Origin of the sequence: Sedimentitalea todarodis, from assembly GCF_032595355.1 — a bacterium.
Lineage (GTDB): Bacteria > Pseudomonadota > Alphaproteobacteria > Rhodobacterales > Rhodobacteraceae > Sedimentitalea > Sedimentitalea todarodis.
In genome coordinates, this window is record NZ_JASMWN010000024.1 from 1 (window position 1) to 55,503 (window position 55,503).

Annotated in this window: 62 protein-coding genes and 1 riboswitch (1 of these 63 only partly in view); of the genes, 29 read left to right on the forward strand and 33 right to left on the reverse strand. The window is 56.4% G+C overall.

Annotation, left to right across the window (positions count from 1 at the left end; all coding sequences use genetic code 11):
• Positions 1 to 317 (forward strand): heavy-metal-associated domain-containing protein (locus QO231_RS21605; RefSeq protein ID WP_316781527.1); only part of this gene is annotated, 317 nt, incomplete at its 5' end.
• An 8-nt stretch (positions 318 to 325) separates the two neighbouring features.
• Here the strand turns inward: QO231_RS21605 and QO231_RS21610 are convergent.
• The 9 genes from QO231_RS21610 to QO231_RS21650 all read right to left on the reverse strand — a co-directional run bounded on the left by QO231_RS21610 (position 326) and on the right by QO231_RS21650 (position 8,067).
• Positions 326 to 1,045 carry a DsbA family protein gene (locus tag QO231_RS21610; RefSeq protein WP_072629808.1) on the reverse strand — a complete coding sequence of 240 codons (720 nt, stop codon included), beginning with the start codon at positions 1,043 to 1,045 and terminating at the stop codon, positions 326 to 328.
• On the reverse strand, positions 1,045 to 1,536 hold the full coding sequence (locus QO231_RS21615; protein WP_425439448.1) for a c-type cytochrome: 492 nt from the start codon (positions 1,534 to 1,536) through the stop codon (positions 1,045 to 1,047). Before QO231_RS21615 ends, QO231_RS21610 begins: the two co-directional genes overlap by 1 nt.
• Entirely contained in the window at positions 1,536 to 2,924 is a 1,389-nt protein-coding gene (locus QO231_RS21620; protein ID WP_121027709.1) for a multicopper oxidase family protein, read from the reverse strand. Before QO231_RS21620 ends, QO231_RS21615 begins: the two co-directional genes overlap by 1 nt.
• A gap of 16 nt (positions 2,925 to 2,940) precedes the next feature.
• The gene (locus QO231_RS21625; RefSeq protein WP_121027712.1) at positions 2,941 to 3,831 is read right to left on the reverse strand and encodes a c-type cytochrome; all 891 of its coding nucleotides are present in this window, start codon (positions 3,829 to 3,831) and stop codon (positions 2,941 to 2,943) included.
• 4 nt (positions 3,832 to 3,835) lie between these two features.
• Positions 3,836 to 4,426: a c-type cytochrome gene (locus tag QO231_RS21630; RefSeq protein ID WP_316781531.1), complete on the reverse strand. Its 591-nt coding sequence runs from the start codon at positions 4,424 to 4,426 to the stop codon at positions 3,836 to 3,838.
• A gap of 170 nt (positions 4,427 to 4,596) precedes the next feature.
• Entirely contained in the window at positions 4,597 to 5,163 is a 567-nt protein-coding gene (locus tag QO231_RS21635; RefSeq protein WP_121027718.1) for a L,D-transpeptidase, read from the reverse strand.
• Between the two features lie 134 nt (positions 5,164 to 5,297).
• Entirely contained in the window at positions 5,298 to 5,891 is a 594-nt protein-coding gene (locus QO231_RS21640) for a L,D-transpeptidase (protein ID WP_072629813.1), read from the reverse strand.
• 17 nt (positions 5,892 to 5,908) lie between these two features.
• Positions 5,909 to 7,351, reverse strand: coding sequence for an ATP-binding protein (locus tag QO231_RS21645; protein WP_121027991.1), 1,443 nt, complete (start codon positions 7,349 to 7,351; stop codon positions 5,909 to 5,911).
• Positions 7,348 to 8,067 (reverse strand): response regulator, encoded by a 720-nt coding sequence (locus QO231_RS21650; protein ID WP_121027721.1) that lies wholly within the window; start codon positions 8,065 to 8,067, stop codon positions 7,348 to 7,350. The genes QO231_RS21645 and QO231_RS21650 overlap by 4 nt, the downstream gene beginning before the upstream one ends.
• Positions 8,068 to 8,193: 126 nt before the next feature.
• Between QO231_RS21650 and QO231_RS21655 the strand changes: the two genes are divergently transcribed.
• The 3 genes from QO231_RS21655 (at position 8,194) to QO231_RS21665 (ending at position 9,709) form a co-directional block, all read left to right on the forward strand.
• Positions 8,194 to 8,640, forward strand: coding sequence for a DUF411 domain-containing protein (locus tag QO231_RS21655; protein WP_058314103.1), 447 nt, complete (start codon positions 8,194 to 8,196; stop codon positions 8,638 to 8,640).
• A gap of 85 nt (positions 8,641 to 8,725) precedes the next feature.
• Entirely contained in the window at positions 8,726 to 9,280 is a 555-nt protein-coding gene (locus QO231_RS21660) for a hypothetical protein (protein WP_316781541.1), read from the forward strand.
• 117 nt (positions 9,281 to 9,397) lie between these two features.
• Complete coding sequence (locus QO231_RS21665; RefSeq protein WP_058314104.1) at positions 9,398 to 9,709, forward strand: DUF2933 domain-containing protein; 312 nt, start codon at positions 9,398 to 9,400, stop codon at positions 9,707 to 9,709.
• 276 nt (positions 9,710 to 9,985) lie between these two features.
• Here QO231_RS21665 and merA read toward each other — a convergent pair whose 3' ends face one another.
• The 5 genes from merA to QO231_RS21690 form a co-directional block, all read right to left on the reverse strand.
• Positions 9,986 to 11,416 carry a mercury(II) reductase gene (gene merA / locus QO231_RS21670; RefSeq protein WP_121027724.1) on the reverse strand — a complete coding sequence of 477 codons (1,431 nt, stop codon included), beginning with the start codon at positions 11,414 to 11,416 and terminating at the stop codon, positions 9,986 to 9,988.
• A 135-nt stretch (positions 11,417 to 11,551) separates the two neighbouring features.
• A complete protein-coding gene (merF, locus tag QO231_RS21675) occupies positions 11,552 to 11,938 on the reverse strand; it encodes a mercury resistance system transport protein MerF (RefSeq protein ID WP_121027727.1) in 387 nt (128 codons plus the stop codon).
• Positions 11,935 to 12,186, reverse strand: coding sequence for a hypothetical protein (locus QO231_RS21680; protein ID WP_316781546.1), 252 nt, complete (start codon positions 12,184 to 12,186; stop codon positions 11,935 to 11,937). Before QO231_RS21680 ends, merF begins: the two co-directional genes overlap by 4 nt.
• A gap of 10 nt (positions 12,187 to 12,196) precedes the next feature.
• Positions 12,197 to 12,499, reverse strand: a complete 303-nt coding sequence (locus QO231_RS21685; protein ID WP_121027733.1) for a heavy-metal-associated domain-containing protein — start codon at positions 12,497 to 12,499, stop codon at positions 12,197 to 12,199.
• 15 nt (positions 12,500 to 12,514) lie between these two features.
• On the reverse strand, positions 12,515 to 12,922 hold the full coding sequence (locus QO231_RS21690; RefSeq protein ID WP_235183693.1) for a mercuric transporter MerT family protein: 408 nt from the start codon (positions 12,920 to 12,922) through the stop codon (positions 12,515 to 12,517).
• 115 nt (positions 12,923 to 13,037) lie between these two features.
• Here QO231_RS21690 and QO231_RS21695 point away from each other — a divergent pair, with 115 nt between their 5' ends.
• Positions 13,038 to 13,412, forward strand: a complete 375-nt coding sequence (locus QO231_RS21695; RefSeq protein WP_449421123.1) for a MerR family transcriptional regulator — start codon at positions 13,038 to 13,040, stop codon at positions 13,410 to 13,412.
• 25 nt (positions 13,413 to 13,437) lie between these two features.
• On the opposite strand, the gene ccmI is transcribed toward QO231_RS21695, so the two are convergent.
• The 4 genes from ccmI to QO231_RS21715 are packed head-to-tail and all read right to left on the reverse strand — an operon-like array spanning position 13,438 to position 17,628.
• Positions 13,438 to 14,595 (reverse strand): c-type cytochrome biogenesis protein CcmI, encoded by a 1,158-nt coding sequence (ccmI, locus tag QO231_RS21700; RefSeq protein WP_121027735.1) that lies wholly within the window; start codon positions 14,593 to 14,595, stop codon positions 13,438 to 13,440.
• Entirely contained in the window at positions 14,595 to 15,062 is a 468-nt protein-coding gene (locus tag QO231_RS21705; RefSeq protein ID WP_121027738.1) for a cytochrome c-type biogenesis protein, read from the reverse strand. The genes ccmI and QO231_RS21705 overlap by 1 nt, the downstream gene beginning before the upstream one ends.
• Positions 15,059 to 15,625: a DsbE family thiol:disulfide interchange protein gene (locus tag QO231_RS21710; RefSeq protein ID WP_121027741.1), complete on the reverse strand. Its 567-nt coding sequence runs from the start codon at positions 15,623 to 15,625 to the stop codon at positions 15,059 to 15,061. Before QO231_RS21710 ends, QO231_RS21705 begins: the two co-directional genes overlap by 4 nt.
• A 2-nt stretch (positions 15,626 to 15,627) precedes the next feature.
• Positions 15,628 to 17,628 carry a heme lyase CcmF/NrfE family subunit gene (locus QO231_RS21715; protein WP_316781556.1) on the reverse strand — a complete coding sequence of 667 codons (2,001 nt, stop codon included), beginning with the start codon at positions 17,626 to 17,628 and terminating at the stop codon, positions 15,628 to 15,630.
• Between the two features lie 208 nt (positions 17,629 to 17,836).
• Between QO231_RS21715 and QO231_RS21720 the strand changes: the two genes are divergently transcribed.
• From QO231_RS21720 to QO231_RS21745, 6 genes are all read left to right on the forward strand, one after another.
• Complete coding sequence (locus QO231_RS21720; protein WP_121027744.1) at positions 17,837 to 18,388, forward strand: EF-hand domain-containing protein; 552 nt, start codon at positions 17,837 to 17,839, stop codon at positions 18,386 to 18,388.
• 39 nt (positions 18,389 to 18,427) lie between these two features.
• The gene (locus tag QO231_RS21725; RefSeq protein ID WP_121027747.1) at positions 18,428 to 18,895 is read left to right on the forward strand and encodes a rhodanese-like domain-containing protein; all 468 of its coding nucleotides are present in this window, start codon (positions 18,428 to 18,430) and stop codon (positions 18,893 to 18,895) included.
• Positions 18,896 to 18,956: 61 nt separating this feature from the next.
• The gene (locus QO231_RS21730; protein WP_316781619.1) at positions 18,957 to 20,345 is read left to right on the forward strand and encodes a multicopper oxidase domain-containing protein; all 1,389 of its coding nucleotides are present in this window, start codon (positions 18,957 to 18,959) and stop codon (positions 20,343 to 20,345) included.
• 168 nt (positions 20,346 to 20,513) lie between these two features.
• A complete protein-coding gene (locus QO231_RS21735) occupies positions 20,514 to 21,158 on the forward strand; it encodes a TVP38/TMEM64 family protein (protein ID WP_240310510.1) in 645 nt (214 codons plus the stop codon).
• An 84-nt stretch (positions 21,159 to 21,242) separates the two neighbouring features.
• Complete coding sequence (gene petA, locus QO231_RS21740) at positions 21,243 to 21,803, forward strand: ubiquinol-cytochrome c reductase iron-sulfur subunit (protein WP_316781563.1); 561 nt, start codon at positions 21,243 to 21,245, stop codon at positions 21,801 to 21,803.
• Positions 21,804 to 21,971: 168 nt separating this feature from the next.
• Positions 21,972 to 24,284: a heavy metal translocating P-type ATPase gene (locus tag QO231_RS21745; RefSeq protein WP_245990266.1), complete on the forward strand. Its 2,313-nt coding sequence runs from the start codon at positions 21,972 to 21,974 to the stop codon at positions 24,282 to 24,284.
• 160 nt (positions 24,285 to 24,444) lie between these two features.
• On the opposite strand, the gene QO231_RS21750 is transcribed toward QO231_RS21745, so the two are convergent.
• The 5 genes from QO231_RS21750 to QO231_RS21770 form a co-directional block, all read right to left on the reverse strand.
• A complete protein-coding gene (locus QO231_RS21750; protein ID WP_121027759.1) occupies positions 24,445 to 26,916 on the reverse strand; it encodes a penicillin acylase family protein in 2,472 nt (823 codons plus the stop codon).
• 441 nt (positions 26,917 to 27,357) lie between these two features.
• Positions 27,358 to 27,879 (reverse strand): L,D-transpeptidase, encoded by a 522-nt coding sequence (locus tag QO231_RS21755; RefSeq protein WP_370399028.1) that lies wholly within the window; start codon positions 27,877 to 27,879, stop codon positions 27,358 to 27,360.
• Positions 27,880 to 28,020: 141 nt separating this feature from the next.
• The gene (locus QO231_RS21760) at positions 28,021 to 28,572 is read right to left on the reverse strand and encodes a methyltransferase family protein (protein WP_072629826.1); all 552 of its coding nucleotides are present in this window, start codon (positions 28,570 to 28,572) and stop codon (positions 28,021 to 28,023) included.
• Entirely contained in the window at positions 28,569 to 29,489 is a 921-nt protein-coding gene (locus QO231_RS21765; RefSeq protein WP_121027762.1) for a cation diffusion facilitator family transporter, read from the reverse strand. Before QO231_RS21765 ends, QO231_RS21760 begins: the two co-directional genes overlap by 4 nt.
• Positions 29,479 to 30,249 carry a transglutaminase-like domain-containing protein gene (locus QO231_RS21770; RefSeq protein WP_316781569.1) on the reverse strand — a complete coding sequence of 257 codons (771 nt, stop codon included), beginning with the start codon at positions 30,247 to 30,249 and terminating at the stop codon, positions 29,479 to 29,481. Before QO231_RS21770 ends, QO231_RS21765 begins: the two co-directional genes overlap by 11 nt.
• A gap of 160 nt (positions 30,250 to 30,409) precedes the next feature.
• Between QO231_RS21770 and QO231_RS21775 the strand changes: the two genes are divergently transcribed.
• A complete protein-coding gene (locus tag QO231_RS21775) occupies positions 30,410 to 31,885 on the forward strand; it encodes an alkaline phosphatase (protein ID WP_316781570.1) in 1,476 nt (491 codons plus the stop codon).
• Between the two features lie 253 nt (positions 31,886 to 32,138).
• Positions 32,139 to 32,348, forward strand: a riboswitch (cobalamin riboswitch).
• A 44-nt stretch (positions 32,349 to 32,392) separates the two neighbouring features.
• A complete protein-coding gene (locus tag QO231_RS21780) occupies positions 32,393 to 33,073 on the forward strand; it encodes an energy-coupling factor ABC transporter permease (RefSeq protein ID WP_316781572.1) in 681 nt (226 codons plus the stop codon).
• A 73-nt stretch (positions 33,074 to 33,146) separates the two neighbouring features.
• Here QO231_RS21780 and QO231_RS21785 read toward each other — a convergent pair whose 3' ends face one another.
• The gene (locus tag QO231_RS21785) at positions 33,147 to 33,575 is read right to left on the reverse strand and encodes a MerR family transcriptional regulator (protein WP_316781574.1); all 429 of its coding nucleotides are present in this window, start codon (positions 33,573 to 33,575) and stop codon (positions 33,147 to 33,149) included.
• A gap of 172 nt (positions 33,576 to 33,747) precedes the next feature.
• On the opposite strand from QO231_RS21785, the gene QO231_RS21790 reads away from it, so the two are divergent.
• The 9 genes from QO231_RS21790 (at position 33,748) to lnt (ending at position 40,488) form a co-directional block, all read left to right on the forward strand.
• A complete protein-coding gene (locus QO231_RS21790) occupies positions 33,748 to 34,344 on the forward strand; it encodes an SCO family protein (protein ID WP_316781622.1) in 597 nt (198 codons plus the stop codon).
• Positions 34,341 to 34,766, forward strand: a complete 426-nt coding sequence (locus QO231_RS21795) for a disulfide bond formation protein B (protein ID WP_072629833.1) — start codon at positions 34,341 to 34,343, stop codon at positions 34,764 to 34,766. Before QO231_RS21790 ends, QO231_RS21795 begins: the two co-directional genes overlap by 4 nt.
• A complete protein-coding gene (locus tag QO231_RS21800) occupies positions 34,763 to 35,422 on the forward strand; it encodes a DsbA family protein (protein ID WP_316781577.1) in 660 nt (219 codons plus the stop codon). The genes QO231_RS21795 and QO231_RS21800 overlap by 4 nt, the downstream gene beginning before the upstream one ends.
• 49 nt (positions 35,423 to 35,471) lie before the next feature.
• Complete coding sequence (locus QO231_RS21805) at positions 35,472 to 35,915, forward strand: copper chaperone PCu(A)C (RefSeq protein ID WP_121028000.1); 444 nt, start codon at positions 35,472 to 35,474, stop codon at positions 35,913 to 35,915.
• Positions 35,915 to 36,541 carry an SCO family protein gene (locus tag QO231_RS21810; protein WP_316781579.1) on the forward strand — a complete coding sequence of 209 codons (627 nt, stop codon included), beginning with the start codon at positions 35,915 to 35,917 and terminating at the stop codon, positions 36,539 to 36,541. The genes QO231_RS21805 and QO231_RS21810 overlap by 1 nt, the downstream gene beginning before the upstream one ends.
• A complete protein-coding gene (locus QO231_RS21815; RefSeq protein ID WP_121027787.1) occupies positions 36,538 to 37,911 on the forward strand; it encodes a M23 family metallopeptidase in 1,374 nt (457 codons plus the stop codon). The genes QO231_RS21810 and QO231_RS21815 overlap by 4 nt, the downstream gene beginning before the upstream one ends.
• Before the next feature lie 3 nt (positions 37,912 to 37,914).
• Positions 37,915 to 38,364, forward strand: coding sequence for a DUF411 domain-containing protein (locus QO231_RS21820; RefSeq protein ID WP_121027790.1), 450 nt, complete (start codon positions 37,915 to 37,917; stop codon positions 38,362 to 38,364).
• Positions 38,365 to 38,443: 79 nt separating this feature from the next.
• Positions 38,444 to 38,914 (forward strand): signal peptidase II, encoded by a 471-nt coding sequence (lspA, locus tag QO231_RS21825; RefSeq protein ID WP_121027793.1) that lies wholly within the window; start codon positions 38,444 to 38,446, stop codon positions 38,912 to 38,914.
• Positions 38,911 to 40,488, forward strand: a complete 1,578-nt coding sequence (gene lnt, locus QO231_RS21830) for an apolipoprotein N-acyltransferase (protein ID WP_121027796.1) — start codon at positions 38,911 to 38,913, stop codon at positions 40,486 to 40,488. Before lspA (QO231_RS21825) ends, lnt begins: the two co-directional genes overlap by 4 nt.
• A 328-nt stretch (positions 40,489 to 40,816) precedes the next feature.
• Here the strand turns inward: lnt and mntR are convergent, their stop codons facing one another.
• On the reverse strand, positions 40,817 to 41,278 hold the full coding sequence (gene mntR / locus QO231_RS21835; protein ID WP_394356676.1) for a manganese-binding transcriptional regulator MntR: 462 nt from the start codon (positions 41,276 to 41,278) through the stop codon (positions 40,817 to 40,819).
• A gap of 92 nt (positions 41,279 to 41,370) precedes the next feature.
• Between mntR and QO231_RS21840 the strand changes: the two genes are divergently transcribed.
• The 4 genes from QO231_RS21840 to phnE are packed head-to-tail and all read left to right on the forward strand — an operon-like array spanning position 41,371 to position 45,663.
• Entirely contained in the window at positions 41,371 to 43,251 is a 1,881-nt protein-coding gene (locus QO231_RS21840; RefSeq protein WP_316781587.1) for a cytochrome c peroxidase, read from the forward strand.
• Positions 43,251 to 44,123, forward strand: coding sequence for a phosphate/phosphite/phosphonate ABC transporter substrate-binding protein (locus tag QO231_RS21845; RefSeq protein WP_121027805.1), 873 nt, complete (start codon positions 43,251 to 43,253; stop codon positions 44,121 to 44,123). Before QO231_RS21840 ends, QO231_RS21845 begins: the two co-directional genes overlap by 1 nt.
• Positions 44,123 to 44,905 carry a phosphonate ABC transporter ATP-binding protein gene (locus QO231_RS21850; protein ID WP_121028003.1) on the forward strand — a complete coding sequence of 261 codons (783 nt, stop codon included), beginning with the start codon at positions 44,123 to 44,125 and terminating at the stop codon, positions 44,903 to 44,905. The genes QO231_RS21845 and QO231_RS21850 overlap by 1 nt, the downstream gene beginning before the upstream one ends.
• Positions 44,905 to 45,663 carry a phosphonate ABC transporter, permease protein PhnE gene (phnE, locus tag QO231_RS21855; RefSeq protein ID WP_121027808.1) on the forward strand — a complete coding sequence of 253 codons (759 nt, stop codon included), beginning with the start codon at positions 44,905 to 44,907 and terminating at the stop codon, positions 45,661 to 45,663. Before QO231_RS21850 ends, phnE begins: the two co-directional genes overlap by 1 nt.
• Positions 45,664 to 45,695: 32 nt before the next feature.
• Here the strand turns inward: phnE and QO231_RS21860 are convergent, their stop codons facing one another.
• The 6 genes from QO231_RS21860 to QO231_RS21885 all read right to left on the reverse strand — a co-directional run bounded on the left by QO231_RS21860 (position 45,696) and on the right by QO231_RS21885 (position 50,812).
• Complete coding sequence (locus QO231_RS21860) at positions 45,696 to 46,205, reverse strand: L,D-transpeptidase family protein (RefSeq protein WP_121027811.1); 510 nt, start codon at positions 46,203 to 46,205, stop codon at positions 45,696 to 45,698.
• A 130-nt stretch (positions 46,206 to 46,335) separates the two neighbouring features.
• The gene (locus tag QO231_RS21865; protein WP_121027814.1) at positions 46,336 to 47,250 is read right to left on the reverse strand and encodes a cation diffusion facilitator family transporter; all 915 of its coding nucleotides are present in this window, start codon (positions 47,248 to 47,250) and stop codon (positions 46,336 to 46,338) included.
• 285 nt (positions 47,251 to 47,535) lie between these two features.
• Positions 47,536 to 48,909, reverse strand: a complete 1,374-nt coding sequence (locus QO231_RS21870; protein WP_245990251.1) for a TRAP transporter large permease — start codon at positions 48,907 to 48,909, stop codon at positions 47,536 to 47,538.
• Positions 48,899 to 49,420: a TRAP transporter small permease subunit gene (locus QO231_RS21875; RefSeq protein ID WP_232279250.1), complete on the reverse strand. Its 522-nt coding sequence runs from the start codon at positions 49,418 to 49,420 to the stop codon at positions 48,899 to 48,901. Before QO231_RS21875 ends, QO231_RS21870 begins: the two co-directional genes overlap by 11 nt.
• A 37-nt stretch (positions 49,421 to 49,457) precedes the next feature.
• Positions 49,458 to 49,967 (reverse strand): signal peptidase II, encoded by a 510-nt coding sequence (gene lspA / locus QO231_RS21880; RefSeq protein WP_121027817.1) that lies wholly within the window; start codon positions 49,965 to 49,967, stop codon positions 49,458 to 49,460.
• Positions 49,964 to 50,812, reverse strand: coding sequence for a cation transporter (locus tag QO231_RS21885; RefSeq protein WP_121027820.1), 849 nt, complete (start codon positions 50,810 to 50,812; stop codon positions 49,964 to 49,966). The genes lspA (QO231_RS21880) and QO231_RS21885 overlap by 4 nt, the downstream gene beginning before the upstream one ends.
• 56 nt (positions 50,813 to 50,868) lie before the next feature.
• On the opposite strand from QO231_RS21885, the gene QO231_RS21890 reads away from it, so the two are divergent.
• Complete coding sequence (locus QO231_RS21890) at positions 50,869 to 51,219, forward strand: ArsR/SmtB family transcription factor (RefSeq protein WP_121027823.1); 351 nt, start codon at positions 50,869 to 50,871, stop codon at positions 51,217 to 51,219.
• A gap of 285 nt (positions 51,220 to 51,504) precedes the next feature.
• Here the strand turns inward: QO231_RS21890 and QO231_RS21895 are convergent, their stop codons facing one another.
• A complete protein-coding gene (locus QO231_RS21895) occupies positions 51,505 to 53,847 on the reverse strand; it encodes a heavy metal translocating P-type ATPase (protein WP_121027826.1) in 2,343 nt (780 codons plus the stop codon).
• A gap of 252 nt (positions 53,848 to 54,099) precedes the next feature.
• On the opposite strand from QO231_RS21895, the gene QO231_RS21900 reads away from it, so the two are divergent.
• Positions 54,100 to 54,369 carry a hypothetical protein gene (locus QO231_RS21900; protein WP_121027829.1) on the forward strand — a complete coding sequence of 90 codons (270 nt, stop codon included), beginning with the start codon at positions 54,100 to 54,102 and terminating at the stop codon, positions 54,367 to 54,369.
• 38 nt (positions 54,370 to 54,407) lie between these two features.
• On the opposite strand, the gene QO231_RS21905 is transcribed toward QO231_RS21900, so the two are convergent.
• Positions 54,408 to 55,070, reverse strand: coding sequence for a L,D-transpeptidase (locus QO231_RS21905; protein ID WP_316781603.1), 663 nt, complete (start codon positions 55,068 to 55,070; stop codon positions 54,408 to 54,410).
• 286 nt (positions 55,071 to 55,356) lie between these two features.
• On the opposite strand from QO231_RS21905, the gene QO231_RS21910 reads away from it, so the two are divergent.
• A protein-coding gene (locus tag QO231_RS21910) for a hypothetical protein (protein WP_394356675.1) crosses the window boundary here: on the forward strand, positions 55,357 to 55,503 show its 5' end (the start). The gene runs 681 nt beyond the window's last position; the window shows 147 of its 828 coding nt (coding positions 1-147); its start codon is at positions 55,357 to 55,359; the stop codon falls past the right edge of the window.

The following is a 55,503-nucleotide window of genomic DNA, read 5'->3' on the forward strand; positions in this document are numbered from 1 at the left end:
CTAAAGCTTCCAGTTGCGGGAAGCTCAAGAGGGAAACTGAATTTTTTTGCGGTCAAAAGTGTCTTGACCTTCCCGCCAGTGGAATCAGCAACAGTCAGGTCGCGTTGCAAATGGAGACCCTCATGATTTTTTCCGTCCCGAAAATGACCTGTGAACACTGCACATCCGCCATCGAAAGCGGTATCAAGGCGAAAGACCCATCGGGCGTCATTGCGACCGATCTGGACCATTGCCTCGTCACTGTCCAAAGCACATTGGAACAAGCCGCCGTGCGGCAAGCCATCGTTGACGCAGGCTACGACGCTTCAGCCGCGTAGGCTTGTCCTTATTCGGCGGCCCGGGCCTGATCGACAAGTTCAATCATCTGGTCCGCCTGAATCAGACCCGGCGCAAGACTGTCGCCGATCACGAATGAAGGTGTGCCACTGAACCCCAGCGACTGCGCAAGCCGCATGGAAGTTTGAATGTGCTCTTCAATTTCCGGTGCGGTCATGTCGCGACGCAGCTGTGCAACATCGAGGCCGATGTCTTCCGCAACGCGAATAATCGTGGCTTCCTCAGCGCGTTGCTTTAACTGCATCATCGCCCAGTGGAATTCTTCATACTTGCCCTGATTGCGCGAAGCCAATGCCGCGCGGGCGGCAAACACCGAACCCTCCCCCAAAATCGGCCACTCTCGATACACGACCCTGACGTTGGGATCGGCGGCAAGCAGTGCCTCCATTTCAGGTTTGACCCTACGGCAATATGGGCAGTTGTAATCGAAGAATTCCACAACCGTGACATCGCCCTCCGGATTGCCCAGAACAGGTGCGTTTGGATCATTTTCAAGCGTGGCTTTTTCAGTATCGAGAACCTCCGCTGCGGCTTGCGCCTGCAAAGCTTGTTGCTGCTCTTCGAACAATTGGGCGGCCTCGAATACAATGCCCGGATTTTCGCGGATGGCTTCCAGCACAAGTTCCTTGATCCGGTTTTCGTCAAGGCCGTCTGCCATCGCAGCTATGGGAAGCATCACAAGTGCAGCGGTGGCTAAAAATCTCTTCATTACCCGTCTCCTTTTGACGCTATGTCCTGTGCCGTTCGATCGGCCTGCGCGGCGCGTTCACGCTCCGGCCAGATTGATTTGATGTATGCGAGGATGTTCCAGATGTCCTCGTCGCTCAGTTGTTCGCCGAAACCCGGCATGCCGCTGTTGAATTCAATGCCTTGCGCGGCGAGCGTCGCCTGGCCCCCTTGCTTGGTGTAGGTAAAAAGCATGCTGTCAGGATGATGCCATGTATGTCCGGTCGCGTCGTGCGGAGGAGCTGGCAGGCTTCCATCTTCGCGCGGCGTGCGCCAGTCTTCCTCGCCCTCTAGGTTTGCACCATGGCACGCGGCGCAGTTTTCCGCGTAAAGGATCTCACCTGCGGCTATGTCGACCGGGCCGGCGCTCGCGGAGTTTGACGAAAGGGGCGCGTCGCCGATTTCAGTCCAAAGGAAGGCCGCAACCGCCGCGACACCCGCAAGTCCAAGCCCGAGATATGCAGATCGGGTCATCATCCAACAACGATCTTGGTCATCATGCCCGAGGCCGCATGTGACAACATATGGCAATGCAGCAGCCACTGGCCAGGATTGTCCGCCACGAACGCGACTTCACGCGTCTCTCCGCGTTCAAGGAGCGTGGTATCACGTAGTGGTCCGAGCGTGCCATCCTCTGCCACTTCATGAAAGTGCATACCATGCAGGTGCATGGCATGTGGGAAAACCGTATCGTTCACCATCTTCAAACGCACATTCTGCCCTCGGTCCAATCGCGCGAAAGGTTCGCCGTCGATACCGTCAACCTTCCCGTTGAACGACCAGAAATACCCGGCTTGAACAAGCTCGCCCATCGGCTTGATTTCCCCACCAAGAGACGCGGAACTCAAACGGCCCATCGCGCCCCCTTCCATACTCAGACTGAGCGTTGTGGCGTCCTGCAGATCAACCATTGCGTGGTCATTCGGAGGCAGGGCCGCGGGCGCATCCCTGCGGTTTACGGTGCCACCTTCCTCGACCTCGAAAGCGACCTGGCTAAAAGTCTCTTCGCGACCAACCTGAACGATATGGGCCGTTTCTCCGACGTTTGCCGCTACATCGACGATCAGGTCAATACGTTGGGCCGGTGCAAGGGTCATGGTGTCAGTTACCTTCAACGGTGCAGTCAACGGCATCCCATCAAGGGCGACCAACCACCCGTCGAGTCCATCCAAGCCCAACTGGAAATTGCGCGCGTTGGAGGCATTGACGAGCCGCAGACGCAGGCGTTCATTCCTGCGCGCAGACAAAGCGAGATTAAAAGTCCCGTTGGTCGTAATCAGGTTTCCGAGCCTTCCCGCGTGGCTGAGATCACGAGGCGCACCAAAGTCATTCTGGATCTGGGCGGTTTCGGGATTGATGCGCCAATCATCAAGTATCAAAACCTCCTCCCGATCAATATCGAGGGCCTCCGCTTCTTCAACGATCAGGGCGCCATAGAGTCCCCTGGCCACCTGTTCCAACGAACGGTTATGCGCGTGATACCAGTAGGTGCCAGCGTCCGGGACAAAAAAGTCATAGTCGAAGGCATCCCCTGGCTGGACGGCATCCTGCGTCAGGCCCGAAACGCCATCCATGGCGTTGTCGATCCGGATTCCGTGCCAGTGCGTTGAAGTTCCTTGGGAAAACCGATTGACCAATCTGCGCTGCACCCGACCACCTTGGGCGACACGGATTTCCGGGCCCGGTGAACTCCCGTCAAAGCACCAAAGCGAAGTTTTGCCATAGTCACCAGGCAGCAACTGCACGTCGCTCTCTTGTGCAATCAGGTTGGTTGGCGGTGAATTGGCGAAACCAGCAGAGGCTGACATCCCGGCAAATGCGCTGGATGTGGCGAGAAACTGGCGTCGATTGAGCGTGATCATCTGTTGATTTCCAGTGCTATATATCGTTGTCCATAAGGTAGGTGGCCATCGCGGTCAGGTCTGCATCGCTTAGGAAGCTCGTTCCATAGCGTACAACTTCGGCCATTGATCCTCCAAAGACATCACCCGAAGGCGTGATGCCAGATCGCAATGCATAAGCCAGATCGTCTACTGTCCAACCTTCTGACAAAAGATCGCCGGAACGGATCGATGGGGCCTTGCCGCCTCCAGGCAGGGCATCGTTGCCCGAAAACCGTTCAGCCACAATGCGTGCACCTACAACGTTCCGCGTCGTATGACAGGCAGAGCAATGTGCGGCACCGTTAACCAGCAGCTTGCCCCGGTTCCAGACGTCGCTTTTGTCGGCTTCGGGTGCCGTAAAGGGTTCCGTCAAAAACGCCGCTCTCCAAAGCTTCATCCCCCATCGTTGATCGAACGGAAAAGGGACGTCGTGGGCCGGCGCTGGCACGTTCACGGCTGGCACGGTCTGGAATGCGGCCCACAGGTCAGCAATGTCCTGATCCGTGAAATTTGCATAAAACGGATACGTGAAGGTCGGATAATAGGGATCGCCGTCAGGAGAGATACCCTGCCTCACTGCTTTTGCGAAGTCTGCCACGGTCCAGTTTCCCATTCCATGTTCCGCGTCGGTTGTAAGATTTGGCGGGTAAAAGGTGCCAAAGTCTGTCTTGAGAGGGGCACCCCCGGCCAGCGGGGCACCTCCGGATTCAAAGTGTGTGTGGCACGCGATACAACCGCTGGCCCGTGCCAAATACGATCCCCGTTCAACATCCCCGGCCAGACTTATCTCTGTCTCGGATGCTCCGATCGGCCAGGCTATCGTTGCCGCGACAACTCCGATCCCACCGACGCACCCCGCGCCAATAATCCAATGCCACCAGCGCATTTGCTTACTCGTCTTCTTTGCGGAATTTCTGATGACAGGCCGAACATGTCTGAGCAACCATTGTGAACGCCGCGTCTGCGGGCATGTTGGCAAACATCTCGCCCGTCATGACCTGGTTCGATCCCATCATACCTCCACCCATCATGGAGGCAGCGCCACCGCCCATCATCCCGCCGGTTGTGCCGCCCATCATTGATCCACTGTCGTTGCTTTGTGCTGTGGCCAGCCCATTACCTGCGCTTAACTTCAATCCTTCTGCGGCTGTTTTCAGGTCTTCCGCGAGGGCCGCGAACTGTTCGCTGTCTTCCCACACTGACGGCAACGCTTTGGACACGCCCCCACCCGACCCCTCGGGAAACAGCCGTGCCATCTGTTCACCCGAATGCCCGACCATTGCGTCTGCCTCACGACGTACCAGATCGGCATCGTATGGAACTTGACCCCGCATCATCGGGGTGAGTGTCTTGATGGATTCTCCCATCGCAGACATGCCTTGCATGCGCTCGAGGACAACACCCGTTGCCCCAGTATGCGCCCAAGCCGCGACGCCGATCGTCGCAATGACCGTGGATGTGATCCAAACCTTTATTCGCATTTCCAGCACTCCATTAGTTGATCCCGTTTGCACGCTGCAGTTCCCGCACATATTCAACAGCCATTTTCACGCCGCTGTTTATGAAGCTTTCGACCGGCTGCAACTGCTGCCAGATCACAGGCGCCCCCCGACAACCAGGACCGCCGCGATGAAAATGCCGGATCTCGCCATCAGATTAGCTTGACTTGAGTGCCAACTGGCGTCCGGTCATACACTTCGATGATTTGTTCGTTAAACAGACCAATGCAGCCGTTTGATGAGCGCCGCCCGATCTTGCGTGTATCGTTTGTCCCGTGGATTCTGTAATACTGCCATGTCAAATGCATGGCCCGGATGCCCAAAGGGTTTTCCGGTCCGGGGGGCACATAGGATGGCAGAGTGGGGTCTCTTTCAAGCATGGACGGTGTTGGCGCCCAGTCCGGCTCTGGATCCTTGAAGATGATTTCGGTGTATCCGCGCCGCGTTAGCTCGTCTGTCATCGGCACGGACGTTGGATAGATACGCATTTCGCCGTCTGCGGTCCAATGTTGCAGAACACGTGAAACCGTATCCGAAATAATGATGCCATTTCCGAGCCGATCAAAGTGATCCTGCCAAGCATGCGTTCGGAACGAAGACATGTTGCGCCGAACCGGAGCTTGTTCTTGCGCGCCTAGAATAGAAGGCGCTGCGAATGCTGCCGCCCCTACCCCGGTAGAGAATGCGCGACGTGTCAAAACTGTTTGTTTGCGGGTCATGGGACCAACCTCGATTAGGGTACCTGCTTCCTTGTTAGATTACCCAATCGCATGGTTTCCCTGAATAGCTGGGCGGTTGGTTTTTTGTAACTATATGTATCGCTATCAAGGCTCTGTGAGCGTTTTTGCTATTCTCACGTGGCGAAAGGTTTGAGCACAACACGCGTCTGGATCGGGACTTGCTCGTATAACTCGACAATTTGGTTGTTCGTAAGCCTCGCGCAACCGTTCGAGACGCGTCGACCGATCGTCTTCGGGTCCGTGGTTCCGTGAATCCTTAGGTATGTGTCTCCTCGACCCGGTTGAAAGAGGTACAACGCTCTTGCACCCAGTGGATTTTTTAGTCCCCCAGGAACACCGCCGGCAAAACGAAGATATCGGCCCGGCTCTCTGCTTATCATTGCAGGTGTCGGCGTCCAGCGCGGCCACTTTTGCTTGCGCGCGACATAGAACTCGCCGGATTCATAGAGGCCTTCCCTGCCAATTCCGACCGTGTACCTGACCGCCCGATGGTTCGGCAAAGTCCAAAACAACGCGAACTGGTTCGGATCGACATGTATTTCTCCCGGCTTCCCTGCCTCGGAATACTCAACTTCGCGCGGCAAATGCTCAGGAGGCACGACAGATGGTCCGATGCGGCGATCATGCTCTGCGTCACTATGAGCAAATGCTGTTTTTCCGCACACGGAAAGAGCAATAACAGACGTCAGAAAATGTCTTCGTTTCATATACGTACCTTGGGAAATTATTGTGTTTTGAGGTTAGTAATAGCATGCGCTATACGTGGCGAAAGAGACTCTTGTCGCGAGGTGCCGGCACCCGGCCTGATTGGCAGCGTGATTTCTGCGCGGAGCCCCGCATCAACGCGATTTTTCAACAAAATGGAACCGCCGTGCTCAAGGACGATACTTCGCGCAATTGACAGCCCCAAACCATGACCGCCCGTTTCTTGTGATCGCGACGTCTCAAGTCGGACATAAGGCCCGAAGACGGCCTCTAGTTGATTTTCGGGGATGCCGGGCCCATTGTCGTCAACGGCGATCACTACCTCATCGCCCGACCTTTCCCAAGATACTCTGGCCTCGTTCCCATAGCGGATCGCGTTCTCAATCAGGTTTCTCATGGCGCGCCGCATCGCACTTGGCTTCACAGATGCGATCAGGGGCCCTTCGCTGTTCATTTGAACCTTGTCCAACCCCATACCGGTAATCAGATCATGAAGATCAATGGATTGGACGTCTTCATGCTGGCCCACACCCTTCGCGAAATCCAGAGTTGCATCGACCATTTGTTGCATCTCTTCGCTCGATGTTACTAAGGATGCGCGTGTATCCTCATCATCTACCATCTCTGCCCGCACGCGAAGGGCGGTCAGAGGGGACCGGAGATCGTGCGCAAGCGCCGCAAGCATCTGGGTTCGGTCACTGACAAAACGCGTCAGGCGATCCTGCATAGTATTGAACGCATGGGTCAGGTCTTGCACTTCCTTCGGTCCCACAACCGGCAAGTCCCCCTCTCCGGCACCACGCCCCAAGCGTTCGGATGCGTTTGCCAGGTTGTTGAGTGGGCCGGTCAATCTGGAGAGAAGAAACCAGAAACTGGCAACCAAGAGAAGGCCCGCAGTCACAGCAAATGATATGTTGGAGGCGAGGGATGATTGCAGCGGCGGCCTTTCAAATCGCGTACCGACGTTGAGCCAACTTCCACCTGCCAATGCAATAGAAAGCTCCATTTCAATGGCAGCAAGCCTGCCTTGCATCATTTCAGCATGCATATCTGCCATTTCCGGTGACAGATTTGGAAGTGGCAGCAGGCCTCCTTCAATTTCATGAACCTCAACCCGAATATCACGGCTGTAACTCTCTCCCAGCAATGCCCGGATCCGTGCCTCAACCGCCCCGCCTTCATCATGATCTCCATGGGGGACCGTTGGAGCATTTGCCAGATCGAAACGCACAAGCGGTGAGGTCGCAGCGCGAATGATCTGCGCGTGCAGTTCCGGGGGAGCCCCTTCAATCAACTGAGCGACGTTTGCCGCGCGCGCCGCTGCTTCGGCGCCGATCGCAGCCTGTACGGCAAGCGATCTTTCATCAACAAAGAACCACAGGCTTAGGGCCTGTGCGAGGGACAGTACGCCGAGGACCAGAAGCGCAATCTGCGCGCGCAACGTCCGTGGTAACATCTTCATGCGCATATCTCGACATCGCAAGACAGGCTGTATCCACCATTACGCACAGTCGCGATGACCCTGGGCCGCAATACATCCTGCTCGATTTTCCTGCGCAATCGGCTCACCTGATTGTCTATTGTTCGATCCAGAGGCCCCGCTATGCGTCCTGTGCTGAGTTCAAGAAGGTGGTCTCTGTCGAGGACGGCCCTCGGCCTTTTGAGGAACAGCGTTAGCAATTTCAGTTCCCCGGACGTGAGTTGCGTGCGGGACCCAGTTTGGTCAATCAGAGTGCGACCGTCGACATCTAGCTCAAGATGTGCAAATTTGACTGTCTTCCCGGCAAAGTCGTCGATCTGCGGGATTTGCTGCGTTCGTCGCAGAATTGCATTAATCCGCGCCAACAGTTCTTTGGGGTTGAAGGGCTTCGCAAGGTAGTCGTCCGCCCCGCCGTCCAGGCCAGCTATGCGGTTGTCATCGTCTCCCAATGCGGTCAGCATCAGGATCGGTGTATGTCCTTCCCTGCGCAGCCGCCGACACGCGGACAACCCGTCTTCCCCCGGCATCATGACATCCAACACGATGAGATCGAAATTGGCTTCTGCGAGCTTACTGTCCATCTGTTCGGCATTCTCTGCCGCAGATGCACGTAGTCCGTTCCGTTCCAGATAACTTGTTACGGATTTTCTGATCTCTGAATGGTCGTCGACGACCAGTATACGTGGTTGCTCTTTCATATTGTCTTTATAGACATTCCGGCTCAGGAACGCCCATCCCGTGATTGTAGCCAAATGTAACAACGTCTACCGGTCGACTCCCGAACGCATGTCAAGTATCAGAACCAAGAGAAAAAGGAGTTCGAAATGGACAGACGCCAATTTGTCTTGACGGTCGCCAGTGCGATTGCAGCAGGTCCCGCATTGTCACAGACTGCTACCCCGATGTTGCAGGTAACCAAAACACCGACCTGCGGCTGCTGCGGTGCGTGGGTTGATGAGATGATCTCTGCCGGGTTCAAAGCATCAGTTGAAGACGTCGACTATGACACCCTTCAAGTGTTGAAGCAGAAATACGGCATCGCGCCAGAGCTCGCCGGATGTCACACGACTTCTGTGAGTGGCTACTTCGTTGAGGGCCACGTGCCTGCCTCCGACATCGCGCGGTTGCTGCAGGAAAAGCCTGCGGCGCGCGGCGTGACAGCGCCGGGCATGCCTATGGGGTCGCCCGGTATGGGCACCAGGGGCGATCCGTATGATGTGATGCTTGTGCTTATGGACGGATCGACCCGGGTTTTCGCGACACACGGCTGACGTGCTTTCTCCCGATACGTTCCGACAAAGCTATTCTCCCGCGCTGCCATTTGGTAGGTTTTGTTGGAACGTATCCCTTCTGAGCATGGCAAGCATCCTGCCGTTTCTGTTTGTCTACGTCGTCAGCACGCCCAATTTTGCGGCGATGCTCGTGACGAATTCCACAGCGCTCGGGCGGTTTCTGCGTCAGGTGATGACAAACGGGCTGCCGGTTGTATTTATTGTCAACTATATCGGGTTTGTCTTCGCACATAACACGTTGAATAATCCCGACCGCTCGGAGATCGGGTATATTGTTCTGGATGGCCTCCTTCGAAGCGCCACTTTCATCGCGATTCACATTCTCGTTTATGTACTGTCGGCTGACTTGTTTGGCCCCTTCAGCGGCAATCGCGCAACCGCAGTAAGCGTGGTTGGACCAACGCTTGAGCGGTCGTTCATTTTTCACAACATCTCTGGCGTGTATCTCTACGCCGTTGTGCCCGGCGCATTCATCGCGCTTCTGGCCGTTCTGACAAAACGTTCAGGCGAGACGTCTGATACAAGCAAATCCAAAACGAGGAATATAGCTCTGCTCTTCAGCCTGGTCTCGATCCCCGGTGTGACAGTCTTGTCTTACGCGCTGAATTCGGCAACCTGACTGATTTACCCGGACAACTATTCGTAGACCGTCATCTGATCAAGTGTATCGAAATGTACCCTTGACCTTACCTCACTGGAATGTCGCACAGACGTCCGAGAATGTCTGGAGAGCTACATGTCTGACACTCAAAGCCAAAAACCCACCTGGTCATCGAAACTGATGCACTATGGCATGGTGGTCTGTTGTGCCGTCATGCTGTTGCCGATCGCGGCCTTCTTTGTCGCTGGGGGTACAATTGCCGGTCTGTGGACCAACGTCGGGCTTTTTGCGCCGATCGCACTCTGCCTCGGGGCACACGTTGTGATGCACAAATTGATTGGAAAGTCGTGCCACGGGTCAAAAGATGAGCAGGCGCAAGAGGATACATTGGATGCAGAATTCCGCGATGGACAGGTTCCTGCTCGGGACATTGCACGCTCGCGCTAAGCGTCGTCTGGCCCTCAGTTCCACCATCGTCGGTCTGCTTGTCCTGGGCGGATGCTCGACGTCAGGCGGGATTTGTCCGTTAGAGCCTCCGTCGGTTACACGGGCCGCTGCCGACAATGTGCGTCTACCCGATGGTTGCCGACTGGTGGGCCTGTCTGGAAAGGGCGTTCAAAAAGTATCCTGCGACGATGGAAGGAGCGGGTTTGCTTTCAATTAAGGCATCTTGCAACACGCTGTAGTGGTTGCCAGAGCCTCCAGTATTTTTTTGCCGATCTGTCATCCCGCGCAGCAGCTCAGCTTCGCCACGTCCATATCAAAGGTTTGAGCCGCCAGCTTCAGCCCTTCCACGGTCGTCAGATACGGGAAGATCGTCTCGCCGAGCGCCTTTGTTGTCATGCCGAACTTCAGCGCCATGACGAGGGTCTGGATCGTATCGGACCCCCCGGGCGCGATGATCTGGCCACCAAGCAGCCGGTCGGTCTTTCTGTCCGCCACCAGCTTGATCAATCCGCGCGTGTCGCGTGCGGCCAGCGCGCGCGGCACCTGATCGAGCGGCACAATGGATGTCTTGACGTCGAAGCCCGCGTCCCGAGCCTGGGTTTCACTGGGACCGACGCCCGCGACCTGCGGGTCGGAAAACACGACCCAGGGCATCGCGGCGTTGTCGTAACGATGGTCCTCACCAAGCACTGCGTTTTTGGCTGCGAGCTTTGCACCATAGGCCGCCATATAGACGAACTGGTCACGGTTGGTCACATCGCCCGCAGCATAGATGCCGTGCACCGATGTCTGCATGTCCTCGCCGACGACGATGGACCCACGCGCGTCGGTTTCCACGCCGATTGCGTCCAGGCCCATATCTTCGGTATTGGCCCGCCTGCCAGCGGTCGAAACGAGGTGATCCGCCGTCACTTCGACAGGCTTACCGTTCTGGATCACGCGCAGTGTCACGCCCGCGTCGTCGCGGCGCACAGTGTCGTAGCTTAACCCGGTCAGAAGGGTGATGCCTTCGGCCTCGAACGCCGCCGCCAATGCCTCCGAGACCTCTGGTTCCGCGCCGGGCAGCAGGTGCGACCGGGCGACAAGCGTGACCTTCACGCCCATCCGGCTCATCATCTGGGCCAGTTCCGTGCCAATGTAGCCCGCGCCGATGAAGATCAGGCTTTTCGGCAGCACCTCGAGTTCCAGAAGGCTGGTGCTGTCGAGCGTGCCGATTTTCTCGATCCCGTCGATGGTCGGCAGGACGGGACGCCCGCCCGTGGCGATGATGGTCCTCGGTGCTTTCAGGGTTCGCTCACCGACTGTCACGCCACCTTCGATCAGCCGCGCGGGACCGGCGTCGATGTAATCAACACCCTCATATTCCGGCAGAAGGTCCGCGTATTTCTTCTGGCGCAGGGTCGCGACCAGATCGTCTTTGGACTGAACGAGCGTCTGCCAATCATCCACTTGTGCCCGTCCCGACAGGCCGGGGAACCGCTTGGCAGCCCCCGCACCGTGCACGGCCTCTGCCGCACGGATCATCGCCTTGGAGGGCACGCATCCCACGTTGACGCAAGTTCCGCCGATGGTGCCATATCCCACGAGGGCGACACGCTTCCCGGCATCCGCGCCTGTAATTGCGGCGGAGAACCCCGCCGACCCCGCCCCGAGGACGATCAGGTCATAGCCGCCTTGGCCGTCGCCGACTTTGATTAAGTCTTTCATCTCAGCGTACCTCACCTAGTTCGTGATTTCTCGATTTAGCCGCGAGAAGATAGATGACCGCACCGAGGGCGATCAGCGGTGTCAGCATGCCAAGAAGGCCGAAGAACATACCAGTGGCGGTGCAACATCCCATCATCATGAGGGTGATCCTTTCCTTTGCGCGCGGTTCAGGAGAACCGCGTAGAGTGCTGTGGCGGCGAAAACGACGATTGTGATCCGTATCGCGAACCTGAACTCAAAGAGAATGATCAGGATCGACAGGGCTGCCGCGAGGCCGGTGGCCCAAAGTTTCGGGGCAGGACCCGGTTTGCCAGCGCGAAGCCAAAGGGCCTGTGCCACCACTGCGAGGCTTAAAAAAAGCAGCGGGAACAGCGCGTAATCGAGCCAACCCGTGAGGGCCGACAATCCGACGCCAGCGACGATGACGACCAAAAGCGGCGTAAAGCAGCAGAGCGCGGCGAAGAGCGCACCGCCAAGCCCCCATTTCAGCAGACGGTCGGAATTTTCAGGTGTGCCAGTCAAGGAGCCGTCTTTCTCTGTGATGGGTCGGGGCCGGAGGCGCGTTTCATTTGCAAATGACGCAGTGCGCGTACGATCAGGTAAGTCAGACCCGCTAAAACCAGCACGGCAATCCCGCTCATTCCTGAAAGCCAGGCACCAATCCCGCCGAACAACGCCGCAAACACGGCAGTCCCGCCGCCGCAGCAGACGACCACGACCGGAGCCGCTACCGCGAAGGCCAGTAGACCACCCATAAAATTGTCACGCATTGCAGACGGCTTAGGAGGCTGTGTCGGGCAGCACCTGCGCCGGATAGCCATTGGCTGTCACCGCGCCGACGATGCTTTCGATGGAAGTCTCGGCGTCATCGTAGGTCACGCTGTAAACACCCTGCCCGTATTCGGGGCCGTCCTCGAATGCGGCGATCTCGACCGACGGAACACCACGCATCGAGCTGGCGACGATGAATGAACAGGACGGGCATGTCAGTTCGCTGACGGCGATCTCGACCTGGCGCTCTTCAGCGAGGGCCGGAGTCGAGAGGGCGGCGATGGTCAGGGCGGATAGTAGAAGATGCTTCATGGTCTTGGTCCTCGTTCAGAATTTCAGGATGAAGGGGGTGATGTAGGGAAAGATCATGGCAACAGCGACAATCGCGGAAGCGGCCCAGAGGGTTGCGCGCATGATGCGGCGGTCGATGGGGCGGGCGCAGGTGCCATCGGCACAGGCCTCGGCATCTACAGGCTTGTAAGCCTTGTAGAAGCCGTATCCCAAAAACGCGGCGCTCAGCGCGAAGGTGTACCATTTGTAGGCATAGAGCGCTCCGAGCTGCGCGATGAACACGCCTGTCACGCCAAAGCTGACCAGCACCAATGGAAGGATGCAGCAAGAAGTCATCGCCAGCGCACCGAGGACGCCGAGGCCGGTCACGCCCCATCCCTTGGTGGTTTCGTCGCCAATTTTCTGCGACCGAGATTGCGGAAGTTCCGCCAAATTTTGTTCCATCGAATCTTCCTTGAACAGATGTTTCCACCGTTCTAAGGTCTGTAGTTGATACAGGCTCAAGGGGGTTTTTTTTGAAATGAGTAACACAAGCGTGAGATCAATTCGGCGGGGTGATTTGGCACGAGCGACGGGCTGCAACCTGGAAACCATTCGCTATTATGAGAAAATCGGCATCATGCCGGACCCGCCGCGCAGTACGAAGGGCTATCGAAGCTACGATGATACCCATGTCCGACGATTGAAGTTCGTCATGCGGTCCCGAGATCTCGGTTTCTCGCTAGAAGAGGTTCGCGGGTTGCTGGGCTTGGTTGATAATCGGATCCAGACCTGCGCCGAAGTCCAAGCCATGGCCGAAGTACATCTCGGAGAAGTGCGCGCAAAAATAGCCGATCTGACACGGATAGAACGCGTCCTATCGGAAACCGTCGCGCGCTGCACGGGCGATGCGGCACCCGACTGTGCCATCATTGATGCGCTTTTCGATGCATGAGCACGAAAACAGGTCTGGAAAGATGCTATTGGCGCATCCTGGCCAGTGCCTCTTTTAGAGTTTGCCGCCGCGGATCGTTTTGCGGAGCTTCTGATAACAGTATTTCAGCACGTTCAAGTGCGACGATTGCCTGTTCTCTATCGCCCAAGACGGAGTAAGCGTTGCCAAGCCGCATCCACCCGTCAAGGTCGTCCGGCTCGTCTTGGAGACGCGCAGCCAGCCGTTCAACCATCGACATGATGAACGCCTGCCTCTCTTCCACTGTCAGATCTTGCGCGTTTTCAATATCTTCTTGAGTAGGCCCAGGCGCATTGACCATCGGGGCAAAATTAGCCAGCGAGATCGGGGCTCTGCCGATCTCGGTGCCAATTCGGTTTGCTTCAGCAACAAAGCTTTCCATCCAGGGATAGAAACTGTCCGCGTTGTTCAGTCGTCTTACCAGCAAGTCATGTGCCTGCGCGATGTCGCCCTTCTGTCTCAATGCGACTGCCTTGTAGAAGACCGCCGCGGGATTGGACGGGTCCAGTTCCATCGCATGCTCGATTGCGGTCACCGCAGCCGGTGTCACAACACCTTGCTCTGCCGAGATAAGGGCCTCTGCAAGCATGGAGAAAACGGCCGAAGTGGCTTCTGGTCGTTTGGCGACAATCCCGAAGGCCTCGGCAGCATCTGCGAACCGACCCATTCTGGAATAGGTTTGTCCCAGAAGCATCCAGCCTTCTGACGGTCCTCCGGAGGGATCAGTCGTGAGCCGATCATAAAGCTGATTTGTCAAATCTGCGACTTTCGCCGTCTCTTGACGTTCAGCTGTCCGCTCGGAAAATGCAATGCCGGGTATCTCCGGTGATCCCATGACCGCGTAGTAACCGAATGCGAAGGCCGGAACGAACATAGCACTCAGAACAATGGCAAAGCGACCACCCGATGTCAGTTCCTTGGTCGCCTGAGCAGTCTTGCGCGACTGCATGAGAATCCGTCTCTTGATCTCCTGTTCTGCCGCGGTGGCCTCTGCGCCAGAAATGACACCGCGCTCCAGGTCCCGTTTGACCTCATCCAATTGGTCCAAGAGAACGGCGGGGGTTGTATCCGCCATGACCGACGTCATTTCTGACCGGCGTCGGAGCGGTAGTCCCACAAAGAGCAGTCCAATTGTGGACAGTGCGGCAAAAACCAACCAGATCATCAATTGTCCTTTGGAGTGTTAATGTCGATGAAACGCGCAATCTCGGCTTCCTCAACTTCGGAAAAATCCGCCACGACGCCTTTGCGCCGGCTTCTCAAAATGATCGCCCAGCCCGCCAGGAGAGAAACGACAGCCAAAACAAAGGGCGCCAACCAAAGGGCCAGGGTGGAGGCATTGAAAGGCGGGCGCATCAGAACGTAGTCGCCATAGCGCGCATGAATAAACGCGATGACCTCTTCATCGCTGTCGCCAGCGACCAACCTTTCACGCACCAAAATCCGCAAATCCCGCGCAACGCCAGCATTGGAGCTGTCGATATCCTGATTTTGACAGACGACGCAGCGCAGTTCCTTTGAAATCACCCGCGCGCGCTCTTCAAGCACCAGATCCTGCAACATCTCGTCCGGCTCGACCGCAAAGGCCATCACCGGAAGAAGCAAAAAAAGCGCGATGATCACATGCCTCATCCGTTCTGCCCCCTCGGCAATGCGCCTGCCTGTTCGAGCGCCTCTCTGAACCTAGCAATGGCTTCATCACCAACAACAGGCCCCACGTATCTGAACAACACAGTTCCGTCGGGTCCGACAATGAACGTCTCGGGTACGCCCGACAGGCCCCATTCAATGCCAGCCCTTCCACTCAAGTCTGAGCCAATCCTTTCATAGGGATTGCCAAGCTCCGCCAGCCATTTTGTCGCATCTTCCGGCTTGTCCTTGTAGTTGATACCGAACAGCCTCAGCCCATCTTTTTCGACCATTTGGGTCAGTATGCCATGCTCCGCCCGGCAGGGTACGCACCACGAAGCAAACACATTCACGATGACCGGTCCGGCGTTATCCACGAGATCGGCGCGGGACAAGCCGGGCGTCTCCAGCCCCTCAATGGCAGCCAGATCGAACTGGGGCGCAGGCTGGGAGATCAAAACAGATGGAATGTTGTTTGGATCCCGATCGGGGTTAAGCCCCCATAGGAAGAACCCGCCAAATACCGCCGCGATCGCGAGCGGGATGAATGCCAGTATACGTCCCATCGTTACTCTGCCGGAACCCGAGCGGTCACAGCTGCTTTGCGACGAGGTGCACCGACGCGCAGCCGACGATCCGACAGCGAAAGACCGCCGCCTAGAACAAGCATCGCAGACCCGATCCAGATGAAATTGACCAAAGGTTCATACAGAATTCGAAGAGTCCATGCGCCTTGTGTACTGGCGTCCTCCGAGGCCGGGTTCGCGATGGACGTATAGAGATCTCCTGCCAGTGTGGAGCGTATCGCGCTCTCGGTCGTGGTGCTTTGAGCAACCGGGTAAGTCCGCCGCTCCGGGAAGAGATCGGTCAAGTATTTTCCATCCCTCGAAACGGTCAATTCACCGCGATCCGCAAAGTAATTGGGCCCACGCACCCGTTCGACTCCGTTGAACCTCACATCAAACCCGCCGATACTGATGTCAGCGCCGGGCTGGACAAACATAATTTCCTCGGATTTCCAAACTGTTGAGCCAATGAATCCGAACATGGCAACAGCAAGACCTGCGTGAGCCAACGTCATGCCATGCGCAGATCTGGGCAGATTTGAAGCCCGGCGCCAGGATGTTGAAACCGGGCCCTCAAACAGCTTGATCCGCATCGTCCATTCCCGCACCGTCGCCATGAACAGCCAAAAGGCGAGCATCAGAGACAGATAGCCCAACACCGGGCCACCTTCCGCCAAATACCAGACCGCAAGCGTCCCCAGAACGGCAAGAAGGGCGACAAAGCGCAGACGTTGCAGGACGCCCGGCAAATCCGCGCGCTTCCACGACAAGAAGGGTCCACACCCCATTGCAAAGACAAGCGGCAACATGACCGGAATGAACGCAGCATTGAAAAATGGCGGGCCTACCGACAGCTTTTCGCCGCCTGTCATTGCTTCGTAGAACAGAGGGTACAATGTACCAAAAAGGACGACGCCAGTGGCCGTTGTCAGAATCAGATTGTTTACCAACAGGCCCGCTTCACGGCTGATCGGTTTGAACAGCCCACCCGGCTCCATCATCGGCGCGCGCCATGCAAATAGCGCGAGCGAGCCACCGATTGACACCGCCAGCAGTCCCAGAATGTAGAGGCCTCTTTCGGGATCAACCGCAAATGCATGCACAGAGGTCAGCAGCCCCGACCTGACGACAAACGTTCCCAAGAGGGACAGGGAAAAGGTCAGGATCGCGAGGAGAATTGTCCAGCTTTTGAAGGCGTCTCTTTTTTCTGTCACGATTGCGGAATGCAGCAGTGCCGTGCCCATCAGCCAGGGCATGAAACTGACGTTTTCGACAGGATCCCAGAACCACCAGCCGCCCCAGCCAAGCTCGTAATAGGCCCACCAAGACCCCAAGGCGATGCCCGCGGTCAGGCTCATCCAGGCGGCCAGTGTCCACGGACGCACCCACCGCGCCCAGGCGGCATCCACCCGTCCTTCGATAAGGGCTGCAACGGCAAAAGAGAAAACAATCGAAAACCCGACATATCCAAAATAAAGGAGCGGTGGATGCATCGCGAGGCCAACATCCTGCAGCAGCGGGTTAAGGTCGTGGCCGTCGCTGGGTGGCGGGAAGACGCGATCAAAAGGGTTGGACGTAAACAGCATGAAGGTCAGAAAGCCGACACTGATCCATGCCTGTACCGACAGCGTTCGCGCCTTCAGTGCTTGCGGAATATTGGATCCAAACAAAGCAACAGCAGCCCCGAAAACCGTCAAAATGAGTGTCCAGAGCAAAAGCGAGCCTTCATGGCTGCCCCATGTGCCCGCCACCTTATATAACATCGGTTTGAGTGAATTCGAATTCTCAACAACATTCTTGACCGTAAAGTCGCTGGTGATGAATGCCTGCATGAGCGCAAGGAATGCAACGGTGACGAAGAGCACCTGTCCAAACGCGGACCATCGGGCCGATTGCATCCAAAGAATATTCCGACGTTTGGCACCGAGGATTGGCAATACACTTTGAACAAGAGCCAGAGCCAAGGCCAAGGCCAGCGCGAAATGACCAACTTCAGGTGTCATCTGATCATCCACCCCTTCGATGAACTCACCGCTTTGTGCGGTTCGTACCATTCCTACCAAGTCGGCCTGCAAACTGTCAGGGGTTGCTTTGTCACCGTTTGTAACAAAGAGCCCTGTGACATATCATTACAAAACACCCCCTCCCCCGGTCTTTATCTGATCCGACATAATAACGATGTTTCGAGAGTAAGTTGGAAAGGAAAGACCGATGGCAAATAGAAGCATTTTTGCACTTTGCGTGCTGACTACCTTTGGCATATCGCAAGCTGCGTTTGCGGAGTCGCATGTCGGCGGCGAAACTCAGCCTGATACGGGCGCAATGTCCAACATGACAATGGGCGATGGTGCCGCGCAAACTGGTATGATGAGTGGGGACATGATGTCCATGATGCAGAACATGATGAAGATGCACGCATCCAGGATGGGTGGCCGCGGCGGTATGATGGGTATGATGGATCGTGATATGATGGCCATGATGATGCCCAGCGGTGATCCTCAGAACATGCGCGCGCACATGGGCGTGAAGTTGCGAGAATTTGATGCCGACGCCAACGGTGCGCTGACCCTCGAGGAATTCGAGACCTTGCACATGAATGTCGTTCGCGACCGCATGGTTGACCGATTCCAGCATCTGGACGCGGATGCCGATGGTCAGATCACTCAGCAAGAAATGGACGCCGCCGGTACACGGATGGGCGACATGCAAACAACGTCGGATGCGTCCGGATCTGCCGATCACCATGGTAGCGACAATGAATAAGCAAAGCGTCAGGCCTGCCTATTCCAAAGGAGGCCTCCGATGCCATCCGATCTGACACGTCGCACGGTCGGATTAGCCTTGATCGCTGCAGCCGTCTCACCAACTTTAGCCGTCGCACAGACAGCCAAGATTTGGTCATCTGACTCCGCGTATAATGCGCTGCGGCAAGATCGCGTCCGGATGATCGACGTCCGTTCGCGGCCGGAATGGGCCGACACCGGGATTGCTGAAGGAGCCTGGCCGATCAGCATGCACGAAGATCGGTTCCCCGAGCGGCTTTTTTCAGCCCGTGCAATGGCCAAAGGCCGGCCTGTCGCCCTCATTTGTGCAACTGGTGGTCGGTCAGGAAGTGTGATGCGGAGTCTCCAGCAAGCTGGGTATAGTGACTTTGTTGATGTATCCGAAGGAATGCTCGGATCTGCCGCCGGGCAAGGTTGGATTGCAGCCGGCCATCCGGTTGTCAGCATGGAAGCTGCCCTGGCGGCCCTTCCGGAAGGCTTGGCCTGACGTGCGCCTCTTGAACCGCCGTGAAGCTATTGGATATGCCGCAGGTTTCGGAGCCGCCGCTGTGCTGCCATCTGCTGCGCTATCCGGCACAGGGCGGAAGCTTGAATACCCAGAGCTTCTGGATGCAACAACATCGCGACGATTTCAGCTGAAAGCTCAATCTGGCGCGACCCGATTTCGCGGCAGTTCCGCGACCGAAACCATCGGTTACAACCAAGGCTATCTTGGACCAACGATCCGGCTTTTGACCGATGCAGATACTTTGGCCGAGGTGCAAAACACTCTGGACGAACCCGTCTCGTCGCATTGGCATGGGTTGCTTGTTCCAGGCCCCTTCGATGGTGGGCCGCATCAGGCCATCGCGCCCGGACGATCATGGGACCCGGTACTCAACCTTGATCAGCCTCCAGCAACAGCATGGTATCATAGCCATGTGCACGGTTCGACAGCCCGACAGGTCATGTTCGGACTGGCAGGTGTTCTGCATGTTACCGATGGGGAAGACGATGAACGTGGTCTGCCGTCCACCTATGCGGTTGATGACTTGACCCTCGTACTGCAGGACCGTCAATTTAATTGGCGCGGTCGCATGACATACGATGTCGGCATGCATCAATCGATGAATGGTTTTCGAGGTGACACAATGCTCGTGAACGGGCAGGCAGGAGCCTCAGCGGCAGTTCCCAAGGGGGTCGTGCGGTGCCGTCTTGTCAACGGTTCGAATGCGCGGATTTACCGACTGTCCTTGGCCGACGATCGGCCACTTCACCTCGTGGCGACGGATGGCGGATTCCTGGATCGACCGGTTGCACTCACTCGTATGGTGCTTGCGCCAGGAGAAAGGGTCGAAGTTCTCATTGATTTCACGGATGGCAGGGACAGCGTCCTGGTGTCCGACGATATTGCAAACTCCGCCATGGGTGGAATGATGGGAAGTGGTTCTGGCGGTCGTTTTACGGTGCTGCACTTCGCCGTCGATACAACCCTCCCCGTCCGTATCGACACCCTGCCCGATGCCATGGATGGCCCGTTGCCTGACCTTTCTTCCAACGATATCCCCGTTCGGCGTCTAACTCTAGACATGTCGATGGGAATGGGCATGATGATGTCCCGCTCCGGCAATCAGTTTTCAATCAATGGCGCGCCCTATGATCAAAACGCCCTCAATTTCTCTACCAAGCTCAAAAGCACCGAGCGCTGGATTGTCCGCGGCGACATGATGATGCACCCGTTCCATATTCATGGGGTGCGCTTTCAAGTCTTGTCCGACAACGGACGCCAGCCGCGGGCAGAGAACAGGGGCTGGAAAGACACCGTTCTCGTGGCTGGCGAGGTTGAACTGGCGATAACGTTCGAAAAACCGGCGCCATCGTCGGCACCGTATATGTATCATTGTCACATTCTTGAACATGAAGACGGCGGCATGATGGGACAATTCAGTGTCTCATGATGAAGAATGTGCTTGACCCTCTACTCGCTGGAACCATGACAGTTGTGCTTGGCCTTTATTGAGGGATCAAAATGGATAATGGATCGAACATCGGGCGTCCTTTTCACGTCGACGTTGTAGCGGTTTTCGTGGCGCTCTATGCGATCGGGTAACACGCATCCCCGTCACTTGGGACTAGTTCTGATCGCAGTGCTTGCGGCGCTGCTCACTGGCATGTGGGCCTTGGATTATTGGCCGAACATAACCCGGGAAACCATCGAGGGCTGGGTTGATGGTGCCGGTCCTTGGGGGCCACTTCTGATTGTTTTGCTGATGATGGGATCAATCGTTGCAAGCCCCATTCCCAGTGCCCCGATCGCCCTTGTAAGCGGAGTTGCCTATGGCCACATGGAAGGAGCCATCTATGTAGCCATCGGGTCGGAACTGGGTGCATTGTCAGCGTTCATCATCGCGCGTTACCTAGGGCGCGTCTACGTCGAGCGATGGCTAGGTAACAAGGCCGCTTATGGTTTGCTCGGGTCTCAAAATTTGCTTACTTTGACGGTGTTTGCTTCCCGTCTTTTGCCCTTCATCTCGTTTGATGCAATGAGCTATGCTGCGGGCCTTAGCCGCCTTCACCTTTGGCGCTTTTTGATTGCAACACTCGCCGGAATTCTTCCCGCGAGCTTCCTGCTCGCGCATATTGGAGCAGAAGCGATGTCAGGGAGTTTCGACGCTGCTGAGTGGGTCATCGTTGGTCTCGGAGTGATGACAGCAACACCGTTGATTCTGGTGGCGATTTTGCGCCCCTCCGGCCGAAACAAAGCTTCCTGAGTTTGGATTACCGACTAGAGCAACTCCTTCACCCGCCTTGCTCAACATTGACCTTCCCACGCAGGAAGCCCCTAGAGTCGAATCATGACAGAGTTGCAAACCGAACAGCATCGCCGGGATTTTCTTTACTATGCGACTGCCGGAGCGGGAGCAGTTGCCACTGGCTCGGCAGTTTGGCCTTTGATCAATCAAATGAATCCATCTGCAGATGTTCGGGCTCTCTCAAGCATCCGGGTCGACATTTCGGATGTAGAGCCTGGAACACAACTGACAGTAAGTTGGAGGGGCAAACCGGTCTTTATCCGCCACCGAAATGAAGAAGAGATCGCTCAGGCGCGCTCCGAGGACGTGTCGTCATTGCCCGATGCAGTGGCTCGAAATCCAAATATTCCTGGTGAAGATCCGGCCACAGACGAAAATAGAGCACTGCCCGGACATGAGAATTTCTTGGTTATGATTGGTGTTTGCACACATCTCGGTTGTGTGCCCCTCGGTGATGGTGCCGGCGACTTTGGCGGCTGGTTCTGTCCATGTCATGGATCCCACTATGATACTGCGGGACGTATCCGGAAAGGGCCCGAACCAGAGAACCTTCACATTCCCACATTATCGGTTTCGGAAGGCATGATATTGACACTGGGCTAGCGGGTTTCACGGGCGGAGACCTAAAAATCTCGAACCCGATACGAATTGTTACATATGCATGCTGAGTCTGCCTTGACCTTCCAGCTACTGGAGGAGCTAGTTGTATGATCGTCTTGAATATCAAGGATTGAGACGATGAGCACGGATCAAGATCAACACCACAACACCATGCAGGCCGCGACCGCTTCGAACGCCACGACAGTGATCGATCCGGTGTGTGGCATGACCGTTGAGGTCAACGAAAATCCCCGGAATACTGAATTTGGAGGGGAGACCTTCCATTTTTGTTCAGAGAACTGTGAAACGAAGTTTCGCAGCGACCCATATTACTACGCCTCGGGACATGCGCAAAAGGCGCAAACGCATAGCAAGGCAAGTACTCAATGGACTTGCCCGATGCATCCCGAAATCCTCAGGGACGAGCCTGGCGCGTGCCCGATTTGTGGTATGGCGCTTGAGCCAATGCTCCCATCGGATGAGCCGTCCGAAGAACTCTCCGATTTCACGAAGCGCATGTGGATCAGCGCGGCAGCCGCAGTTCCGCTGGTCATCTTGACCATGGGCGAACTGGTCGGTCTGCCCGTGCGCGCGTGGATCGGTCATCAGAATGCAGTCTACATCGAATTCCTCCTCGCAACGCCGATCATTCTCTGGGCCGCGCTCCCGTTCTTCAAAAGGGGGTGGGATTCCATAACGACTCTATCTCCAAACATGTGGACGCTTATCGCGCTCGGGGTCGGAGCCGCCTACACCTATTCGCTTGCCGCGACCTTCTTGCCTGGAATTTTTCCTTCGGCGTACCAAACCGGCGAAGGCGTCGGCACTTATTACGAAGCCGCAGTTGTGATCGTCACATTGATCTTTGTCGGTCAGGTGCTTGAATTGCGTGCACGGGAACGAACGGGTGATGCAATCCGCGCCTTGCTTGATCTCGCACCGAAAACAGCCCGCCGTATTATGCCGGACGGGACCGAATACGACGCACCGCTGGAGCATATCATTGCTGGCGATACGCTACGCGTGCGACCCGGTGACAGCATCCCAGTGGACGCTGACGTGCTTGAGGGGCGTTCATCAATCGACGAAAGCATGATTACTGGAGAGCCGCTTCCCGTTGAAAAAACACAAGGGGACCGGGTCACGGGCGGGACGATCAACAAAAACGGCACGTTGATGGTGAGGGCCACGCAAGTCGGGGCGGACACAGTCCTTTCTCAGATCGTGGATATGGTCGCTGGAGCGAAACGGTCGCGCGCGCCAATTCAGGGACTAGCAGACCGTGTGTCGTCAGTATTCGTGCCAACGGTCGTTCTCATTGCGGTCACATCGTTCATCGCTTGGCTCATGTTCGGGCCAGATCCGGCACTTGCATTTGCGATAACAGCTGCAGTCTCTGTGCTTATTATCGCCTGCCCTTGCGCATTGGGTCTCGCAACACCGATCTCGATCACCACTGCTGCGGGCCGCGGGGCACAAGCGGGTGTCTTGATCAAGGATGCAGAGGCACTTGAGCGGATGGCGCGCGTCGATACGGTCATTGTTGATAAGACTGGCACCCTCACCCAAGGGCGTCCGAAGCTCACAGATTTGGTGGTCACGGGTGGGCACTCTGAAAATGATGTTCTTACCCTTGTTGCAGCCTTAGAACGAGGCTCAGAGCACCCCCTTGCGGAGGCGATTGTGGAGGGTGCACGAGAGCAAGGCCTGTCGCTTTTTGAAGCAACAAACTTCGAGGCTATCACTGGCAAAGGTGTCAGAGGTCAAGTTGACGGCCATGATGTCGCTCTCGGAAATCCAGCAATGATGGACGAAATCAATGTGGACCATTCGGTTGCTGAACATGCTGCAAATGACCTCAGGGCTTCTGGAAAGACTGCCATGTTCATAGCAGTCGATGGTAGGTTCGCCGGGATCGTGGCAGTCGCTGACCCGATCAAAGAAACCACGGCCGGTGCCATTGACGATCTTCATCGCCTCGGGCTCAGGGTCATCATGGCGACTGGTGACAATCAAAAGACGGCGGAAGCCGTCGCTTTGAAGCTTGGAATAGATGAAGTTCATGCAGGGGTTTTGCCGGAAGACAAGAAAGCCCTGGTGGAAAACTTGAGGCATGAAGGCGCCCAGATTGCCATGGCCGGAGATGGCGTAAACGATGCGCCTGCCCTAGCGGCTGCCGATGTCGGGATTGCGATGGGTACCGGTGCCGACGTTGCCGTCGAAAGCGCTGGCATCACACTATTGGGAGGCGATCTGGTAGGCATTGTCAGAGCCCGCAGGCTCGCAAAAGCAACGGTTCGAAATATCAAACAGAACCTATTTTTTGCGTTTGCCTATAACACTGCAGGTGTTCCTGTCGCGGCTGGCATTCTCTACCCCATTTTCGGGTTGCTTCTTTCGCCAATGATCGCTGCCGCAGCCATGAGCCTGTCGTCAGTATCGGTCATTGCGAATGCGCTTCGATTGCGGCGTGCCGAACTTTGACCCCTGTATGCGAAATTGTCATCAGATTCTTGAGCTTTCCACCAAGCCGCAACTCAAGAAGGACAGGTCCAATCCCGCCTTCATGGTCCAGATTGCCATTGTGCGGCACAATAGCTCTAAGTATCTGTGGTGCAGGAAAGCCGGATTGCCTTCATTTCATTCAGTTGCGCTGTGGCAGCAGACTTGTCGTTCCCACCGACCCGGCATTCACGAGTTGTCGCTCAAGATACATAGGGACATACTCTCCACGCCGCCACAATCGACCAAGATCATCGTAAAAGCGGCTGAGAAAATGGCCCGACTGTCCGGTTGATGCTATGTATACCGAACTGTTTGGATCAGAAAGGTCATAGACCCCACGGAAAGTCGATCCAAAATCAGCCTGGAACGGGTCCTCGGATGCACCCGCAGAAAATCCAAGGAAAAGAGTGGTGTCGCCGCCTGAGAACGGAAGTCGAATGTTTGACATGAAACTGAAACCTCGAGACCAACTCAGGATAGGATGATCAAGTGCGGTTTGATGGGCATCTCCCCACCTCAAAGTACTCAAATCGCCACGCCCAAATGTTTCTTCGAGCCATAACAGTGAATCGTCGAGCGCGAGGCTAGCGATCTGATCACAGGTCTCGATTTCTTCCGATTGAACTACGTCGCACCAGATTGAGGCACCATCGACATCGCGGAACACGCGCTCGAGAAAAAGTGTCTGAATGACAGGCAATCCCTCAGCCATTTTGCTCAACTCGTCGTTTATCAACCGTTGCTGGAGGGCGCGCATCCAAGCGGTATAGATCAGGGGTTCCGCCATGTGCTCGTTCATGTCGCCGTTCCAATCTGCCAGCATTTGCAGAGCTTCGGCACGCCGTCGGGCAAGAGTTCCTTGGGGCGCGGGTGGTTCTGAAAACCACAAGTTCTTGGCGATGAGTGGCAACAGGCCCCTTGCGGCCGGACTGATAGTGTCTTGCTGATACTCAACGAAACCGTCCCGGGTGTGGACGTCGCGCGCCTCAAGCAGCCTCGTAAGGCGACCTAACCTAAAGCTTCGTCCGTCTGCCCAAACAAATTCGGGAGAGGGCGCTTGATTGTCTATGTCGCGATCAATTTGTGTCTGGGAGTTTGGATCGGATAACTCGGCGTCCTCCGAGGTGTCACCTGGGCCAGTCTCAAGCCAGCGGCTTTCCGACAGCCATCCAGGTGCTGGCATAGACCCCGCAAACGCATTTCGAGGATCTCGAATTGGTTGGACGCCAACAAACTGACTTGCGAGATTTTCCTCGTCTGCAATGATCATCTTCATAGCGGGTGCGATGAAGGATCGCATTGCCAAGAACCCTTGATCTGTACTCTTTGCAGTCATCAAACCCATGAGCGCACTTATGGAAGTGTCATTTGTGGACAGGCCGGTCCATGCCAGAGAGGCAATGTGCCCTTCTGGAATGACCGACGATAAACCGAACAAGTCAGATTGAACGATCGGACCGTTTTCGCTTCGCTCCAAGCGAATAGTCACGGGCGCTTCGCCCCGAATGCGTATAACGGAGGGGCGCGAAACGATTGGCCGGGGTCCCGCCGGTGTCAGTACCTCACGAGAGCCTGTGTCGAGTAGCTTCTCAATAAAAAGATCCTGGTCGTCGATGTTCGATGTGGTTCCAGACCATGCCAGACTGCTGTTACGACCTGACAGTATGACCGGCAACCCAGGTATTGTCGCACCGATGACGCCACCGACTTGAAGCTCCAACCCAGCGAGGTACCAGAGCGAAGGTATGGCCAACTGAGTGTCGAAAATACCGGCAACTACCGCGTTGCCTGAAACGGTTCGGTTGCGGGTGGCAGCCCAGGCAAGCATCGACGAATTGAGATTGGGACTTCTAAGAGGCGACAATCTGCTCAGTTCAGCGGGTTCAAATCGAATGGCGCCGAGACGAGCATTCGGAAACTGGTCAAAGTACCTTGGTATGTTGCGATCATCATTGGCAAATGACGCCGGGAGAAGATCAGAAACGCGTGCGGGGGGAATGAGCATAGAGAGGCGAGCCCTCAAAACCTCTTCTTGGAATTGACCCGAGCTCTGTAACGCAAAAAGCTTGAGAATTGCGATGCTGTCCTCTGGTCTCCATGGCGCGATGGAGCTTTCAAACAGAAAGAATTCTGGTGCACCTCGCCCCAACGCACCTTTGTTGATTTCCTCAATCCACGCATTCACCCCTTCCGCATAGGCGTTGAGAGCTTCACGCGTTTTGTCGTCCTGGGCGGAAAGCGAAGAACGAGCGGCCTCGGCCAGATCAAGTCTGCGCATGAAATCGTCATAGGCCAAAGTGCTTCGTCCGAAGAGTTCAGATAGGCGTCCTTGGGCAATTCTTCTTAGAAGGGTCATTTGCCACAGCCTGTCTTGCGCGTGAGCGACTCCAAGCCCAAAAAAGACATCGGGGTCGTTCGTTCCAAAAATGTGTGGAACTGCGTAAGCGTCTCTCACGATATCGACCGGTGCCGATAGACCCTCAACATTGAAACTTGCCGTGTAGTCTGGAATTGATCGAGTCATCAGCCAAATCGCCAATACGATCGCAACTATTGTTATGATTGCTGCGGCGATGAACCCTCTAAGCAAGAGTCGGAATAGACGTCTCATCCGTACCATGTCCGCTGAGGGTAGCTTCGCAGAACATTCTTCGTTTCAGTAAAGCGCGTACCGAAACAGGTCGACTTCCAGTCCTTTTTATACGCGAGGTCACAGCTCCGTCTTGAAGATCGGGCGTCGGCTGGCGGATTCAAAATGGCTATTACTTCCGGTTTCGGCCGTTCCATCGCTTGCAGACCCAAACGACGCAAAACAGAGCCAAAATTACGGCGAATACTAAAGCCGCCCATGTGATGCCAATAGAGAATATGGTTGTCGTCCCGTCGCTGTCACCTTGCATCGACTTCTGCCTCCAAGAAAAAGGTAGAGCAACGTCGATCCACGGCAGTTTCTATCATGAACCCTTGGCTGTTTCGCCGTGCATACGATCTTTGGAATACACTTCAGATTGGCGGCCAAAAGGCCCGCCGCTGTCACGGGACAATCAGTGAACTAAAAAAGTCTGACTTGGGTGCCGACTTCCGCCAGATCGAACAACTCTGCGATATGCTCGTTGTACAGCCCAATGCACCCATTGGAAGACTGACGCCCGATCTTGCGTGTGTCGCCGGTCCCGTGGACACGGTAATATTGCCAGGAAAGATAGAGCGCGTGTGTGCCGAGAGGGTTGTCCGGGCCCGGTGGCCAGTAGTCAGGCCATTCAGGATTACGCTCCTTCATCGAAGGTGTCGGTCTCCAACTCGGACCTTCTACTTTTTGAACGACCCTTGTGTATCCCCGCCGGGTCAACTCTTCTGATTGAGGCACGCTCGACGGGTAGAGCTTGTAAATACTTTCGTCCTCAGACCAGAACTGAACGGCTCTTGAATTGATGTCGCAGAGGATCGCCCCATGCTCGAGATTATCAAAGTGGTCTTGCCATGGCTGAGCGCTGAAGGACGAGATATTCCTGCGTACCGCCGTTCCGGTCGGTTGCTCCACAGACTGGGCCTTTACCAAGGCCGGAAGTCCGATGACGGCGGCGGCTGTTGTTGACAGAAACTGCCTGCGGTTTTTAATTATTCTGCTCACAGCTTTCCTCCATTTTTTTGAGTCGTAAGACCTCTAGTAGCTAGAGGGTCAAGCGATCCGGGAATGACATTTTTGTGAAGCGATTTAGAGAAAGCGACGGGTTGAAGCCCGATACTCTTCAAATTCAGAACCGTACAGGTCCTTTAGCCACGGCTCTTCTGCGAATGGCGCGGCAATCAAAACAAGGATGGCCGCTGTTCCTACAATGAGAGCCGAGGGTGAAGACGTAAGGATCATCCATCCACCGACGATTGCCATATCCGCCATGTATTGAGGGTTTCGAGAGTAGCGATACATGCCGGTAGTCTTCAACGTGCCTTTAGCTCCACCAGTTTGCGCTATCCCGAAATGAGCGACTTCAGTCCAGACGACAAAATTGCCAAACAGAATGAGAGGTATCCCAACCCCGAACCGGAGCCAGTTGGGAAACGCCAAAATGCCCCACCCCAAGACGCCAAGCACAATGAATACGCCAAACAACGAAAACGTTGGCACCCAGACCAGAATTGGAGTGATCGCCGTGTAACGTTGGGGCGGCCAGATACGGCGCTTTGGGGAAACAATTGACCAAAGGATCGAAGCCAGTGTTGCTGCAGCAATTCCTAGACCAGAAAGAACAAGCGTAGTTTCCATCATGCTTTTGTCTGCTCGTGTCCATAGAGTTGTGCGCTCTCATGAGCATTCTCCAAGTCTTCGAATTCGAGCGTGGAGTGCCGGATGCCGAACTCTTCGGCGAGACGCGCCTTTATGGCAGCTTTGATCCCTTCGCCGGATGAGCCATCGATGGTCACTATATGGCAATCCAGCGCCGCCTCGTTCTCTTGCATCTGCCAAAGATGAACGTGGTGGACGTCATGGACCCCGTCGACGTCTCTGATTGCGGCAACAATTGCGTCATTGTCGAGGTCAGGTGGACTTCCCAGCATCAGGATGCGAATGGGTCCGCCGATTTCAGTTAGAGCGAGGTAAAGGATGTAGAGCGCGATGCCGATCGTGATCGCCGGATCGACCCACCACATATTATAGAGCAGGATGAGCGAGCCGCCGATGATCACCGCAACAGAGGCCAGTGCGTCTGACAGATTGTGCAGGAAAAGCGCCCGGATGTTCACGCTGCCCTTTTGCATCGAATACGTCAGCAGCGCTGTCAGCGTGTCGACGACCAGCGCCACTGAGCCCAGGATCACCACAGTCCAACCGGCCACTTCGGTCGGTTCGATCATGCGCATCCCGCCCTCGTAAATGAGATAGATACCGACGAGGATGAGGGTGGTGTAGTTGATCAAGGCAGCCACAACTTCAATCCGGCCATAGCCAAAAGTCATGCGCTTGTCGGCGGGTCTTCGGGATATCTTTCGGGCTGCGAACGCGATTACCAGAGACGCCATGTCTGAGAAGTTGTGCAGTGCATCCGCTATGAGAGCGAGGCTGCCAGAGAGGATGCCGCCCACAATCTGTACAACCGTCAGAAGTGCGTTGGCCCAGATAGCGATGGAGACACGGCGGTCGCCTGACGCGGGATCAATATGCGCGTGGCCGTGATCATGAGGCATGACGCGATTCCTCGTGTCTATGATTAGGCAATGCCAAGCCAGGGATCTGCGGCACACTACCTGATCTGATCCGGCGCACGCGGGCGTTCATCCAATGGCGTATGATATGGCGATACAATATGCCCTTTACGAAGCTGAATGACTGCTGATGAGCGGCGTAGAAGTTGTCGGGCGCGTCGAAAGTACCAAAGTCCTGGGCAATACCGGTCTCTTGGATGTAGGTATCGCCCCCCGTCCACTCCACTGGCGGCGCCTGCAGGCAGTCGGTCCCTGCCCCGTAACCGCAGAGACTGTGTGAATCGGCAAATTTGGATTGCAGCGCTGATAGAAACTCCGCATCCAGAATGAATCCTTCGAGGTTTGCCCAACCCGTCTCCGTCTCCACCTCAACCCAAGAGTGGACGATCTCATTGGGTGCAAGAGGATAGACGAGCTCTGGCACAACACCCCGTTGCAGCTCTTTGTGGATCGTGAACCCGTGAAGGCGGCACTGCACACTTACCGCGCGCAACAGGGCCATGAGAAGCGTGCCCTTGGTGTTGCATTGACCAAAACCGTCAGCGAGCACCTCGGCGGCCGAGATGTGGTCAGCGCGGTTGTACCCAAAGGCAATTTCATTGCGGACGAAATCGTAGACAGCGCCGATCCGGTCATGTTGAGAAAGGGCTTTCCACCCTCGGTCCTCGATCAATTGTGCAATCGACGGGTGGTCGAAGTTCAGGATTGGGGTTGTTGCCAACAGCCGATCATTCGCGCTCATTTTATATCTCCTCGAATCGTCTACGTGAAGATGTAATTGCTACAGTCACTATAGATTCAAGATCCAAATTTCATTTTAGTTTAGCACACGCTGTCACAAATCTGATGCTTAAGACCCGCATCTTCGCTGCAAACTCATCCCTCTTTTCAGGAGCAAAACTATGAAGACGTTAACAGCGGTATCCGCCCTTGCCATCGCGGTATCAGGCATGGCGACAGCACAAGACCTGCCGCAGGCAGAAAATGATTGGTTCGTATCCGGCCAAGAGCGTCTGGCCGAAGAGTTGGCAAAACTGCCCAATACCAACAGAGCCGTCAACATCATTTTGATGATCTCTGACGGCAACGGCGTTGGTACAAACTACGCATCGCGTCTGTTTGCAGGCCAGCAAGAGGGCGGCTTTGGTGATGAGTATGTTCAACCCCAGGAGGCCTTTCCAAACCTCGCTCTGGTCAAGACCTACAACGTTAATGCCCAGACGCCGGACAGCGCTGGAACAGGCACGGCCATGATGGCCGGGATCAAGACCAAGGCTGGCATCATCGGTGTGAATGAAAACGTGAACCGCGGCGACTGTTCGACGCTGCCGGGCAATACCGTTGCCTCCATGAACGAACTTATGAGTGAGATGGGAAAAGAAACCGGCATTGTCTCCACAGCGCGCATCACACATGCAACGCCGGCCTCGGCCTATGCAAAGACAGTGGACCGCAATTTCGAGGCGTCAGTGCCTGAAGGTTGCGACACCCAGACTGACATTGCGACGCAGCTGATCGAGGCCATGCGTTCCGGGATGATCGACGTCGCCATGGGCGGCGGCATGCGCAACTTTCATGGTGACGAAGGCGGGCGCCGCGAAGACGGGGTCAATCTGATGGACGTAGCCCAAAGCGAACTAGGCGCTCATTTGGCGACCGATCAGGCGTCTTTCGAAAACACCCCTTTGGATGGGACCCCGATCCTCGGGTTGTTTGAAAGCAGCCACATGATGTACGAAGCTGACCGCGAAGACGAACCCAGCCTGGCCGACATGACCGGTGCGGCCATCCAGGCGCTTCAGGCAAAATCGGGGGACAATGGCTTCTTTCTTCAGGTCGAAGCGGGTCGCGTGGACCATGCCAACCACGGCGGCAACCTTGCACGCGCGGTACGTGACCAAAAGGCGTTCTCCGACGCCGTCGCGATCGCTGATGAACTGACGGACGATGCCGACACCCTGATCATCGTGACGGCTGATCATGAACATGCACTTGCCTTCAATGGTTATTGCGGGCGTGGGTCGGACATCCTTGGCCTGTGCATGGGCATCGACGGCGAAGGCGTGGCGCATACCGGAGAGCCCGAATTGGGAGCCGACAATAAGCCGTTCACCGTCGCAGGCTACCTGAACGGTGCGGGATCGGTTCTGACCGAACAAGCGGATGGTTCTTTCTTTGGTACGCGACCGGTGCTCACCGAAGAGGCCGCGACAGACCTGGACTATTTGCAGCAGGCGGTGGTTCCCAAGTCCTCCGAAACCCATTCGGGTGAGGATGTCGCCGCCTATGCCAAAGGCCCGTGGGCACACCTTGTCGATGGCACAATTGAACAGAACATGATTTTTCACATCATGAACTATGCCGCGACGGCCGAATAATCTGATTTGGTCTGATCACGACATCCCCAAGAGTTCCGCTCTTGGGGATGTTTTGCTTTTTCGGATGGAGACCAGGGAGATCCGTCCTGGGCTTAGTTTTTCTCGGAAAGTTGAAGAGATGAGTTGATGTAACTAGCTGTTTGATGGAGTAGTTTTGTGTTATTTCGCATCATACTTGGGCTAAATTTGGTTGCCACAGCGACTACACACCAACTGCATTCTACAAACCATCTTGACTCGGGCAGGCCGAGGATATCAGGTGCTCGGACTTGGTCCCAAAGCCGATTTGCGGCGGCGGGGTAAATGGGAACGCGGTAGGGACATCAAGTCCTGTCCTGATCCGAGACTGCCCACGCAACTGTGAGCGTTAGCTGCATTCCGAATACCACTGGAGAGATCCGGGAAGGTGGAATTGCCGCGATGAAGCGCGAGTCAGGAAACCTGCCAGGTACACTGTGACGCCTCTAGGGAGGCATCTTGCACGATGGGTGCAGAAAGGACGAACTAATGCATATTGAACCTGGCGTCGTGGACGGCGCAAAACTCGTACTGGGAACCGCGACTGGCGTTGCCTCAGTTGGAATTGTCGCCAAGCTCGCTGTTGATCACGTGAAGCAGAACGGTAACATCTTAGCTTTGGTCGGACGCTCCGCTGCGGCAAGCGCGATGGTGCTCGGATTCTTTGAATTTCTGCCGCATCCACCTGTTGGAGTGTCAGAAGTACATCTGATACTTGGGACCACACTTTTCCTGATCCTCGGCACAGTTCCAACAGCTATTGGTCTGATCTTTGGTCTTGTCGCGCAAAGCTTCCTGTTTTCACCCACAGACATTCCGCAGTTGGGAATGAACCTGACCACGCTCATTCTGCCAGTTTTGGCGATGGCGGCATTGGCTCAACGAATTATACCGGCCGACACCCCTTACACTGAAGTAACCTATGGCCAAGCCGCGAAGCTATCTGCGGTGTTCCAAGGTGGAATTGTCGCATGGGTGGCATTCTGGGTATTCTACGGGCAAGGATTTACAGCAGAGACCTTAGCAAATGCAGGTGCATTCGCCTCAGTCTACATCATCGTTGTATTGCTTGAACCTATCATTGACCTTGGTGCTCTGGCTTTGGCAAAGACATTCCGGAGGTTCGAGAACACAGGCCTTCCGCACGCCCGGCTCTATCAACCTGCTTAAGGTAATTAGTAACCAAGTACGACCGACCATTGTCGTTTTACACACCGTTTTGGAATGCGAGCAATTGGCGCGACTACGCGCCGATTGCATCATGGTCGGTCAGACACTCCGAATGATCGCGCAAGACTTCGAGAACCTTACAGTCCGCCGTATTCCCCCCGCTGCATTCATGAATCATGCGCTTCAGCTCTGTGCGCAGCGCTTTCAGCCGATCCATCCTTAATTCTACCTGCTTGAGTTGCCGCCGGGCGATGGAATCCGCCTCATGGCAGGAGCGGTCGGGATTATCACTGAGATCAAGAAGCTCGCGGATCGCTTCAAGGGGAAACCCCAACTGACGTGCGTGCCGGATAAAGGACAGCCGATCGACTTCATCATCGCCGTAACGCCTTTGTCCGCCTTCTGTGCGACCCGGTTCGGGCATCAAACCGATCTGCTCATAGTACCGGATGGTCTGAACCTTTGTTCCGGTCTTCTTTCCCAAACTGCCAATCGTAAGCATGTAACCTCCATATCTATAGTGTTGGTAGCTATAGCTATTGGCATGCACAAGCCACTGGTCTGTTCACGGGTCCGTGACAAACCGCCTCTGTGCCAAGAAACAGCTTGAACCTCTAGCAGCTAGAACATTTAGAACGCACGAAAAATGGGCGGAATCGGGCGCAAAACGACCAATGAGATTATCTGCGTTACAAAAAGTGCTTTGGGGACTCGCTGCGATCGCGATCGTGGGGTTCGTCTGGCTGCAAGTTTCTACCAGAGTCGAACAGCGCGCTTATGAGCCCGCGTTCCGGGCGGATTTCGAACTGACCGATCATAATGGGATGGTCCAAACAGACGAATATCTCGCAGGGCGCTGGATGCTCGTTTTCTTTGGCTTTGCGAATTGCCCCGACGTGTGCCCCACAACTCTGGCGGAGGTAGCCGCTGTGATGGACGGGCTCGGCTCCGATGCGACACAAGTCCAGCCGCTTTTTTTCTCGATTGATCCAGAACGCGACACGCCGCAAGCGCTTGCTGAGTTTATCCCATATTTTGACGCAAACATCATCGGACTGACAGGCACCGCTGATCAAATTGAGAGAACGTCCAAGACATTTCGCATCTACTACGAAAAGATTGAGGAAGCCGCTTCGCCCGACGGATACACGATGGGGCATTCGTCTCAGCTGTTTCTCTTTGATCCGCAAGGCGGATATGTCGGTGCCTGGACATATGGCACGCCGGCAGAGGAGATCCTTGCCGATCTGAAGGCGCGGATGTCGATATGAGCCGGGTGATGTCAAAAGAGACGGCTTTGACCGCCGCGTGGATCGTCGCTTTGGGGAGTTCCTTGGCCGTGCTCTATATCGGTGAGGTTCTGGGGCAGGCTCCGTGCAATCTGTGCTGGTTTCAGCGTGCGTTTATGTTCCCTCTGGCCGTCCTTCTGGGCCTTGGTCTGTGGTTCGAGGATCATCGGGTCGGTCGCTACGGCGTTGCGCTTGCCCTCGGTGGCGCTGCTATCGCGCTTTGGCATCTTGGTCTCTATACTGGAGTTTTGCCCGAGCCGATCCAACCCTGCACGGCGACTGGCCCGTCCTGCACCGGCGACAATCAGCTGTTTCTTGGAATCCCTATCCCGCTGTTGGCGCTGATTGCCTTTGCGTTTATCGGGTTCTTGTCATTTTTCTCTCTGAAGGAGCCGCGCGCGTGAAAAACAAATCTCTAGTTCTATCGGTCTTACTTGTCGGCCTTGCAGTCTTTGCCGCCGCCGTTTGGTATCAGTCCCGCCCTGGCCCGGTTGCCCAGGTTGATCCGGTCCAACCCGAAATCGCCGAAGCACTCATGCGTCCCTACTCACCTATCATGGGACCCGAAGACGCGCCGGTCACAATTGTGGAGTTCTTCGATCCCGCTTGCGAAGCCTGCCGTGCTTTCTATCCGATCATAAAGGACATCATGGCGGAACACGGCGATCAGGTCCGCGTCGTATTGCGATACACCCCATTTCATGGCGCGGCATCGGAAGAGGCGATCCGGGTGATGGAAGCGGCGCGCATGCAGGACGTATATATTCCGGTCAAAGAAGCGATCCTCGAATTTCAGCCACGATGGGCATCCCACGGTGAACCAGCGCCCGGATTGATCCTTGGCATTGCAGAGCAGGCCGGTCTGGACGTAGAGGCCGCACAAAATCAGATGAAAGCGCCGCAGACGCTCGCAATCCTTAATCAGGATCGTGCAGATGTGGAGACAATGGGCGTGCGTCAGACACCAACGTTCTATGTGAATGGCAAACCGCTTGACCCGTTCGGAGCCGACGAGCTCCGTGCGCTTGTTGCGGCCGAGGTCGCTGCAGCAGGGTCGTGACCAAGAGATCATTGAAAGGAATAGATAGGTGAAATCTCCAGTTGCCGCAGTGGCCATCGCACTGAGCATATTTTTGGGTCTACCGATCTCCTCCTTTGCAGGGTCTCAGGACATTGTGGTCGAAGATGCTTGGGCGCGCGCCTCAATCGGCAAAAACCGTCCGGGTGCAGCCTACATGACGGTGCGCAACACAGGCACGGATCCAGTGACCATATTGAGCCTTGAAACACCCTTGGCGATGATGCCAGACATCCACCGAACCACAACCGATGCCAATGGCGTTAGTTCGATGGCTCCGGCCGGGGAAATAACAATCGCGCCGGGGGAAGCTGTATCTTTGGAGCCAGGTGGACTGCACGCCATGTTGATGCGGTTGGAAACCCCGATGGTTGAAGGCGAGAGTTTTTCACTGACACTGACATTTGACGATGGTGGGACAGTGACTGTCGATGTGCCCATCCTAGGCATTGCGGCGCGAGGGCCGGAGGGCTGATGCAGCGACGGCACCTTCTCACTTATATTGGAGCAGCATCCGGTGCGTTGGCTCTCGCCCTATTTGCCGGTTGGTGGCAGGTGGACGGGCCCGGTGCCCCTGAACCGGTCGCCAAGCGACCGTTACCGTTGACCGAGATGGATTTCCAGATGACCGATCAGACTGGGACGGCTGTCGGCCCTGAATCACTTCTTGGCAACGCATCCATGGTGTTCTTCGGCTTTACCTACTGTCCGGATGTATGCCCGACCACGCTGTCCGACATCTCCAGTTGGCTCGACGATCTGGGTGAGGATGTTGCGCAATTGAATGTTGTGTTCATAACCATCGATCCAAAACGCGACACTGTTGCGGCTATGGCGGAATATGTGAGCTACTTCCATCCAGCCATCCAGGGTTGGAGGGGTTCACGGGATCAAACAATGCGGGCCGCAGAGGGATTTCGCGCGAGCTATGAAAAGGTCGCCACCGGTGGTGGTGACTATACCATGAACCATACGGCGAGCGTCTTCATGTTCGATGCTGAGGGACAGTTTGCCGGCACAATCGATTATCATGAACCAAGAGAATTTGCGGTGCCGAAGATCCGCCGCGTCCTCGCAAGAACCGAAGAAGAAACATCATGAAGCTGAGATACCTCGTAGCAAGCATCTCCGGAACAAGCCTCGCCGTTGCGCTGGTGCTGGGATTCCAGACCGACTGGAGAAAGGCCCCCGTTCCGGAGGCGCTGGCAGCCGTGTCTGATTGGCAACCGTCACCAATGCGGATGCCCGCACCGCCGGATCAACTGCTTTCAATCTACTCGAACGAGACTTTTGAACCTGTAGCAGTCGCATGGAGGGCAGAACCCCCTACTCTGCAATTTACCACTGTCGCTTTGCTTGAAGTGAGGCCCCCGGTTGAAATCTGGTCAGGGACATTGTCCGCCGGCGAAACCCTAGATGCACTGCTCTCCAAGGCAGGTCTTTCTGCAAGCGACCGCGCTGAGGTCGCGCTTGCCTTGGCTGCAGAATACGATCTGCGAAAACTGAAACCCGGATACGGCATTGAAGTCGAAACTTCCTTGTCGGGCACCCCACGCCGCGTCGCGCTTTCGGTGGGCGAAGGTGTTCGGATTGAAGCCACGTTTACAGATGAGATTGCGACACGCAGGATTGTTCCCGAGCCAGACTTGATTGTTCGCGCCGCCGATACCACCGTTCAGAATTCAATCTTTGCCACCCTTGCGTCAGCGGATGTCCCGGCTCGGTTTGCAGTGGACCTCGCCGAGATGCTGGGCGGCACCGTGGATTTCCGACGGGATCTGAAAGGGGGCGAACGACTGCAATTGATGTGGCGTGAAACGATGCTCGAGGATGAAGTGATTGGGCAACCCAGCCTGTCCTTCGCCGCGCTGACGATCGAAGAGACGCTTTATGAAGTCGTCTGGCCCGACGACAACTCTGGCAACGCCACTATCTTCATTGACGGAGAACTGCTTAGGGTCTTTGCGCAGCCTGTGAAAGGCGCTCGGCTAAGCTCAGTTTACGGCAATCGCAGGCACCCTGTATTTGGCGACGTGCGCATGCATACCGGGGTCGATTTTGCAGCCCGCCATGGGACGCCTGTTTACGCGACAGCACCTGGCCGCATCTCGTTCGTCGGGCGACGCCGCGGTTATGGTCGCGTCGTCGAGATCGCACATGGTTCAGACACCATGACCCGATATGCACATCTCAGCGACGTCCCGGAGGGACTGGGCGTTGGAGCCAGAGTTGCCGCAGGTGACAATATTGGTAGTGTCGGCGCGACCGGAACCGCAACCGGTCCAAACCTGCACTACGAAGTGCGCGTAGACGGTCGCCCGACAGACCCAATGTCAGAAGAACGGCTTGCCGCAGCGGCAAGCCAACTCGAGACCAACAGCAGCGTTCTGGTTCGTCTTGAGACTGTTCGCGCGCAGTTCAACGGTTTGCTTGACCAGGAAGTTGCCGCCGCGACTTCAAAAAGACTGTAGATTATGAGACTGCTCACACTCGCAACAGCACTATCATTCGGTCTCGCCGGTCAGGCATTTGCTGAACCCACACCCATAGACGTCAAAAAGACGAATGGCTGCGGGTGTTGCATTGCTTGGATGGATCATCTCGAGGAGAATGGATTTGCACCGACGGGACAAGACATGTTCGCAGGGCTTCTCGTCCGCTTCAAACTCGAAAACGGCATCCCGCAACGCATGGTGTCCTGTCATACCAGTCTGATCGACGGCTACGTAATCGAAGGCCATGTGCCTGCGGATGATATTCGGAGATTGCTCCGGGAAAGGCCCGACGCAGTCGGTCTCGCAGTGCCTGGCATGCCGCTTGGTTCCCCCGGCATGGATCAAAGCCGCTGGCGTGAGGACTATGACGTTTTTCTCATCGAAAAAGACGGATCGACGGAAGTGTTTGCCAGCTATCCCGGCAATTGAAGGCTGACACCAATAAACCGGAAAAATCCAGTTACTCCCCCATCACCTTTGGGTCCCTGAGCAGCATAAAGGCCAGCGCATGAAACACACGATAACTCTTGGGCTGGTAAGCACACTCAGTGCCGTTGTCGTGGATCAAGCGAGCAAAATGGCTGTCGTCGCAAACGCTTCTACACTGAGCTCCGGTGTTTCCGTCTTTCCTGGTTTCAATCTAGTCTACCATCGCAATGATGGCGTGACTTTTGGTCTGTTAAATGGTGCGCCTTGGTGGGGGCTAGTATTACTGGCAACGGTTGTATGCCTATGGCTCGTAGTCCTGATGTTCAGAACGAAAGAAGAGGGCGAGGCCGTGGCCTATGGCCTGATCATTGGCGGAGCCTTGGGGAACGTTATTGATCGGATCAGAGTAGGCTCCGTCACCGATTTTCTGGACTTTTATGTTTGGGATCTGCATTGGCCAGCCTTCAACCTCGCAGACACAGCTATTTTTTGCGGCGTCGCCCTGCTGCTGACCTGGCCGGGGTTGAAGAAAACCCAGACCGAGCAATGACAGAAACCGCCGGAGAGAAGGCCGCATTTCGGAAGGTCGCCCTTGTGCTTTCGCTAGCTCATGCCGCAGCAATTGTTTGTCTTGGTGCGCTGACCGTCCTGACCCTTCCGCCTTTCTCATATTTGATAATTGCTCCGGCGACCTACGGTGGCTTCTTTTTTATTTTGCGAGGGCTTCGCCCATTTCGCGCTGCGGTCACGGGTTGGACCTTTGGTCTGGGATATTTCGCCGGTGGGATCTTTTGGATCGCTGAAAGCTTTTTTGTGGATGCGGATCGCTTTAGTCTGCTTGCCATACCTGCAGTCGCTGGGTTGAGCGCGCTGCTTGCGTTCTTTCCCGCCCTGGCCTCTTTCGCGTTTGCTGTGCTGGCGCGGTCGCGATTGTCTGAAGGTCTGGCCGGCCCTCTGCTCTTTGCAACATGCTGGACCGCCGCCGAATGGTTGCGGGGACATGTCCTGACGGGATTCCCCTGGAACCTGTCAAGTTATGCGCTCGTCGAATATGAGCCACTGCGGCAACCGGCGGCGTGGATTGGCAGTTACGGTCTCGGCTTTCTCTTTGTTTTTCTGGTTGTTCTGCCAACCCATCTGATTGCCAGTCGCAATAGTAGACGTCCGTGGGGCCTGGTCTTGGCGCTTGGAGTTGCCGCAAGCCTTTGGGGCGCGGGGCAAACCCGTCTCTGGCTTGGCATAGAAGAACCGACGAACATCACTGTGCGGATTGCTCAGGGAAACGTGCCGCAGCAGGACAAGTGGCGTCCGGAACTGCGAGAAGAAACTGTATCACGGTACATTGACTTGTCGAGCCAGGGTGACGTTCCTGACATCGTATTGTGGCCTGAAACAGCCTATCCGGGGTTTCTGGACGAGGTTGAAGAAGATCGTCAGAGGATCATGCGCGCACTCCCACAGACACGCATCTTCATGACCGGTGTGCCGGACCGGGTCGGGGTCGACGCTGACACCATCTACTTCAATACCGTCCAGGCATATGACCCCAAGGGGCGCAGCCTTGGTGGCTATGCGAAACACAAACTGGTTCCCTTCGGTGAGTATGTTCCGCTTCGAAAATGGCTACCGTTTGAGCGTCTGACCGAAAGTCTTGGGGATTTTACACCGGGCCCAGGGCCACGCACCTTAGCCTTGCCTGGAATACCTTTTGTTGGCGTTGCGATATGCTATGAGATCATTTTTCCGGGTCATGTGGTCGACGATGCCATTCGACCGGACTGGATATTCAATGCCACAAACGATGCATGGTTCGGAACATCGATCGGACCGGAGCAGCATCTGGCGGCCGCACGGATGCGCGCTGTCGAAGAAGGCTTGCCAGTGCTTCGGGCCGCAAACACCGGCATTTCCGCAGTCATTGATGCCAGAGGGCGCGTCTTGGCCCGCCTAGACCTTGAACATACTGGAGTCCTGGACGTGCCTCTGCCCCCTGCCCTGCCACGTACACTTTATGCGCGCTTCGGCGACTGGACGCTTTTGCCGCTGGTTTTGACATGTTGGTTTCTGGGTGTAGGCCTGCCTGCTATCGCAAAGAAGTTATTGGCCACTCGGAAAGGGGTCTGACGTGATTGTAATCATTATGACATTAATCGGGGCGTTCTGGGGCGCATACCTTGCAAAAAAACGTAAAGGCAATCGACTTGACATCGCTCAACATGCTGCGAGTTCTGCCATTCTGTTTTGTTTGATCGGATTGTTTGCCACGATCCTGATCGCCCGGATTCTTGGATAGTCTGGTTGTTGGGCGGCGTTGTGGGTAATTCAACCGGCTGTCCGGTTCGAGCGATCGAGTCCCCTTCGATGCTCGCTATGGTTCTCGTGATGGCGATACCCGTCCTGCAACTTTACTGAACACCAATGGTCGACGGCTCAGCCCATTTTTGGACCAGGATCAATCGGATCCCTTGATATGGTTTTCGAAAGCTATCAACGTTGCTTCGCTGACGTGATGTTCGATGCCTTCGGCATCACGCTCGGCCGTTACTTCGTCAATCCCGAGGCTTTGCAGAAATGCGACCACGATCCTGTGGCGCCGGCGGCAGGCCTCAGCGAGAGCCTGGCCTCTTTCGGTCAGGAAAACCGAGCGATATTTTTCACGGCGCACCAGCCCTGCTTGCTTCAGGCGCGAGATGTTCTTGGTCACCGTCGGTGCTTTGACCCCCAACCGTTCGGCAATGTCGACCGGTCGCGCCTCCCCATGGGCTTCAATCAACTCCGCGATCAGCTCCACATAATCTTCCGCCATCTCGCTTTCATGCGCATTGCGCACATGCGCGAACCCGTCGGCCTGGGCTTCGGGATCGCGGGAATCAGGCATGAAATCTTCACGCGACTGTGATGCACCGGGCGACATGACAGGACTTTGCCTGAAGGTTGATGGATTGACAACAAGTTGGCTTTGGGTAGATAAGTTAGACGCGTCTAACTTTTTGAGAGGAGCCATCTGTGATCCAGCACGTCCTGCGCGTGATCCTGTTCGTGATTGTCACCTCTTTGGCGGTGACGGGTCCGTCCTTTGCAACACCAGCCAAGGAAGCCCCCTGGCTGCCCGAAGCGGCAGCCTATCGGTTGACGCTGTTTCTGGGCAATCTCGCGCCGGTCCCGTGGGATAAGGTGGAGCAAGCCTGGTCCGAGCCCTATCATGGCTCGGAGTATCGCCTCGGAGCACTTGCCTGGTTGGACCGAGAAAGCGCCGTTGATGTCGGTGACTTGACCGACGCTATCGGCTGGCAGGATCGGCATGCCGTTCATGTGGCAGCCACCCGCCTCATTGCGCTGAGAATCGAAGAAGAGCTGGACGCGGCCACTGCTGCAGACAACCCGGCGGTATCGCAACGGGCAGTGGCAACTGCCAAGGAGCTCTACCGCGCGTTCGCTGACCATATCAAAGCCGCGGACCCTGATGCGGCCCGGACATTGGGTCGGGCGTGGTTGGAACTCAACAATGCCACAGGCTCGGCGGGCGTGCTCGGTGCCGGTGCCAAGGAACAGGATAGCGACGCAATGACCACCGCGCGCGCGGTGATTTCAGCCTACCTGGCAGAAAACTACCTCGTTGCGGATCTTACCTTGCGCCAGACGCTGAATGCGGTGCCGGAGACGATCGCCCGAACCGGGCAGCCGGTTGAATTGCCCGCCGCCCTGCCCCCCGGCTCAGACATCTTCGATCAGGACCCCCTGCCACTTCTCGTACTCAATTTCGAAGAACAAGGGATCGACGAAACCGACCTGCCGCTGATCGCCTACGGCGATATGCTGTTCGACAGTGCCGAGATCTTCGGCGGCCCGGCCCGCGATCTGGGCATCGCCTGTTCGACCTGTCACAACCGCTCGGACATCAATCAACGGTTTTTCATCCCCGGTGCCAGTCACCAGCCTGGTGCGGTCGACGTGGACGGCGCTTTCTTCAACCCGATGTTCAACGACCGCCGCGACGATCCGATCGATATTCCAAGCCTGCGCGGGCTGCGGTTTACCGGGCCGTACGGCCGCGATGGCCGGTTTGCGTCGCTGCGGGATTTCTCGCGCAACGTGATCGTCAACGAATTCGCTGGCGCAGAGCCCACACCTTTCATGCTGGACGCGCTGGTCGCCTACATGACCGAGTTCGACTTTCTGCCCAATTCCATGCTGACCGGCGATGGCCAGTTGACGGACAAGGCGCCGGATGCGGCGCGGCGTGGTGAAGAGGTATTCAACCGCCCCTTTGCGGGGATGGGCAACCAATCCTGTGCCAGCTGCCATACGCCATCCGGCAACTTTCTTGATCGCAAATCCCATCACATCGGATCGGTGGCGGCGGCTTACCAAGGGTCACATGCGGGCGCCCTCGACACGCCAACATTGCTTGGCACCGTCTACACGGCACCATATTTCCATGACGGCTCTCTGCCGACGCTGGCAAGCGTGGTGGATTGGTTCGACGAGACAAAGAACCTTGGCCTGACCGATGCCGAGCGCTCGGACTTGACCGCCTATCTGGAAACGGTCGGCGCAGCGGATGCGCCCTATGAGGCATTCGATACCGCGAACACGCCCTTCCGATTGGCTTTCGCAGAACTCACCACCTTTGCCTCGACGCTCGACACGCTTCTGCCAAAACGGGATGCGCAACATATCCTGCTCCTGACCGATACAGTTGCCGCCGATCTGGCCGCCGATGCAGGCACGATGGCCAATCTTTCGTCGCGGCCCGAGGTCTACGCGCTGGCCGAGCGCTTGGCAGAGGTCGGCGCAGCCGTTCGGGCAGAGGACTGGGCGGCCGCGGAAACGAGTTGGAGTCTGTTCAAGACGGATGCCGCGGCCATTGAAGATAAGGCGTTTTGATGATGCCTCGCTTGAATCGCCGTCACCTTCTTATTCTCGCAGCGGCCGGTCTTGCCTCGCAGCCGATGTCTGCTCTGGCGCAGTCTGGCCCGTTGCGCCTGGCCTTCATACCGCAGGAGAACCCCGACAAGCTTCTGGGGGATATCGAGGCGATCACCGCCTGGCTGTCGTCTGAAATCGGAATGCCGGTCGAGGGGTTCGTGACCATTGACCATGCCGCCGCAGTCGAGGCGCTGCGCAATGGGGATGCCGATATTTCCTTTATGGGTGCCCTACCCTTCGTTCTGGCCGAAAGGGAAATCGGTGCCATCCCGCTCTTGTCAGAGGTCTACCGCGATGCGCCCAGTTATACGGGCCGAGTCTTTGTGCGCCGTGACAGCGGCTTCAAGACGCTGGCCGATCTGGAAGGTCGCGACATCGCCTTTGCCGACCCGATTTCGGAATCGGGATACATGTACCCCCTGGCCGAGTTTGAGCGCGCAGGCTTAGTATCCAGCCCGGATGCGGCAGAGGACTTCTTTGGCCGCATTTTCTTTGCCGGTGGCTACCAGCAGGCGATGCAGGCGATGGCGGAAGGCTTGGTTGATGCCGCTGGGGCAAGCCAATACGCTGACCTTCTTCTCACCCCTGAGCAGCAATCTCAGGTCACGTGGATCGCGGAAAGCGATGCCATTCCAAGCCACGTCGTCATCGCACGCCCCGAACTGGACGCGGAGCTTCGCGAGAACTTCGTTGCCGCGATGATGAAGCTCAACATGCCAGAACACCGCGACAAACTCCGCTATCTCTACGGCCCGGATGGCTATGTCGAAGCCGACCCTTCGGGGTTCGACGGTGTGCGGACCATGGCGCAGCGCTTCGGATTGCTATGATGCAAGACGCCATTCACATCGACGATCTGAGCTTTGGCCATCACGGTGCTGAGCAGCGCGCCATCGATCAAATATCCCTGAACATTGCGGCCGGAGATTGCGTTGCCCTTCTTGGTCCTTCCGGAGCCGGAAAGACCACACTTTTGACGTTGCTGGACGGACGGCTGCGCGATTGGCAGGGGCGGGTCTCAGTCCTTGGCACGCCATTCGAACCCACCCGCGCCCTGCCCTTGGCAAAGCGCGCTGATACCGGGTTCATCTTTCAGGAGTTTGCGCTTGTCGAACGATCGACAGTGATGCGCAACGTATTGAACGGCAGGCTGGGCCGGATGCCCAGCTGGCGCGCGCTGCTCGGCAACGTGTCGAAGTCTGACATGGACATAGCCCGATCGACACTCTCCGATTGCGGCATCGCGGACCTCGCAGACCGGCGCGTGGACTCGCTCAGCGGCGGCCAGCGGCAGCGGGTGGCAATTGCCCGTTGTCTCGCACAAGAGCCTAAGCTGATCTTCGCGGACGAGCCGGTCAGCAACCTTGATCCGTCCAGAGCAGCGGACATCCTGACGCTTCTCACCAGCGCCGCCCAGGCACGCGGGGCAACGACTGTGTTCTCGTCGCATCAACCGGAACTGGCACGGCGTTTTGCCGACCGTATCATCGGAATGCGCAACGGTCGGATCGTCTTTGATGTCGCGACGCGCGATTTGACCGATGACGCGACGGCGGCGCTCTATGATGATACAGACCCGGCATCCGGCGCACGGCTCAAGGTCGTAAGCTGATGCGGTCGCGCGATCTGGGCGGGTTCTGGGCCGGGCTGTTGGTTGCCGGTGTGGTGCTGTGGTCGCTGATCACCACCGATGTCGAACTGTCCCGACTACTGTCTGCAGGCCCTCGCATTGCCGATTTCCTTGGCCGCATGTTCCCGCCGGATCCGACCATTATGGACGAGATCTGGAAGGGGAGCGCCGAGACGCTGCGGATCGCGATCCTCGGCACTCTCGGTGCCGTGTTCTTTTCCGTTCCGCTTGGTATTCTCGCCTCAGAGACGATGGTGTCCGCAGCGGTGCACCGACCTGTCCGCACCGTTCTGGCATTTATCCGCGCGATCCCGCTGATCCTGGTGGCGATGTTGATGGTGGGCGCGGTTGGGCTGGGGCCATTGCCCGGCATCATCGCGGTGGCGTTCCACGCGACAGGCATGCTGGCCAAATTCTACGCCGAAGCGATTGATGGTGTATCTCGCGCCCCGATTGCCGCTTTGGAAAGTGCCGGAGCCGGGCCATTGTTGCGTTTGCGCTATGCGATCTGGCCGCAAATGGCCCCGGTCGTGGCCCGCGACACGATCTTTCGGTTCGAGTTGAACCTGCGCGAGTCGCTGATCCTTGGCATCGTCGGGGCAGGTGGAATCGGGTTCTACATTCAGACCTATGTGCGCTCGTTCCAATACGATAAGGCGGCGAGCGTGACGATTGCCGTGGTCATCATGGTGATCGCCATTGAAGGGATCAATGTTGCGCTTCGCCGCCGATTTGCCTGATCTGGTTGAGCTTCAGTGAGTCTCAGAAGCTGCTAGGCATAAATCTCGATGGGTGTCCCATCGCGCACCATTGCGTAGACCTCTTCGACCTGCCGGTCGGTGACCGAGATACATCCAGCCGTCCAGTCCCGCTTGTCCATTGGATCGATACCCTTTCGGGGGCCTCCATGGATGAAGATATCACCGCCGGGCGACTTGCCCTGCGCTGCAGCAAAGGCGATGTCCGCCTCGTTCGGGTAGGAGATGCCGACAGACAGATGAAACAGGCTGTCCGGATTGCGTCGATCGATGGTGTACGCACCTTCAGGCGTGCGTCCATCGCCCTCGAATTGCTTGTGTCCTTCCGGCGCGAAGCCAAGGCCGACAGGGTACGTTTTGAGCACTCCGTCCGCGCCATCGAGCACCAGCAGCCTCTCCGACTTGTATAGGCGCACCCGCGTCACTTCTGGCCCTGTGTAAGAGCGGAACTTGCTTGCGCATCCCGAGAGAAAGGCCGCCACGCCACCCAAGAGAAAAAAACGTCTCGGAAGTCTGTCAATCATCACTGCTCGATGCCCCTTTTTCGGACTAATTGATTAAGGCAAGAATATTAAGAAGTTGATTTTGGATCAACCGTTGCCAGCGAGCGAAAGACTTTCCAACTGCTGCGGGCGTGCATGAATGTCAACAAGCTCAAGTGCCGTAAACATGGCAAGAATCCAGCTCCCTGTCTGGCGTTTCCATCTCGAGGGTGCTGTGTTCTACTCCGAACTTATGGATTAGAATTGCTTCGATGTGATCCCTGATGGCTTCGGCTTTAGGCCAATTCGGTACTGTGACAACGACATGAGCGTCGATGGCCAGTCTCTGTTCCGGGAGCCGCCAGAAGTGTAGATGATGAATATCTTGCACCCCTTCTACGGAAATTATTTGTTGCACAACATCTGCCGCATCCAGGTTTGATGGCGCTCCAAGCAGCGACGATCTAAGCGCCTCCCCAATACCGCGGAGGGCGAACCAAAGAAGCGCGCCGGACAATAAAACTGCAATAATCGTGTCAGTTCGCCCGGAACCAAGCAACAAAATAGCTACGCCGCCAGCGAGAACTGGTAGCAAGAACGCTAAACGGTCTGACCATAGGGGCGGTGATGTGCCGATTTTACGTCGGCGCCACGATGTTGGTGCCGGTTTCGAGAACACCAGTAACTCAATCCCTATCAAGACAGAGACGAGCACCACTATGATCCAGCCTTGCGCCAGATGAGGGGAATTTAGGCGCATAACGCCGTGGTAAATGACCGAAGCGGATAGCAGTGCCACAGCAACACAACCCGCCAACTCTGTCGCAATTTCCAATCGCCCATATCCCAGGACAACGCGGTCCTCTTCCTGACGTTGTGTCAGTCTAGTGGCCACTGAACTCAACAACAACTCGACCACGTCCGAAGCGTAGAGCAATGCGATGGCAATAAGGGCAAGGCTTCCAGAAAAAAGGCTGCCGACTGACAACGCCAAGGCAATCGGCAAGTACAACCACTTGTTCCGTCGCGCTTGCCTCTGACAACTGGCGACGCCCGCCAACACTTCGATTTGCTTATCGCTCTTCATGTACCGGCCAAACCTTGTCTGGCCGGGCTCTCTGCTCAACCAGAATACTGCCGCTGATCTCCGTGCGTCGATGCACTTTTTGCAACGCAGCAGACGCTCTTCTTCCCTTGTCACTCTCTCTCAAGGACACGATCAGAAGATCTTTGAAACAGGCGAGATTGCCATCGCAAGTCTGGCTCCTCCACAGCTCAACATAAAGTCTACAACCTCTAGCAACTAGAAGTTCAAGCAAATTCGCTCCGATTAGGATCAATCACAGCCGATACCCAAAGTATGCAACATCTGTCACCGTTGGATCAGTTGCGGCATATCTGCGGTCCCAAGGGCCATCTCAGGCAGCCAAGTGATAAGCTGAGGAAACGAGATCAGCGCCGCGATCAATGCGATCTCAATGGCAACAAGCGGTACCGCACCGCGATAGATATCGGAAAGATTGATGCCCTTCGGTGCCGCCATCTTGGCAAAGAATAGAGCATAGCCGAAAGGCGGCGTCAGAAAGGATGTCTGCAAGGCCAGTGCAATCAGGCCAGCAATCCAGATTTGCGCAAAGTAGGCAGAGCCGACGTGATCTGCGAAATCGAGCTCTGAAATAATCGGCATCAGTACGGGTACAAAGACCAGCAGCACCTCGATCCAGTCAAAAACAAACCCAAGTATGATGATCACGCCAAGGAGGATCGCCAACAGTTCCCATTGGGTGAGATCGAATGCGGATATCCACTCGAAGATGACGTCCGGTCCACCGACCAGGTGGAAACTGAGCGAAAACACCGATGCGCCCAATACGATGAAGAAGACCATCGACGTCATCGTGCTTGTCTGCACCGTGACAGAGTTCAACGATGAGAAAGACAAGCGCTTTCGCGCCAGCGCGACCAATAGCGCGCCAAAAACCCCTACTCCAGCCGCCTCTGTTAGTGTCGCAAAGCCCAGAATGATGCTGAGCGGAATGGATGCGATAACCGCGACAGACGCGAGTACAAACAAGAGGTCTGACACAAGATTGGTCTTGGGTGCGTCCAGCGGGATTTCGACGGTTTTCCGCAAGGTGAAGGCAAAGTAGATCGCGAAGGCCATGACCATCAGAAGAACAGGCACGATGAGGGCCACATACATCAATCCGATGCGCAGGTAGAACACGTTCGAGATGAAGAACAGCATCACGGCAGGCGGGAACACGACACCCAGTGCTCCAGAAGCTGCGACAGCGCCTCCTGCGGTTCGCGGTGCGTAGCCCGACGCCATCATCGGGGCATAGGCCACCAACGCCACAGTGATGACCGATGCGCCGATCACCCCGGCGGCGGGCGCAAGAACAAGGCCGATCAGCAAAGTCGCAATGGCGTAGCGACCCGGAACGCCCGTCAGAAGACGGCCCAGCAAGCGAAACATGGTTTCGGCAACCCCGCTGGCATTGAGGATCAGGCCAAGAAAAATCAACATTGGAACGCTGGTGAATTGGACTGATTCATTGGTCAATACACCACGGGCCCGCAGGTAGATCAGCCCCAGATGCTGGAAATCAGTGATCCCCACCCAAACCGCAGCCACAAACCCCAAAAAGCCTGTCCCCGCGAGCACCAGAGCCACCGGAAAGCCGCTGAAGACCCCGATGGCCATCACGACAAGCATGGCAACCGTGAAGACCTCATTCACCATTGTGCAGGCCGCTTGCTTGTTCCGGTGCACCTTGCGCACGTCTCCCTGTCAGAAAGGCGATGTTGCGAAGGGCTACGATCATCCCGGCAAGAGCCAGCAAGATGGGGCCGATGACTCCGGCAATGCGTTGTGCCCACAACTGGGTTTCCGCGTATTTCGTGGTGCGCATCAAACCGTCCCATCCGTAGTAGGTCAGGATGGCGGCGAGCGGCAGAAGGACAAAAAGGCCGCCAATCAGTTCGATCCACGCAATGCGGCGGGCGGACCAATGTCTGCGAAGAACATCAACGCGCACGTGACCGTCGCGCAGATAGGTATACCCAAAGGTCAAGAAAATCAGGATGAACAGCAGTGACGTGGACAGGTCGGGCAAATAGCTCGACACGCCAAGTTGTAGCTTGCGATCCAGCATCTGAAGCGCGCCATAAGCAGCAATCGAAACAACTGTCAGCCACGCAGTCACGACGCCGATGCCGCGAATGCCACGGTCAATCCAATCCAAAAATCTCAAGCCGAATTCCCTCCCAAAGTTCTTTGCCTGTTAGCTGTTATCCCCCCGTGACATCTCCCTTGCGATTGTCTTTTTCCCGATTTTCCGGCCTGACTTTCGAGGCGCGAAAGCCGTCCCAGGACAGCAGTGCCGCCCCGCAGAAAATCGCCACGTCAGCGAGGTTGAAGGACGGCCAGTGGTATGTTCCGAAATGAAAATCCAGAAAGTCAGGGACCGCCTGATAACGCAGCCGGTCGATGACATTGCCGAGCGCACCGCCGATGATCAGACCGAGAGCAGCAGCCGTCAGCCTGTCCGGTGCGCGCCATAACCAGATCAGCAGCCCTGCCATGATCGCGGTAGCAAGCACGACGAGACCCCACCAAGGCACGATCCCGCCGAGCATGCCGAAGCTGACCCCATCGTTCAGGACACGAACGAGATTGAGAAAGGGCAGAACCTCGACCCCATGTTCAAGCGCCGGGGTGTTCAGGGCAAGCGCCTTGGTGCCCTGATCGAGACCGAATGCTGCAATCGCACAGAGCCCACCCAGAACGCGGTTGTTCATGCCGCCGCCTTCAAGTCGGAGCGTGCATCGCGGATGATCGACCAGGAAGAATGCAGGAATAACCCGGCGATGCCGAAGGCGACAATGAGGTCGGGCCACGCGCTACCCAGCCAAACCACCAGACCGGCCGCGACAACGACTGCCGCATTGCCAATGGCGTCGTTGCGCGAGAACAGCCAGACGGCACGCATGTTCGCGTCCCCCTTCCGGTACTGCAGCAACGGCAGCACGGAGATGACATTGATCACAAGAGCAATCAGGCCCAGAAGCCCCATCAGCATGGCGTCTGGGGTTGTCGGCTCGAATGCCCGCATGATGGTTGTCCCAAAGACGCCAAGGCCAAGCAGGCCGAGGAAGATGCCCTGGATCAGGGCCGACCGCGCTCGCCAAGCGAGGCTCCAGCCGATGGCCAACAGGCCGAGGAAGGTGATTGCGCCGTCGCCGATGAAATCGAGCGCATCGGCCTTCACAGCCTGTGACCCGGCGATGAACCCGCCAATCATTTCCAGAACGCCGTAACCGACATTCAGAATCACGACGATCCAGAGCGCGCGTCGGTAGGCCGGGTCCTGATGGGCCGCACCTTGCTGAATATCCTCGTCGCTCTCGATACGGTCAAACCCATAACCTGTTGTCTCAACGGCTTTTTCGATCTCCGGCAAGTGCGCTTCAGGGGCATTCAGAGTCATGATATGGGTCGCCGCTGATACTTTCACTGCGTCGGGCGCGACACCTGCAGATTGCGCCGCCCGCTCGATCTGGGCGGCATCCTTGGCGCAATCCATGCCGGAAACGCGGTAACGGAAGGATGGGATATCTGCTATCGCGCTTTCTGCGTTGGCCATGATCGCAGTCCTCCTGCTAAAGTGGGAAAAGAGATAATATATCAGTGAGTAATGATATGGATCAAATTGTCGCCTGCTGCAATAGTGGGACAACCGCTATTGAGCGAAGAGCGAAGCTGTTTCGCGGTTTTGCGGACCCAAGCCGCCTCGCGATTCTCGACGCCTTATGCGATGCGCCGTTGGCCGTTCATGAGATTGTGACTTGTACGAAGTTATCGCAACCAAATGTCTCCAACCATCTCCGGTGTCTTCTGGATTGTGGGCTTGTCGCCAGCGACCGAGACGGACGTTTCATCCGCTACCGTATCAGCAGCCCGCGCATCAAAGCTCTCTTGAATGACGTGGACACCCTTCTCGATGCGGTCGCGGAGGGTATAGAGGCCTGTGACAATTATCGCGGAACATAAGCGGTCGTTTCTGCTGCCATGCCCTGCTGATGCGAGATCAATTGCCTAATCTGGACAAAAACCCCGGCAACACTTTCGAGATCTTGGCAGGTTTTTGCCCTTGGCGATTGTGGTTACGACAAGGTCAGTGGTGTGGGGTCGAACGGTCTTTCGCTGTGGTTGGACCAATGGCCGTTTTGGTTGGTCAGCGCACCATTGACCGAGGGATAATAGTCGACACCTAGCGATCAATCAAATCGATAAGTCGCAAGCCGCCCCTCCCACAGGTTCTAGCCAGTCACATTGTTAGTGTCCGTGCGCCAGCGCGCCCTTGGCCATAGTGGTTCCAATTTGTTTTCCACCACGCGGCCCGGCGTCGTCCTCCCGCGCTTGCAGTAGCCTCAGAGCATTTGCAACGACAAGCAAGGATACGCCGACATCGGCCGCGATCGCGCCCCACATCGAGGCCATGCCGAAGGCGGTCGCGACCACAAAGACGGCTTTGGTCGCAAGGGACAGCCCGATGTTCTGTTTGATGATCGACATGGTTCGACGGGAATGGCCAATCAGCCATGGCACCTTGCCGATATCGTCGGTCATGAGCGCAATGTCAGCCGTTTCAATTGCGGCGTCCGATCCCACGGCCCCCATAGCGATCCCGTAATGCGCGCGCGCCATTGCCGGGGCGTCGTTCACGCCATCCCCGATCATTGCCACGGTGTCGTGGATTGCCACCAGCTCCTCGACCGCTGCGACCTTGTCTTCAGGCAGAAGTTCGGCACGCACCTCGTCTATGCCGACTTCAGCGGCCACCGCCCGTGCCGTAGCTGCGTTGTCGCCGGTGAGCATCACAATCTTCTTGACCCCCTGCGCATGTAGACGGGCAACGATCCCCTTGGCATCGGGCCGGATCCGGTCACGCAGTTCTAGCACTCCATTGACCCCAGTAGCATCGCCGATGGCCACCAATGTACTTCCGGACCCCTCGATCGCGTCGCGCAACTCTGCTGGAATCGCCGTACCAAGACCCTTTTCCTCCGCAAATCGATCCGAGCCCAACCAGATGGATTGACCGTCCAAATGGCCCTCAAGACCGCGCCCAGGCACCGTCCGCGTGTTTTCGGCGGCGACGATTTGCATTCCGTCCTGCTCCGCCCGGCTCAGGATCGCCCGTGCGAGCGGGTGTGATGACCGCGCTTCGAGCGCGGCCGCGCGCATTAGGAGATCGCGTTCGGAAGTCTCGCCAATTGGATAAACCGCAGCGACTTCCGGTTCTCCCATCGTAATCGTGCCGGTCTTGTCCATGGCCAATGCTGTGGTGCGACCGGGCGCTTCGACATATGCCCCGCCCTTGATCAGCACACCATTGCGCGCCGAGGCGGCAAGCGAGGCGACGATTGAGACTGGAGTCGAGATCACCAAGGCACAAGGACAGGCAATAACCAGAAGAACCAGTGCGTTGTAGAACCAGAAACCCCAATCGCCGCCCGCGAAAAGCGGGGGCACCAAGGCAATGACAATGGCGAGCACCATCACAACCGGTGTGTAGATTCGGGCAAACTTTGTCACCCACTGTTCGACCTCGGCACGGCGGGAATGTGCATCGCCCACCATGCGGATAATCTTGGACAATACCGTGTCGGAGGCGGCTTTCGTTGCCCGCACAGTCAAAGTGCCCTCGCCATTGATGCTGCCAGCATAAACATCGTCGCCTGTCTCCTTTGGCACCAATGCACTCTCGCCCGTGATTGGCGCCTGGTCGACGGCCCCTGCTCCATCAACAACTTCTCCATCCAGCGGAATTCGGTCGCCACCGCGCACGACGAACCGCGCGCCAACAGCTACGGCCGCAGCCGGAACGTCGGCTTCAGAGCCATCATCATAGAGCACCCGGGCTGTTGGGGGTGCGAGATCGAGAAGTGCTGACACAGCGTTGCGCGCGCGCCCTACGCTCCAGCTTTCAAGATAGAGTGAGAGTGAAAAGAAGAACGCCACTGTTGCGGCCTCAAAAAACTCGCCAAGCCCGATAGCACCGGCCACGGCGACCACCATCAACAGGTTCATATCCGGAGAAAGCCGACGCGCCGACGACCACGCTTTGGGTGATACAAGCCAAACGCCAAACAGTATTGCAATTGCGAACAGCGCCGCTTCTGCCATGGGCATCGGCGCTTCACCATGGCCCGAGAACAATCCGATGGCACCACCGAACCCAGTCTCAATTATGTGGTAGATGAACCCCGCCGCCCAGAAGCCGCCACTGAGCATCGTGAACCATTTTTGTTTTTTCAGATGTGCGGCCTGATCCGCACTGGCATCTTCGGCATCCCAGGGTTTGGCCGTCATCCCGGTTGTCGCAACCAATTCAAGGATCCTGTCCGAAGACGAATTTGGTCCGCCATCCAGAACCGTCATGCGCGCATTGATAACGTCAAACGCAAGATACTCTTGGCCACCAACTTCGGGACCCACGACTCGGTTCAGGATCGAAACCTCTTCGGCGCAATCCAATCCGCTGACATGAAAACTGCGGCCATCCAAGGCTGCCACCTGCGTTGGCTTAATGGCCTCTCCTCCGCAGCAGCTTCCGCTGTCACCCTTTGTTGCATGTGAATGATTTTGAGCGGTTGGAATCCCGTCATGTGGCATGAATTGTCCTCAGATTCGCTATGGTGAAAAGTACATACGCCCTACAGCAACTAGAGGTTCAAGCGAAAAGTTCCCACTGTAAGACAGTCGCAACGTTCACGGTGCGAAGGGTGAAGATTTGGGTCGAAACTATTGAGTTTCAGCCACTTTTCTCAGGAGATTCGCCTATGAACCTGCCTTTGCATTGCACCACATGCCGCCAAATGCGAGAAAGATGCATCTAAGAATTCAAAGCAGTAGGACAGTCAGTTTATGTACAGGCGGAGCGCAATTCTTCTCTTTTTCGGTTTGGCGCTTGGGGCCTGCTCAGAGTCTTTGTCGAATTCACAAGGCTCGGGGTCCCTTCCGCCCCTCCCGGAACAGGTCGCAGCTCTAGCGGCTCCGAACCAGGATCTGGCAACCGCGCGTTTGCGCCCGGAAGACAACTGTTATTGGTACATGCATTCCGGGCCGGTCGAGGACACGCTCTTGCCGCTCAGAACAACTCGCGGCAATCCGATCTGCGTCAAGCCGGCCGCGTAGCCTTGGCGGCTGAACGGGCCTTACCGCTAAGCTGAGAACTAGCTGCGCGCTGTGACGCTGTCTTCAGCGGAGTACAAAAATGCGGTCGCGCCAATTGCGACCCTGGGATAAAGCTCGTTGATATGCGCCATGACCATTCGGACACATCCCGAGCTCGCACGTCCACCAATTGACCTCGCTTGCGGCGTACCGTGAATACGCAGATACGTGTCGCGCTGGCCGACAAAGAGATAGAGTGCGCGTGACCCAAGTGCATTCCTTGGACCTGGTTCCTGGCCGTTTTCGAACTCCGCGTATTCGGGATTTCGCTCAATCATCGATTTGGTTGGTGTCCAGTGCGGCCACTCGACTTTACGGCGGATCGTGTATGTCCCTGGCTCATAGAGGTTGCCACGGGCAATCGCGACGCCGTAACGCATCGCCGTTCCACCCTCTTCGATGTGGTAGAGGTATCGCGCCACTGCATCGACATGAATGTCACCGGGCGTCAAACCAGCCCTTGCTTCGACCCGTCGCGGCAGGAAACGCGGCTGAACGCCCCAAGGATTGGAAGTCTCAAGATCGAAACTCGCGGGCGTCACTTGCGCATCCCAAGCCGCCTTTTGCGATGCAGTCGGCCAAGAATTGGCGAAGACAGGATTTGAAATGGGCGCTGAAAATAGGGCTGCTCCAGTTGCGATAAAATGCCGTCGTGTCAACATACTGAACTCGTCTCCATCTTAGTATTCAAGAGGCATCCACAAAGCCCCCTATAGTTCGTAATTCTTACAACCTACACCTCCTAGAGGTTCAAGGCAAAAACGTCAGCACACGAGCATGTGTATGGAACCTGGCTTGCTGTGCCGAAATGTACGACCTCGCCGCAACAACGGCGCGCGCCTGCCATGTGCTAGCTGCCTTCAAACAAAGAAATTGCCAATACAGTATTATTTTGCCAATAATGCGGTATTGTTGAGCTATTTTCAACGTGCCAACTCAGGAGGCTAAATGATGAAGAACCTCAGAAACTCTGCCTTGGTCGTGGCCGCGCTGACAGCCGCCACATTTACCTCTGCCCCGCAACGTGCCGCAGCTCAAACCTACCAAATCGACTGCGCAATCCTTCTCTGTCTTTCCGGGGGGTGGCCCGCATCC

Bases quoted from the DNA above. Each gene is read 5' to 3' on its own strand.
- QO231_RS21610 (WP_072629808.1), bottom strand. From the start codon at position 1,045: ATGAAGAGATTTTTAGCCACCGCTGCACTTGTGATGCTTCCCATAGCT.
- QO231_RS21615 (WP_425439448.1), bottom strand. From the start codon at position 1,536: ATGACCCGATCTGCATATCTCGGGCTTGGACTTGCGGGTGTCGCGGCG.
- QO231_RS21620 (WP_121027709.1), bottom strand. From the start codon at position 2,924: ATGATCACGCTCAATCGACGCCAGTTTCTCGCCACATCCAGCGCATTT.
- QO231_RS21625 (WP_121027712.1), bottom strand. From the start codon at position 3,831: ATGCGCTGGTGGCATTGGATTATTGGCGCGGGGTGCGTCGGTGGGATC.
- QO231_RS21630 (WP_316781531.1), bottom strand. From the start codon at position 4,426: ATGCGAATAAAGGTTTGGATCACATCCACGGTCATTGCGACGATCGGC.
- QO231_RS21635 (WP_121027718.1), bottom strand. From the start codon at position 5,163: ATGACCCGCAAACAAACAGTTTTGACACGTCGCGCATTCTCTACCGGG.
- QO231_RS21640 (WP_072629813.1), bottom strand. From the start codon at position 5,891: ATGAAACGAAGACATTTTCTGACGTCTGTTATTGCTCTTTCCGTGTGC.
- QO231_RS21645 (WP_121027991.1), bottom strand. From the start codon at position 7,351: ATGAAGATGTTACCACGGACGTTGCGCGCGCAGATTGCGCTTCTGGTC.
- QO231_RS21650 (WP_121027721.1), bottom strand. From the start codon at position 8,067: ATGAAAGAGCAACCACGTATACTGGTCGTCGACGACCATTCAGAGATC.
- QO231_RS21655 (WP_058314103.1), top strand. From the start codon at position 8,194: ATGGACAGACGCCAATTTGTCTTGACGGTCGCCAGTGCGATTGCAGCA.
- QO231_RS21660 (WP_316781541.1), top strand. From the start codon at position 8,726: ATGGCAAGCATCCTGCCGTTTCTGTTTGTCTACGTCGTCAGCACGCCC.
- QO231_RS21665 (WP_058314104.1), top strand. From the start codon at position 9,398: ATGTCTGACACTCAAAGCCAAAAACCCACCTGGTCATCGAAACTGATG.
- merA (WP_121027724.1), bottom strand. From the start codon at position 11,416: ATGAAAGACTTAATCAAAGTCGGCGACGGCCAAGGCGGCTATGACCTG.
- QO231_RS21680 (WP_316781546.1), bottom strand. From the start codon at position 12,186: ATGCGTGACAATTTTATGGGTGGTCTACTGGCCTTCGCGGTAGCGGCT.
- QO231_RS21685 (WP_121027733.1), bottom strand. From the start codon at position 12,499: ATGAAGCATCTTCTACTATCCGCCCTGACCATCGCCGCCCTCTCGACT.
- QO231_RS21690 (WP_235183693.1), bottom strand. From the start codon at position 12,922: ATGGAACAAAATTTGGCGGAACTTCCGCAATCTCGGTCGCAGAAAATT.
- ccmI (WP_121027735.1), bottom strand. From the start codon at position 14,595: ATGATCTGGTTGGTTTTTGCCGCACTGTCCACAATTGGACTGCTCTTT.
- QO231_RS21705 (WP_121027738.1), bottom strand. From the start codon at position 15,062: ATGAGGCATGTGATCATCGCGCTTTTTTTGCTTCTTCCGGTGATGGCC.
- QO231_RS21710 (WP_121027741.1), bottom strand. From the start codon at position 15,625: ATGGGACGTATACTGGCATTCATCCCGCTCGCGATCGCGGCGGTATTT.
- QO231_RS21715 (WP_316781556.1), bottom strand. From the start codon at position 17,628: ATGACACCTGAAGTTGGTCATTTCGCGCTGGCCTTGGCCTTGGCTCTG.
- QO231_RS21720 (WP_121027744.1), top strand. From the start codon at position 17,837: ATGGCAAATAGAAGCATTTTTGCACTTTGCGTGCTGACTACCTTTGGC.
- QO231_RS21725 (WP_121027747.1), top strand. From the start codon at position 18,428: ATGCCATCCGATCTGACACGTCGCACGGTCGGATTAGCCTTGATCGCT.
- petA (WP_316781563.1), top strand. From the start codon at position 21,243: ATGACAGAGTTGCAAACCGAACAGCATCGCCGGGATTTTCTTTACTAT.
- QO231_RS21745 (WP_245990266.1), top strand. From the start codon at position 21,972: ATGCAGGCCGCGACCGCTTCGAACGCCACGACAGTGATCGATCCGGTG.
- QO231_RS21750 (WP_121027759.1), bottom strand. From the start codon at position 26,916: ATGAGACGTCTATTCCGACTCTTGCTTAGAGGGTTCATCGCCGCAGCA.
- QO231_RS21760 (WP_072629826.1), bottom strand. From the start codon at position 28,572: ATGATGGAAACTACGCTTGTTCTTTCTGGTCTAGGAATTGCTGCAGCA.
- QO231_RS21765 (WP_121027762.1), bottom strand. From the start codon at position 29,489: ATGCCTCATGATCACGGCCACGCGCATATTGATCCCGCGTCAGGCGAC.
- QO231_RS21770 (WP_316781569.1), bottom strand. From the start codon at position 30,249: ATGAGCGCGAATGATCGGCTGTTGGCAACAACCCCAATCCTGAACTTC.
- QO231_RS21775 (WP_316781570.1), top strand. From the start codon at position 30,410: ATGAAGACGTTAACAGCGGTATCCGCCCTTGCCATCGCGGTATCAGGC.
- QO231_RS21780 (WP_316781572.1), top strand. From the start codon at position 32,393: ATGCATATTGAACCTGGCGTCGTGGACGGCGCAAAACTCGTACTGGGA.
- QO231_RS21785 (WP_316781574.1), bottom strand. From the start codon at position 33,575: ATGCTTACGATTGGCAGTTTGGGAAAGAAGACCGGAACAAAGGTTCAG.
- QO231_RS21790 (WP_316781622.1), top strand. From the start codon at position 33,748: ATGAGATTATCTGCGTTACAAAAAGTGCTTTGGGGACTCGCTGCGATC.
- QO231_RS21795 (WP_072629833.1), top strand. From the start codon at position 34,341: ATGAGCCGGGTGATGTCAAAAGAGACGGCTTTGACCGCCGCGTGGATC.
- QO231_RS21810 (WP_316781579.1), top strand. From the start codon at position 35,915: ATGCAGCGACGGCACCTTCTCACTTATATTGGAGCAGCATCCGGTGCG.
- QO231_RS21815 (WP_121027787.1), top strand. From the start codon at position 36,538: ATGAAGCTGAGATACCTCGTAGCAAGCATCTCCGGAACAAGCCTCGCC.
- QO231_RS21820 (WP_121027790.1), top strand. From the start codon at position 37,915: ATGAGACTGCTCACACTCGCAACAGCACTATCATTCGGTCTCGCCGGT.
- lspA (WP_121027793.1), top strand. From the start codon at position 38,444: ATGAAACACACGATAACTCTTGGGCTGGTAAGCACACTCAGTGCCGTT.
- lnt (WP_121027796.1), top strand. From the start codon at position 38,911: ATGACAGAAACCGCCGGAGAGAAGGCCGCATTTCGGAAGGTCGCCCTT.
- mntR (WP_394356676.1), bottom strand. From the start codon at position 41,278: ATGTCGCCCGGTGCATCACAGTCGCGTGAAGATTTCATGCCTGATTCC.
- QO231_RS21845 (WP_121027805.1), top strand. From the start codon at position 43,251: ATGATGCCTCGCTTGAATCGCCGTCACCTTCTTATTCTCGCAGCGGCC.
- QO231_RS21850 (WP_121028003.1), top strand. From the start codon at position 44,123: ATGCAAGACGCCATTCACATCGACGATCTGAGCTTTGGCCATCACGGT.
- phnE (WP_121027808.1), top strand. From the start codon at position 44,905: ATGCGGTCGCGCGATCTGGGCGGGTTCTGGGCCGGGCTGTTGGTTGCC.
- QO231_RS21860 (WP_121027811.1), bottom strand. From the start codon at position 46,205: ATGATTGACAGACTTCCGAGACGTTTTTTTCTCTTGGGTGGCGTGGCG.
- QO231_RS21865 (WP_121027814.1), bottom strand. From the start codon at position 47,250: ATGAAGAGCGATAAGCAAATCGAAGTGTTGGCGGGCGTCGCCAGTTGT.
- QO231_RS21870 (WP_245990251.1), bottom strand. From the start codon at position 48,909: ATGGTGAATGAGGTCTTCACGGTTGCCATGCTTGTCGTGATGGCCATC.
- lspA (WP_121027817.1), bottom strand. From the start codon at position 49,967: ATGAACAACCGCGTTCTGGGTGGGCTCTGTGCGATTGCAGCATTCGGT.
- QO231_RS21885 (WP_121027820.1), bottom strand. From the start codon at position 50,812: ATGGCCAACGCAGAAAGCGCGATAGCAGATATCCCATCCTTCCGTTAC.
- QO231_RS21890 (WP_121027823.1), top strand. From the start codon at position 50,869: ATGGATCAAATTGTCGCCTGCTGCAATAGTGGGACAACCGCTATTGAG.
- QO231_RS21895 (WP_121027826.1), bottom strand. From the start codon at position 53,847: ATGCCACATGACGGGATTCCAACCGCTCAAAATCATTCACATGCAACA.
- QO231_RS21900 (WP_121027829.1), top strand. From the start codon at position 54,100: ATGTACAGGCGGAGCGCAATTCTTCTCTTTTTCGGTTTGGCGCTTGGG.
- QO231_RS21905 (WP_316781603.1), bottom strand. From the start codon at position 55,070: ATGTTGACACGACGGCATTTTATCGCAACTGGAGCAGCCCTATTTTCA.